A 57,671-nucleotide genomic window follows, 5' to 3' on the forward strand; every position below is an offset into this window, starting at 1 on the left:
ATATTATGAGACTGTTGGCGAATAAGAGAGGGGTATTACCCCTCACAGAAGAAGGGAGTAATTAGTGAGCAGAATGATTGTGTGACAAACATGGCATAAATAATCAAGTATATGACTCTTCATCCGCAAGATAGGTCATCCATTCCAGAAACGACAGCGCAGGTGGCAGGAAAATCCTTTCCCAAAGGAAACGTGTATATGAAAATGCGGGATGAACTTGGAGTAATGTACAAAGACAATGACTTTGTAACACTATTTCGAGCAGACTGTGGTCAAGGCGCTCTATCACCCGGACAATTGGCATTGGTAACAGTTATGCAATTTGCTGAAGGGTTGAGTGACCGACAAGCGGCAGATGCAGTTAGGAGTCGGATTGATTGGAAATATGCATTGGGGTTAGAAATCACGCTCTTGCGGATTTGATTACTCAGTATTAAGTGAATTTCGCAGTCGATTAATAGCTGGTGGGCGAGAAAGTGAATTGCTAAATGTGATGCTATTACATTTTCAAAACAAAGGTTGGCTCAAAGCTAGAGTCAAAGTCAGAACCGACTCGACTCATGTACTAGCAGCAATCCGGCAACTAAACCGCCTAGAATGCGTTGGAGAAACCTTACGCTATGCCTTAAATCAGTTAGCAACGGTAGCAGGTGAATGGTTATTAACGGTAGTCAATGAAGATTGGTATTACCGTTATGCAACCAGATTTGAGCAATACCGCTTACCAAAGTCAAAAACAGAACAACATTCTTTGGCACTAACGATTGGTTGTGATGGTCATCAGTTATTACAAGCTTTGTATGACCCGTCAAGCCCAGAATGGTTAAGGCATCTCAAAGCGGTAGAAACTTTACGCCGCGTTTGGGTACAGCAATATGAACTGCAACAGGAGCAAGTCTGTTGGCGACAAGCCGATAACTTACCACCCAACAAACAGCTCATCCAGTCCCCGTATGATATTGAGGCACGTAACCGCACAAAAAGAGAAATGAATTGGACAGGTTATACCCTGCATCTGACGGAAACTTGTGATGACGATGCACCACATCTGATTACCAATGTCGAAACCACACCTGCAACCACCGGGGATGTGGAAATGACTCAGATGATTCATCAAGCTTTGGCCCAGAAAAACCTGTTGCCAGAGGAACATATCGTTGATACTGGTTATGTTGATGCTCAACACTTGTTGACAAGTCAGACTGAGTTAGGAATTGACATTGTTGGCAGAGTACCTCCTGATTCGAGTTGGCAAGCCCAAGCTGGACTTGGTTTTGATGCAACTTGTTTTACTGTCGATTGGCACAATCGCTCTTGCATTTGTCCACAAGGTCATACCAGCCAATCTTGGCATTTACGCTCCGATAATTACGACAATCCTGTGATTCAAGTCCGCTTTCACAAAAGTGATTGTGCTGCTTGTCCTGTTCGCTCTCAATGTACTCATTCGCCCCAGTCTGCTCGTGTTCTGACTCTCAAACCTCAACCCCTTCATGAAGCTCTAGCAGCAGCTAGAGCTAGACAAAACACTCCCGAATTTAAACAACTTTATTCCAAACGTGCTGGTGTTGAAAGTTCCCTTTCTCAAGCAACTCGTGCATATCAATTACGCCGCACTCGTTACATTGGTCTTGCCAAAACCCGTCTACAACATCTTGCTACTGCTGCCGCCATTAATCTTTCCCGAATGTGGGCTTGGTGGTCTGATGTTCCTCTTGGCAAGACCCGTGTCTCTCGTTTTGCTTCTCTTTTTACTCCTGCTTCAGCATAATTCCTTTCCCATTTTTATGGGATGTTTGGTTTTACCCTCTTTTAATTCGCCAACAGTCTCATGATTGAGCCAAGACTGAATAAAATTTTACTTGTAAATTTGATTTTGAATCTACGTATTTTCTCACAATTCAATTCAGATTGCTATAGTGCTTCTGATAATTTGCTCAACAGTTTTGCAGCTAAACTAGAGCTAGAAACCTGGACTAATGGTGTTTACTTGCTGCCGGAATCTTTAAGGACAGCAATTGTAGCGATTAACGAACTACCTATAACTGATGACACCTTGTGGTTAAGGATTTTAGGCAGAGGTGAAACACAACGCCAAGCTGTTAGTGAATTATTGGCACTCCCAGAAAACAATGTTTTACGAGAAAATACTCTCAAACTGATTACTAATTGGCGAATAATTCTAGTTCAACAACAACAAAATTTAACAGACGAAGACCAGGAACTAATTATGAATTTATCGCAAGCTTATCAACAATGGGAACAAACAACAGTACAGCAAGGAATACAGCAAGGAATACAGCAAGGAATACAGCAAGAACGCCGTGAACTGATGGAAAATCTGTTGAAATTTAGGTTCGGTTCTGTGGATGAAGACTTAGGAAGAGTCATCGATATTTTCTTAGAGTTACCAGCAGATGACTTTGCTAGGGTTTTACTGGAATTACCTAATTTATCCCGTGAAGAATTGTTACGAAGACTTGATTTGCAATGAGCGGTCAACACAGCAGAATTCGCAATTGACAAGTAAAAGAAGCTAGTTACTGGGGATTAGGGATTGGGGACTGCTGTATGGCGATCGCCACATTTTACCTTTAATTAAAGATAGCTTTACTTTTACTTAAATAAGTATAATTTGTGATTATTTTCAGTGTTAAAGCCCAGACTATAATATGTATCATAAATACAATCCACTAAAATATACTCACAAAGCAACCAGGGCATAGTACCTCTGAATTTTGACATTCACAATTGCTACCAAAATTTCTATATGATATTGTCAAATTAGCTTTCAGGATTTAGCTTTTCGATCTGGTATCGTAATATTTAAATCAGGGAAAAACTTATGTATCGATTCCAGATCAGTGCATCTACTCAAACTGGTGAATTCATCGGTATTGTAGGTTCTACTCCGGAATTGGGACTATGGGATATCAAAAAATGTGTTCCTCTACGTACAAGTCCCGATCGCTATCCTTTATGGTGGACAGATACAAAAATCAATTTTGCGCCGTCTTTGGAGTCAGGCAACAGTCAGACTGTTGAATATAAGTATGTGCGTATAGACTCCAACGGTAGCGTCCGGTGGGAAGCATTCGGTCTGAACCGCTGGCTGCCAATAGAGCGTGAAAATCAGTGGAAAACAATTGTTGTGGATGATGGCGCATTCGGTTATTTGCAGCCTTATCCCTTTGGATGTTTTACTGAAGAACCTGCTGCTAGGATGCCCCAAAACCAAGATTCCCAAAACCTGAAAATCTTGGTCATCGGCAGTTCTGTTGCCTTGGGTCATAAGGCTTGGCTTTTGAAAGGTTGGACTTGGCTATTAGCACAAGCTTTGCAGGAAAAATATGGGCACGAACTCGTGAATGTGTCTGAAGTCGGGGCAAATGTCACCAGAACAATCAATCGATTTGCCTCAGTGGTCAGGCCAGAAAAACCAGATATCGTAATTATTGCTTTGTCTTTGGGTAACGAAGGCTTAGCCTACTGTCTCCCCCACGAACGACGCGGAATTCAACGGCGGTTTGAAAGCGGTTTACAGCAACTCATAAAAATGACACGGGATATGGGCGCACGCCCGATTCTCGGCGGCGTTTATCCTCATAACGATTATTGGCTGGAACACCATTGGTTGTTAAAGGATACACACAACCGGATGCTAAATTGGGGCATTCCTGTACTTGATTGGTTGGCAGTATTGGATAACGGTCAAGGACGCTGGAAAGATGGAATATCCTTCGATCCGGCTCACCCCAACACCCACGGCCACCGCCTGATGTATGAGTCCATTAACCTGGACTTGTTTGCCATCAACAAAAGCGAATTAGTCAAAGAAAAACAAAGCTTCCCGCGGCCAAGTGAAATCATCGTTTACCTCGATAATGCAGGGTTTTATGTCTCTAGCTGCATTGAAGAGAAGCGTTTGCGAATCGTCAATCCATCACAATACACCTACACCATCGCTCCCTATTGGCAACAACTCCAAAATGCACTGAAAAATAAGGCAGGATTGCTTGCTGGTATCTATATTGCCAAATTTGCCAAGCCAGGGACACTGCCATTTTTTGCTGTCCAAGAAGATGGAGCGATCGCCACCACAGTGGACATACCCCCCGGTGCAGATTTAGAATACAGTGCCGCCTTCAATCTGTTTTCGCCCAATAACTCAAATCTTTTATTTTATGACGGGCATTTGGGGATTTTACAAGCGGACGATGGCCATCTGTGGGTAATTAACGAATCAGACAATGAATACAACATCCATCCCATGTGGCAGGAAATTCGCCTAGCACTCAAAGCTGTGCCCCCAGGCATCTATGAAGATCCGCTGCACCCAGACATTCCCTTCCGGACAATGATGATTGGCAACAAGGGACTAGAAAGTAGGGTGAAAGCACCACCAAATTCAGCGGTGCTTTTTCAATATAAATGTAAATTATCAGATATTAATCGAGTTGCGATTCTGCCATTGGGCGATCGCTGTGCCGTCAGAATGATGCTATATAAAATGGAATATGACGGCCCCGCCTTTCCCTTTGATTTAACCCGTACTACCAAAATTTCAGACATTGCAGATATAATCGAAAATCGTTTTTATGACATGTGGAACCCTGCCTTTTTGCATTTCAATGCCTACGAACGCAGAATCTACCACAGTAAATGGTCTGGTTTATCCTTTGCCCATGAAGTCGAGGACACAGACGACCCCGTAAACGATATGTCTCCCGTCTACGAACGGATGCGCCTCCGCTACAGCGCACGCTCACAAAGGTTTTGGTATACAATAGAAAACTGCGATAAAATACTTTTCGTGCGTACAGGCATTGCCGATCGCGCCGGTGCAGTGGATTTAGTCAACAAACTGCAAAAGCATTGCCAGGGAAAACCATTTCACCTGCTACTACTTTCTCCCCAATCCAGTGACGAATTTTTAGACCTTCCCTGTGTACTGCATTACAACGTAGAATTTAATCCCGATCGCATGTATGACGATTTAGGACACTGGATGTACTGCACACAGGTGATGCACGGAATTTTACAATCTCTTGGCGTCTCCAGCAAAAACCTTTTTTGGTGTCCGCCAAATCCCCCTAAAGATGAGACAAAAGGATAGGGCTGATGGTTTAATATTCTTCCAGGGAAAAAATATTTTATTACTAATGTTAACTGTTGACCGTTGATAGTTTGCAGTCAACAGTCAACTCAATACGGTTCGATTGAAGGGGAAAGGGGAAAGGGGAAAGGTTTCAAATACATCCTTTACCCCTTACCCCTTAACCTTTTCCCAAACCACAAGGGAAGTTCATACTGCTTATCTGAACTGTATTGACAGTCAACTACTATGTAGTGTTGTTGATTTTCTTGAAGTTTCTCAATATAAACCACAATTTTAATCAGACAATTAATATCAAGTTCGGGTAATCACTTACGATTCAAAATTCTCTGTGTCAGAGCGTCTCACTATCTTTGCGTCATTCTTATCGTAAGTATTTAGGCGAACCTGATATAAGGCAACGTCATCGATAATTTATTCACATTAAAATAATTTAAGCAACTCTATTAAGCTAGATATTTGGGCATCTGGAATACAAATATCTTGTGAAAGAGTTTTTCTAGAGCGATTAATCCAAATACCTCTAATGCCGATTTTCTGCGCTCCTTTGATATCTCGGCTCAGATTATCGCCCACCATCGCAGCATTTTCAACAGAGATACCAAGCTTATCAAGTGTTAATTTAAATATGCGCGGATCTGGTTTACCAAATCCTTCTTCTCCAGAAATAGTGATGTGTTGAAAATATGCTAAAAGGTTAGTTTTTTCTAACTTTTCATGTTGTAAATCGGAAATGCCGTTAGTAATTAAAGCCAAGGAATAATTCTGGCTCAGTTGTTTGAGTGTTGATTCTGTTTCGGGAAATAAAACCAGGCGTTGGCGTAATTCGTTGCCAAATACATCAACTAGTTGTTGAACAAATATTGAATCATTAATTTTAAATTCAGCCAAAGCATTATACCAAACTTGATATCTATAAGTAGGAATGCGATCGCTGATAAATTTCAAGTTGTGATGGTCGCCGATGAAGTTTCCCCATAATCCTTCCCAATAACCGATACCAATATTGTTACAGTATTCAATGTCAACAAAAGCATTCCATAATTGGCGACCGTGACTTTTGACTGTATGGTATAAATTTTCAGCATCAATGCCATATTTTTTGTGGGCTAATTCACAGGTTGCCAAGAATGCTGCCTCCACAGCTGCCACCTCTACAATTAATGTATCGTCCAAATCGAAAATGATAATTTTCAAATTTTCTAATTTATTCATTGTTAACAGTTGGCTTTGCAACAAACCTCACGATTATGCTATTTAGATGTGTTTTAGATTATGCAGGACTCCTATTTACTTTTTGTGAAGCTAGGTACAGTTTTTGTTACCTGTTAAGAGTTTCTTGTTTCCTAGCTTCACGAGTATAGCAGTCCTAAATGATTTGTGAGATATTGCTGCTGTTGAGCATTGATTGTCAACAGTCAACAGTGAAAAATCAACATCAGTGCTGGAATTTTTCACAACTCAAATAGAATTACTATATGTTTTTAAATTGCCATAACTTGCTACTAATTTTCTCCAGCATTATGTTCATTAAATCACCTCAAGGTTTAATTTCTGAAGGAGTCACAGCAGCGTATTCTTCCGAGGAAAGTGCTGCTTCTTTCACATTAATTTTCTTAGTGATGAATTTCTGTTCGTAGAACAAGTCAGCAATCTTTTGCTGCCCTGATAAAATTTCATCATTAATTGGTCTTAAAGTATAACGCCTCCGCCTAACTACTTTTTCCAAGGTTGAAATATCTAGCTTGGCATCACGTCCAATGATTTCAGCAACATCTCGTGGGTTTGCCTCAGCCCATTTGCCTACATTGTTAACTTCTTCGAGGATAATTTTCACTAGTTCTGGATTATCTTTAACGAAACTGCGTGCTGCTAACCAGTAACCTCCTTGGGTTGTAATTCCCTTACCATCGCGAAGAATGCGAACTCCTACAGTTCTCTGGAATTCAGCAAGCTGGGGATCGTTAATTACACCTGCGTCAATACTACGGCGAATAAATGCTGCACGAGTTTCCGGTGATATGAGATTTAGATGTTTGACATCGCTCAGTTTCAGTCCTGCTTCTTGCAAAGCCTTCACTACAAAATATTGACTAGCAGTGGCTCTTTGGAAAGCAAGAGTTTTACCTTTTAAATCAGCTACAGTCTTGATTGGGGAGTCTTTGTGTACTACGATCGCAGTTCCTTCACCAGTTGGAGGTTTAGTACTCGCAATATAAACAAAAGGAATGCCAGTTACTTGGGCAAAGATGGGAGGAGTTTCACCAACAGCGCCAACATCTAAACTTCCCACATTCATTGCTTCTAGAAGTTGTGGCCCAGCGGTAAATTTTGCCCACTCGATTTTAATACCTAGTGGGTTCAAGCGTTTTTCTAAAACTTGTCGAGACCTGGTTATATCTCCAGCTGTCATATAGCCCATTCTTACCACCTTTGTTTTGATGCCACTAGAGGCAGCAATGGCGGCTTTTTCTGGTGTATTCGGCGCTTTACAACTAACTAAACTTGTAGATACCGTAAATACTCCAGCTATTAATAAGACTAAAAAATTTGTTTTTTGAGCTACCATGATTTATTACTCATTTTTTCAGGTTTAATCACAATTAATGACGGGTTTTAATTCTGAGTTATTTATTGTTTTTTAAATCCTTAAGGCTTAATTTCTGAAGGAGTCACAGCAGCATATTGTTCTGAAGAAAGCGTTGCTTCTCTAACATTTATCTTCTTAGTAATGAATTTCTGTTCATAGAATAAATCAGCAATCTTCTGCTGTCCTGATAGCACTTCTTGACTCAGCGGTCTTAATGTGTAAAACCTACGTTTTGATACGAGTTCTAGTGTGGGAATATCGATTTTTGCTTCTGGCGCAATTAGTGTCGCAACTTCTCGCGGGTTAGCTTCAGCCCATTTACCCACGCTGTTAACTTCTTCCAAGATAATTTTCACTACTTCAGGGTTATCTTTGACGAAATTACGCGAACCTAACCAATAACCTCCTTGGGTCGTAATTCCCTTACCATCTCGGATAACACGAATACTACCAGTTTTCTGAAATAAGGCTAGGTGGGGGTCGCCAATCACAGCTGCATCAGCACTTTTACGTTCAAATGCTGCACGAGTTTCTAATGGGGTGAGGTTAATATGTTTGATATCGCTAAGTTTTAATCCTGCTTCTTCGAGGACTTTAATAACGAAGTATTGTTGCGCTGTAGCCCTTTGAAAAGCTAGTCCTTTACCTTTGAGATCCGCTATTGTCTTGATGGAAGAATTTTTATCGACTACAACAGCAGTTCCTTCACCGATTCCAGGTTTACCACTAGCAACATAAACAAAAGGTACGCCAGATGCTTGAGCAAAAATAGGCGGAGTTTCACCCACGAAACCAAAATCTACACTTCCCACATTCATTGCTTCTAAAAGTTGCGGCCCAGCAGCAAATTTTGACCATTCAACTTTAATTTCCAATGGATTTAAACGTTTTTCTAATACTCCTTTAATCTTGACTAAATCTCCGGCGGTCATGTAGCCCATTTTCAGGACTTTTATCTTGGTATTAGTGTCCGTCTTATTAGAAGCATTAGCAGCTTGCTCTGGTGTATTTGGGGCTTTACAACTCACTAAAGTTGTGGATAGGGTAAATACTCCACCTACTAACAATAGTAGAAAGTAATTAAATGGCTGTAAACGAGATTTGCTGGATGTTGCTACCATAATGCACTAGGAATTGTTGATTTATGTTATTTTTTCAGCACAAAATATTTACCCTTCACCTCATGGCAATTGGCTGAAAAATTATATGAAATTCATAGCTGATTAATTTACTGAACCAGCTTTGCAAATGTCGAATAATCCAAATCGGCTTTTATTTACGGTAACTCGATAGGATTACAGTATTTTGTAGTAGCACGGATATTATCACAGACTCTTTCAAGAATCAAGCAGCAGATTTAAGCGCACTATTCAGGTAACTCCAAAAAATAAATTGGCGTTGGTGAATAATGGGATGATTTAGGCTGACACGGAGACACGGAGACACGGGGATTATGTCTTGATGCAAATTTTCACATCATCTCGCAATTATGCAACGCCAATAAATTAAGTAGGTGGACACAATTATTTAGAAGACGCATTTCGACTTCAATGCTCCGTAAGCTGATTCCAAGAGGGTTAAGCACAGCAATGCACTGAGCCGCCCTGAGCTTGTCGAAGGGAGCGTGTCGAAGTGTCGAAACCCAGCGAGTTCGAGTTAGGTTTAATTTAGTCCTTCTACTTATTCTGGTTCAGGTCGTTGACAGTTTACCCTTCGATTTCGCTCAGGGTAAACTGTCAACCGTCTTCTGTAAAATATTTTTTTCTTAGAAGTCCCTTACTGATTTGGTATAGAAAATTCTATACAAGTGTTAAATAATTGATGCTAACACTTACGTTAATGCTTTTGAGGTTAAAAATTAATCAAACAAACTCAACATACTCAATAATTGTTCCATCAGGATGCATAGCTCGCATATTAACTCCAGTGGGGACTTTGTTTGGTTCGGTGAGAATTATTGCACCTTGCTGAGTCAGTGCTTCTCGAAAATCATTGAGTGAGTCAACGAGAAATGTTGCATGTGTACTTTTGAATGGAGAGAGTGCTTCAGGTGAACCGGCAATTAAAAGAATAGAACCAACGCCAGCCAGTTCCAACTCGGTTTCGGAATATTGAAACCACAACCAACATTTTTCTGTAAACAGGTTTTCATAGAAAGCGATCGCCTCATCCAAGTCTATGGGACTAAGATACACTCTAGTTAATACTTTAAGAATTTGCATTGCAACCTGTCTATTAGGTAGCTATTGTATTCGAGCGTGCTAGCAAATTCGGGTCTTGACCACCCAAAGGACTACTTTGGAAACACCCCAACGCAGCGGCCGCTTTTGAGTACTGAATTGTTACTTTCAAAACAAATCTTCAACTCTATGTTCGCCTACTTCAAGATTAGGTTACTCGCCATCGCTCAAAATTCATTTCATTTCTACACCTTTAGTCCTGTCTCAGTCATCTGTATGGTTATTACCAATATATATACATGATTGAGTATCAGTACCTAATTTCGGCAGCGTGTAATAAGTAGTTGTACAAGATTAGATACATTATTTTCTTTGGCTCAAAATTATGTGTTGCAGTCACAATTGAATAGCCGATTATACTTGATTTTTGCCAAGCTAAGTTATTGGTTTTTAATGTTCCTTCTTCCCTATTACCTATTTAGGTAACTCCAAAAAATAAATTATTCCGCTTGGGGTTGTTGACTGTTAACCGTTGACTGCTGACTGTCAACGGTCAACAGTTAGGGACTTGCAATTAAAAAATATGGCTATGGTACTTAGAGACTTACAAGTAAAAAATATTTCATAGAACACTGTTCACCATTGACTGTGAACCGTCAACAGTCAACAGTCAACATTTTAACCAAATTATTTTTTGGAGTTCCCTTGCTGATTTTGCCACGTCATTGAGAAAAACATGAGTCTGCTTGTATCAAGGTAAGTCTTCGCCCCATTGGCCGATACTTGAAACATAAAACTTAAAATATGTTTATTATCTTTTAAAATCATTTGCAGAGATTTAGGTACCAAACATGGCTGATATTGTTGATATTGCTGTTAATGCTGAGTCTTTTAAGACACTAGTGGCGGCTGTACAAGCTGCTGGTTTAGTAGAAACATTAAAAAGTCCTGGGCCTTTCACCGTCTTTGCTCCCAATGACGATGCTTTTGCCAAATTACCACCAGGAACCATTCAAACTTTGTTACAAAACATTCCCCAGCTAACCCGGATTCTCAAATATCATGTCGTTTCGGGAAAACTCTTGGAGACAGATTTGGCACAACTCGGTACTGTGAATTCTGTAGAAGGTTCACCAATTAAAATTAATTCTTCAGATGGCTTTGAAGTTAAAAATGCCACAGTTTTAGCAGCAAATATCGAAGCTGATAATGGTGTAATTCACGTGATCGATACGGTGATTTTGCCCGGTTAATTCAGCTAAGGTGGGCGATTGAATCGCTGTGGTCTGTTGACTGCTGACCGTTGACTCTCAACGGTTAACATTCAACAGCCCACCCCAGTATTTATGTAATTTATACGTGCATTAGCTGATTATTTTGGATTTGAGACAAGGGAATTTCAGCAATCTATTTGGTATAAATTATGCAAAATTTTTTATATTCATTAGTATTAATTATTATAACTATAAGAACTTAATTGAATTATTTAAATAATGTTAAATTTGTCCTTTTCATACTCTCGATATATGCTAAGGTTAATTGCATTATTTAGAAATAAGTTACATTAAATTATAAGTTTCTAACATTATCCCCAGGATCTTGATGTTCGATTTTAACGCCTTAGCTGAATTCTCTCGCGCCAACTGCGTGACTATTTGCGCCTTTCTTGTACCAGCAAATTTGCTGATGACAATTTTAACTATGGTTTTAACAGGACTACGTCGGCCATCACATCAAATTTGGCAGTCAGCGGCAATTGCCAGTTTTTTCGCTTCCGTGATGATTTTGCACGTCTACTCTTGGTTTATGATTGGCGTGGTGATGGCTCCTACATATATCTTGATGTCTTTAGCGATCGCCTGTTTGCTAACTAATTCAGCAGCAATTATTGTTCACAGACGCTACGGTAGTAACCCTAGTCCTGTACTTTTAACCTCTAATCCACATAATGGGTAAATTACAGAAATTTTCAGTCGGGATTTAAACTCCTGCTGAAAATCTGCTATTTTTAGACGAAGTAGCCTTAAATCCTTGAATATCGATTAAAGCAACAAGTCTAATGACCAATGACCGATGACTAAACCAATTGTTTGGGTACATGGAGACTGCCTCAGTCCATATAATCCCGCACTACAAGAATACCCTGGCACTCCTGCTATTTGGGTTTGGGACGAAGCTTTGATTGAGGAATGGCAACTGAGTCTCAAACGCTTGACCTTTATTTACGAATGTTTGCTAGAGTTACCTGTTGTCATTCGTCGTGGTGATGTGGTAAAAGAAATTTTTGCTTTTGCTCAAGAACAAAAAGCAGATTTAGTGGTGACAGTAGATAGTCCGAGTCCCAAGTTTGATGATATCTGCAATCAAATTGAGCGTTCCCTCAAATTGGAAGTTTTAGAGGTGGAACCGTTTTTTGATTATGATGGCTATATTGATTTGAAACGGTTTTCGCGTTATTGGAAAGTGGCTCAAAATTATGTTTTTGAGTAGGTGGATTGTAGAATGACCTCTTGCACAAGAGTGCTTTTTGCACTCTTGTGGGAAAAGGGAAAAGGTGAGCCAGCGCGGTCTTGGGGGTTTCCCCCATGAGCGACTGGCGAACCCCGAAGGGGTTAATGGTTCGACAAGCTCACCAACCGGGGAAAGGGAAAATACCAAACATGCACCTCCTTTTCCTGACTTTTGCAAAAACACGACTTACGCACAATAACAAAAAACGTAGACGCGGAGCGGCTTGCCGCAGGTTACCGCCAAGGACGCAAAGAACACATTCGCCGTTCGCGTAGCGTCTCGTTCGCTCTTAGCGTCTCGTAGAGAAGAGAAGGCGTTCTCGAAGGGTAGAAATAAGAGTTTTAGAGAGTTTTTGCGTAAGTCCTAAAAAAGTCTGCTGTACAGTGACTTTTGATTTGTCACCGTACAAACTCAGGACTTACGCAAAAATTACCAAAAAACTTGATTTAACGAACCGCCAAGACGCCAAGAACGCCAAGAGTTCGTAGAGTGTGCGTAAGTCCTAAAACTAATCAGCCAACTCCCACTAAAGGCTGGGTGATTTCAACTTTTTGCCGTGGTGCTTGCCCGGTTAACAATTCCACTACATCCATCCCATTACCAATTACACCAGGTACACTGGGATACCCAGCACTCGCCCCTACTAAAAACAAGTTTGGTAATTCCGTTACATATCCCAAACGATTTAAACCAACTTGTTTGGGGATTAATTTTGCACCATAAATATTACCCTGGGGTTGTCCGAGATAAAATTCGCTGGTGGTGGGTGTACCGTAAACTTTCATTCGGGCGTAGTTGTCCACATCTGGAATCAAGTCTCGCACACTTGTCATCATCTGCTGATAAACTTCCCGTTTTCTGGCTTTATAGGCTTTTGGGTCGGTTTTATGCAGATATTCAAACGGTTGGTATGAACAAACAGTAGCAATCTCTAAAACGTGATGTCCTTGTGGTGCTATGCCTAGTTCGCTGGATTTCATCGTCGGACACGAAAGGAAAATCCACGGATGACTGAGATCTCCCTGCAATTGTTGTTGATATTCTTGGTTGAGGTTGCCTGTAGGATAATACCAAATATTCCAATTACCAATGCCGTAGCGTTGAGGATCGAATTGGCTATCTAAACCCAAGTAAATATTAAAGGCACTAGCTGAGTATTCGTAACGACTAAGGCGTTGTCGTTCTTTATAACTCAACGCTTCTGCATCGTGCATCAACTCTACTGTTAATTTGGGGTCTAGGTCGCTGATATAAGCTTTACTGGCACGATAGATAATGCCATCGGCAAGTACGCTATGAACGCTACCGTTGCTAACTTGAATATGGTTAACTGAGCTTGAGTACTTGATGACACCTCCACCTGTGGTAATGACATCTGCAATGGTGTCAACAAAATGTTTAAAGTGATGTTTGGGATAATAAGCGCCTTGTGAGTAGTCCCAAACTAGGGAAGTGTGGGTGAGTAGGGCAATTTCTTGGGGTGGTAGTGCATAGTCGCCACTTTGCCCAGCCAAAACAGCTTGCAGTTTGGGGGATAATCCTACATGGTTATATAAATCTTGTAGTGTCCAATTGCGCTTCCAAAATAAATTAAGATATTTCGGTAACTTCAACCAATCAGAGAATTTGCGATTAAACCAGCGTACTTCCTGCACCAAGTTGCGAATTTCTTGGTGGAGTTGTTGAATTTCATTGCAATAATTGTTAATTGCTTTAGCTTCTTCAGGAAATGTGGAAAGTAAACGCGATCGCAAATTTTCCCATCCCAAAGGAATTTTAAAATCCACCTCTGGTGTAATGACTCGATCGATGCAGTCAGGATCGAGACTATTAAAAGGTATATCTCGTCCAATATAGTCAAGAAATTGCCCTATGGTCTCACCAGAACCACATTGAGAAATATAATGAACATCAGCACAAAAGCTGTATTCTCCATAATCAAAGGTGTGGCAACATCCACCTGGTAAATAATGTTGTTCTAAAACTACTACTCGATAGCCTTGTCTGGTTAAACAAGCTGCGGCCGAAAGTCCACCTAGTCCGGCTCCTAAAATCACGTAATCGAAGATTTCCATCTCAGCCTCCTGTGGTAATCTGGCAATATTGATTTATCTTGATTTCGGCGTTATGGTTTTTGAGCGCTGTTTTTGACTTGTCAGAATGGCAAAATCTCACTATTTTTTCATCTAGCTTTGCTGTTTTCACTCAATGAAAATTAGGTGTAATCACCATTCAGTAGAAGGTGTAAGGATTTTTATCGATGATAGTGCTAAGGGACTTCCAAGTAAAAAAATATTCCATAGAAGATTGTTCGCTGTTGACGGTTGACTGTTAACTGTGAACCGTCAACAATCAAGAGTCAAGGCATTAGCTGGAATAATTTATTTTTTGGAGTTTCCTAATTACATCATCACCAAATGTTTTGATATTTAGCTATGGTACTTTTGACCCAACAACCTCATATCAATTCAAAATTCATACATACCCTACGGGAAGCTAAAGCAACAAAATTCACCCATGAAAAAAGCTAGATATCATAAGGGCTTGGGAGTATTTTCCAATTACTATCATTCAGCTTTAGATGTCCTCAAGTATGTTGAAACTAGCCGCATATTTTTGCTGCAAATCTTTGGGAAAACTTGCAAATACATAGGCGGCGATAATTTAATAATCTAAGCTTTTTTATTCACCCTCTATGTATTCAGATTATCTAAGCTGGCAAGAATTGTTTGACAATGTTTGCTTTTCTTTATAAAAACTGTCTCTTAGAGACGCTACGCGTAGCTTGCTTAAGAGCAGGGGTAAGCTGAGAGCGAGTCATACACAATAGCCAACTGAATTCTGACTCCTGAATTCTGAATTCTGTTTGATAAAAAATCTCTCGCCAACTGTTCTATGGTGGTGCTTTCACAATCAGCAAAAAGATGCAAACCCAATACTACACGCGCCGTATTCTGCATCTTTTGAATACCTGTCCAAGGTCGCACAAACACACCGAGTTGCTCAAGCTGAATAATTAAACCAATGATGTAACCTTCTAAAATACCCCAGCATTTTTCTAGCTCGTGATTATCTTGATTACTCACATTTAATATCAAGAATATTTCTGATTCTTGGTGTAACTCGATTGGCTCAAATAAAGCTGTCCACTTTTCTTGTCCAGCTAAAATTTGTTGAGTTAGTGTTGCACCTCTGGCAAATTCACGCTGGAGTATCTGTGCAGTAGAACGGGTGACATTACGAGCAGTATTCTGACATGGTTTTATTGATGTGACTATAGGTAGCCAATCTCGTGGTGATTGTACCTGATATTGTCTACCTACATCGGTAAGAGCAATCACCTGTTGCCAATCATGATGATGCAAAATTTGGAAAAAATTAGCCAGTAATTTCTCTATACTCGTTTCTGATTTTTTGTCAAATGTACAACAAAAAGCGCAGAGTAATGCCCAGGAAAAACCACCCAAAAACCCCCAAGTATTGCTGTAAATATCTCTGGCTTTAGCCCAGGCGCGTACTGTTTGCAATAGCTGGCGGTAGGTGTCTAGCGATACATATTGACAAACTACCTCTGTAATTACATCTGCTTCCCAACAACCGACAATAGCTTTTAAGCTAATTGGGTCAAGGTTTTGCGGAGTTTTCCTCGCCAATTGGTAGTTTTCTATCCTTGCGTAAAGTAAATCTAAGGATATTCCTTCTAATTGCAGGCGCAGTACTGGTACTTGTGCATTTAATATTAGTTGAGTGCGGCACAATCCTTGTAACTGTTGTTGGACGCTAGCCAAAAACGTTTCCCCAGATACATAAGTTGGAATCACACACACAACATCCAAATCGCTTGCGAGACTTTGCACCCCAAGGCGCGCCGAACCCAATAATTCTAATGATGGTTGAAAACCCAAACATTCTGCACAAGCTTGAGTCACCACTTCTAACACTGTGTCACGCTGTAATTGCTGTGCTGGAGTTAGTGGGGGTTCCAGTTGTTTAACCAACTCCCCTAATTCACTTCCCCCTTGTCCCAAATACACAATATGTTTCACCGCAAAAGGCTCATCACCCCGACGGCTAATTAAAGCGATAGAGTCAACTGTAAAACTAACTGGATACCATTGCGGTAACTCAGTAAAAGCTGCTTCCTCACTGGGGAATTGTCCGACGCTGAGGTGGGGTGTAAAACCTGCTTTTGTTTTGCTACTTTGTTCGTTACATTGGGGAAACAGATTTTCCAGTACCGCCTGTAATTCATGCAATGCGTTTTCTGGCTGGACAACAGGACGCAACCAAGCTGTGGAACTTTTGCGGTGTGTAAATGTTTGGAAGTCGGCTAAGGTAATTTGAAATGGTTGTAGTTGAGCAAGTGCAGGGGCAATTATTTCCACCGCTTCAGCAAAATAAGATTCCGGTAGAAAGCCGTAGAGTAAATTAATGTGAGCCATCCAACGCTCAACTCTGGCATCATAACGCTGACGGATGGTTTGGATAGCAGGTAAAACATTGTCTGGCGGAATTACAACTACAGCACTTTGATAAACTGGACGGACTGTACTAAGTGCGGAAGCTGGAAAAGACTTGGCAAATTTAAGAACTGCACGAACACCAAAATGATCGGATGGATAAATTTTGCCTTCTGTACCTGCTAGCGGTTCACAAGCAAACAAGTGAATTGACTGGGCTTGCCAATCATGGTTTGGACTTCGCAGTAAAATGCGATCGAGCCTGACTGGTATTCCCTTTAAACTCATCAACGCCGCTAGGGTGTTGCGTTGCGGGTCAAATGTATAACCTGCTGCATGGGGATGTAATTGTTGCCAGATATCGATATATCCAGCACCCATTAATATCTGTTCTTGTTCGTTACCTCGCGTGTTGAAGTCACCAGCTATCAAGCTATTTCCTGGTAACTTTTGCAGATATCCAATTATGGTAGCTAGTTGCTGCTGGCGTTTTTCTAGGGCATTTTGGGCGTAATCGCTGGTTAGATGCACCACTGCAATGTGCAATAATCGACCGTTAATTTCACAACTCCCCACCAATACCCGCTTGTGTCCAGAAAATTGATGCTCAACGAGTGTAAAAGGGAGACGCGACAATAATAAATTACCGTAAGGTCGCACTGTTGCGGCTGTGCTAGATTCGGATATGTAATAATTGCGTACCCAATTTTGTGATAAAAGCAACTCTAATAAAATTGGTGTTGCTTCTTGGATGGCGATAATATCGGCGTTACATTCACGTAACTGCTCAATAATTGCTGGTAATCTTTTTTCAGTGGCGATTTTCTCCTTTTCGTAACGGTCACAAAGCACGTTAAAAGTAGCGATCGCCAAAGTTTCTAAATTGACGGCTGCGGCTTTTTGTGTATCTACTTGCCAACCTTGGATATCGTATTTATAAACAGGTCGCGGAGTAAATATCGCTGTGCTATCTAATATAGTGACAACTTTCTCCCCTAGATTTTCTCTAGTCTCGCTTTTCCACGCCGCAGCAGGTAACTCTCCAGAGGAAATTAAATCTAAATGCTGTTCCCGATCCCAAACAACCACATCTCCACAACGGATATAGCGGATGCGATGCCAAGGAATATCACCATCTGTCACCCATTGTGCTAACGGTTTTTCTCTAATTCCTGTAGATGAAAGACGTTCTTGAAAACCAACAACAAAAGCACTGCTATCAAGACGCACATCCCAGATAATGCGATGGTAAACCTCGCGACTGGTTGCCATTTTTTTCTTTTGAGATTTTGACATCTTCCCTTTTTTCTGTAATCAAATAATTTCGCGACGAAATCAAACGAATAAGCAAGTCAATATTCGCCACTTGAACCGAATTTGATTGAGACGAGGGATTACATAATGCTTTTACCGTAGTTTTCAAATTTGTATTATTTATAATACATTATATTTCATAAGCTGGAGCAATACCAAAATAACCAGAAGACTGTTAACTGTGAACTGTCAACAGTCAACACTCAACAGTCAACTTTCTGAACTATACTCATTCCAAGCCACAGGAAAAGAGTAATCTGACAACCCTGAGAAAACCTGATTTTCACTGCGGGTTTCTTCATCGAGAACTTTGACGACTTTGTTATAAATATCTTGTGCTTGTTGGGGGGAATCACCGATACTGGTTAATCCCAACTTGCCAAACTGAGACAGACAACCCATAAGATGAAAGACTGTGCCTGTTTCAGTACCGCTATCAAAGTGCAGTCTGTAGTCAGCGATAATATCCATTAAATCGTTAGGTAATAATCCCCGATAGCGGTCTTTTTGCAAGTTGTCAGTGGCAATGTAGTATTTGGGGCGGCCTTGCTGGCTGTAAAATAAGCCTGTGGAAAGGTCATAGCGACCGTTCGTCAATAATTTCAAGGTCATGAATGGATGAGTTGTGCCGCCTTTACGCAGATTAATTTCGATCGCCTGAATATCCCACTCTCCATTACCCTTGTCAACTGCGATAAAATCTACCCCAAATCGTTCTAGTGCCCCTTTTTGGGCTAGCTTTCTGCCGACTTGCAGTCCCAATTGTTGTAGCTGCAATCGATACCTTTCATCAGCGGGAAAGCTACAACCAAGATAAATTTGACCGTCTGGCCCTCCGAGAATTTGGTCGTGGGTGGAGAGGATTTCCACTTCACCGCCGGGGGTAATTCGTCCTTGAACGCTTGGAGAACGCTTAATTTCTCCTTCCACAAATGCTTCTGCAATGGCCCCTAATTCTGGAATTCTGGCCGAAAAATTCTCCCAAGTTTCTTGTTTTGCTTGAAAGCGCATTGTTGAAAAGCGATCGCTAATTACTGCTACCCTTTGGGTATGAGTACTTTTACCAGGTGCGACATTTTCAATCGGTCTTAAATCTAGTAGGGCATTTCCTTCTCCAGAAATACCTTCGTTGAGTTTCACTACTATTTTTTTTAATGTCGGTTGGCGTTCCCACAAATCAGTAGCGGCTTCTGCTAAATCGCTGTGATGCCATACTTTTTCGCTTCCATCTGGATGTGGTACTGCACTTTCACTAAAAATTTGCCGACTACCACTTTTTGTCCCCCAAATCTGCAAATCTGGCGCAGCAGCATACAGTGGTATGCCCAATTTTACAGATAATTCGCCTTCAAAAACCGACGAATTGTAGCAGATCATAAATGATTTATCTAGCCTCAACGCTTGACGAATTCGCTCTAATAAACGGGGGCGTTCTAAAATTTTTTGGCTGAGGGGTTTTAGAGAGGAATCGTAAGTAGAAAGTAGCAGCAAGCGATTGCGAGCATGAGAAAAGGGGATTCCTGGCAAAAGTTGTAGATAATAATCAATGATACTGGGATGCAATGGTACTGACGTGACATAAATCAGTCTAGTACGGGGATTCCGCAAGCGAATCAAAGAAAATAGTAATCTTTCTTCATAATGTTCGCAGCCTTCGATTTTTTGCAGTTCCCGCTGGTCAATACTCAAAGAAGGAATAATTACAATATCAGCTTCACTATTATCAAATAGCTCGATAGTTTTCCAGCGATCGCGTAGAGTTGATTGCAGATGGCGAAACTTATCAATCTGCTGTAATTCAGAAACATCTAGTGTTGCCATAATATCTACCTATCGCGATCTAAAAACTACTTTAGTGTGCTGGTACATCCTCAGTCACTTCTTTAACAAGTTACTCATTTGCCAAAAATTAAATAATATTAATTTTCCGCAACAAATGAGTACCATGAAAAATTGTTTCACCAAATTAGAGAAACTTGACAAAAAATACTATAAAGTTTTGCGGAAATACCAGCTTAAATTAATATTAACGAAAATGCAAAGTAATATAGTGCGTATTTTGGCATTTATCAAGCTATTGAGAGCTAATTACTACAAGTTTCTTAACTTGTCCAAGGCATTGTTGTACATTGTTGACCAACAACAGGGTCTAGAGAAAAGTCATTTATCAGCGTAATAGCTTATTAGGAACTTCCAAGTCAAAAAATATTCCATAGAAGATTGTTGAGTGTTGCTCGTTAACTGTCAACCGTCAACGGTCAAAAGTCAAGGACTTTAAGTGGAATAATTTATTTTTTGGACTTCCCTTATTTGAGTTTATTTTATGTCTTAAGGTTGAGATCGTTTCAACTTGCTTTATCTCTAGAGGATGATAAAGTCTTGGACAATACATAGTTTACTTAAATACAGAACATGAGAGTTCTGTACTAGTTTTTCGTGGTCAGGTGAATAACTTGTGTCAGGTGTGAGGACAAAACAGGCAAGCCCCGCACTGTTAATATTAACAAGTACGTTTGGTAAGCATTCGGGGTATAAAAACCCAAAATTGCAAATGGCAAGTGGGAGCCAAAGCAAAAAATAAACCTTGGATTGAATATTCCATCCAAGGTTTACTTTTAAAAATCAGGAAATTTGAAGAAGAATTCAGAAGTCAGAATGGGCTAAACGCCCCGCTACCGCTAACAGGAGTCAGAATAAAGACGCTCTCTACGAGACGCTACGCGTAGCTTGCTTCCCCGGAGGGGTACGCGGACACGGCTTAGCTGCGCTATCAGTCGGGGATTCAGACCCGCGACTGATTAAAGACCACCAAATTGAAAATTTGGTGGGGGTGCAAAAACGCCGATTATTCAGACGCTCCTACGTCGCTCTAAGCGAAGCCATGCCGCAGGCTTTACGCTGCGCTATGCGCCAGTCATACAGAATACATAACTGAATTCTGACGACTGACTCCTGAATTCTGTTTGATAAAAACAACAATAATTACTAATACAATGCCCAATGACTAATGACTAATGACTAATGACTAATAACTAATGACTAGTCTGAAAGATACCCTAATTTTCTTCCATTGGGGAGAGGATTTGATGTCTACAGATTGGTAATATATTGAGCAGCAAACATTTAAGAAAAAATAACTATCTCTATGGCATCTCCAAAACCATTGCATGGTACAGAACTAGTAGATTGTGCTAGAGCAAATGCCAAGCAAGGAATTGAAACTGCTGCTTATCAATGTGGCTATGGTGAAGATCTCAACACATTTGCACAAGAACTCAGGCAAGCTTGCGAAGAAATGAATTTGCAAGTCAAGGAACTCAGCGAACTGATTACGGAACAGGATTTAATATTGCAATTGGGTACTGGCGAAATCATTGCTCCAGATACGCCATCAGAATTATAAAATTTAGCACTGAAAAGTTAAAAGTTAGGAGTTAGGAGTTAGGAGTTAAGAGTTAAAAATAAGAGTTAAAAAATTTCACCTCTTGAGTTCTATCAGCAGTCAAGAGTTAAAAATTAAAAAATTTCACCTCCAAACTCACAACTCCAAACTCATAACTCCAAACTCCTCACTCCTAACTCCTAACTTTTAATTGATAATTCATAACTTATATTTTTAAAATTATCCGCGCTAAGTTGAAGTAAATCAAAACACCGAGTACATCAACTGCTGTGGTGATAAATGGTGCTGACATTAATGCCGGATCTAAACGCAGAAAACGAAATAAAAATGGCAGTGCTGAACCGGAGACAGAAGCTAAAATAGAAATAGCTACTAGACTAGTGCCTACAGCGATCGCTACTTCTAATCGTCCTTGCAAAAAGTAAGCCCAGACAGTGGCGATGGTACCTAACATTCCCCCTAGTAAAGCACCTGCGATCGCCTCCCGTCCAATTACCTGCAATGAACCAAGCGATCGAATTTCGTCGGTGTTCATCCCCCGAATTACCACTGTGGAAGACTGGGCACCCACATTACCACCAGTACCAGTAAGTAAGGGAATAAATGCTGTCAGTGCTACCACTTTTGCTAAGATGTCTTCTTGGGATTTAATAATCGTTCCCGTGACAGTGTTGGTTAAAAGTAAAACCAATAACCATAAAACCCGCTTGCGAGCAACTTCTAATAAATCCATCTGAAAATAGTTGTCGCCTCCAGATTGCACGCCACCACCCAAGGCATAGATATCTTCGGTGGTTTCTTGTTGCAAAATATCAATTACATCATCAACAGTGACAATACCTACTAGACGCTGTTCTCGATCTACCACAGGCACAGCCAAAAAATCATATCTTTGGATTAATCTGGCAACTTCTTCCTGGTCTGTATCGGTGTTGATAAACACTACATCACGCGTCATGATTTCACCGATAATTTCTTCTGGCTGGGATGTTACCAATTCTCGCAACGATACAATTCCCGTTAACCGCCTTGCTACATCAGTGACATAAAGATAATAAATCATTTCACTGGCATTAGATAAGTTGCGAATTCGCTCTAGGGCTTGAGATACTGTCAAGTTTTCTTTGAGCGAAATGAACTCTAGAGTCATAATTCGCCCAGCAGTATCAGCCTCATAACCCAATAACAGGGCTGTAGCTTGGCGTTCTGCTGGACTTAGTTGTTCTAAGAGGCGATTAACGACTTTTGCCGGTAACTCATCAAATAACCTGGCTCGGTCATCTGACGACATTTGATCGACAATATCCCGGACTTCTTGACTTTTAAGTTCTTCGATTAACCGTTCTTGAACAGTGTAATCAAGATACTCATAAACCTCGATAGCTTCATCTTTAGAAAGCAAGCGAAAAGCCAAAGCGTGCATCGCTTCTGGCAAACCCTCAATTGCCTCGGCAATATCCGCAGGCTGTACAGGTACGAGAATAGCTTTTGCTCCCTGCAAGTCGCCTGCTTCTAGGAGCATTTGTAGCTGAGTCCGCACCAAATCCCGCAATTCCCTGCGTGAGACATTCTGGAGGGTAGAGTTTAAATTATTTGTCTCAGTCAAAGTTCACTTTCCTCAGCCAGTTTGAACAAGGTTGCTGCCACTAGTCTAGGGGAAAGTGGGGATACAGAACCTCAAACTTGTGATTTTTCCCAACATCAACTAATTAGACTTCTTGTAGAAGTCGGGAAAAGGGGAAAGGGAAAGGGGGAAAGGTTTGGTATTTTCCCTTTGACTACAAGAAATTTTCTCATGCCCAATGCCCATTGCCCTATTTTCAAGCTAGGTCTATTGTAGTTAATGGCTGGCGGAGCGATCGCTCTGATATCAGTACTTTACTAACTCTTGTAACGAAGATTTAGTTTGAGAGTCAATATGAAGTAATAAATAAAGCGTTGCTAATGAGATGATTTAGGCTCATACGGTGACACACCTAGCTGCAAATTGTCAAATCATCCCGCAATTATGCAATGCCGGAAATAAATAAGGAATCTCATTTTAATTTTGAAAAATCTAAGTATATATAGGGTGTGTTAGAAAAAACGTCTAACGGACTAAAACCTTGAAACGCTGCGTTGGTCTAAGGTATAACACACTCTAGTTATATTTAATTTTTCAAAAATAAACTTTATAATCCTTTTTGGAATCTTTAAATATACAAAATTTCTTTATCAAATTTTCATATAAATATTATTTAGAGACAAAAAAACATGAGAATATTTTATATACGGGTAATTTTTATTTAAAAATCATTAAAAATTTGATATATCTTTAAAAATACATATTCAATTATGAATATTTCAACAAAATTGTATAGAAGACATAGACATAATACGGTAATGTAATGTCAAATGTTGAATTAATTGGCCGATCAATACACGTCAATGTAAAAGTGAGGTATTATAAAATCACTTACGTATATACTTACTTCTATAGAATACTGAGTTCTTTGTCTAGAAATTTCATATGGTTGTATATCAGGTGAAATTATTAGTTTCTCCTGCAATTTACATTGTTTAGGTAAATTCAACAAACTTCAAATCTGAAATTTTTAGAAAATTTAATCGTGGCTAACGCCTCATATAGCGAGTCTCTAGTATTTCTAGTTATACATATTTTCCTATATATCTGCTTGTTTTTAGTGGAGATATAGGAAGATGTGTTGCTGTATGCTGATTGATTTTAGCTGGTTAAAATTACGCAACAAAAAACTCGAATTCAATGGCAAAGTAAGAGATAAAAAATGTGTATTAGCATTGATTAATATATGAATAAGTAAGTAAATTCCATTAGGGTGGCTACACATTATTTCTTCACAACATTCGATGAAAAACTAATCCCAAATAATTGATTGTGGCATTAGTTTTAGCTCTATTATGAGGCATATATATCAATGGACAATTTACAGAATCAAAATAATCCACTGTCTTCAACACCTACAAGTCCGGTAATTGGTGGTCAATCATCTCTAGCAGCCCTGGATCAAGCACAACCAAGTATATTGGGTGGGTCTAGTAGCCTTATTTCTCAAGGAAATGGACTCAAAGGAGAATACTTTGACAACGTTGATTTTACCAACCTGAAGCTAACTCGCACAGATAGCACAGTAAACTTCTCGTGGGGTAATGCTTCTCCAGACCAACTCATTGGTGCAGATACCTTCTCAGTACGTTGGACTGGTCAGGTAGAAGCTAAGTACAGCGAAACTTATAACTTCTACACCAGAAGTGATGATGGTGTGCGGCTGTGGGTGAATAATCAACTGCTCATTGATAACTTCGTCAACCAATCAGCCACAGAAGTTGTGGGTTCCGTTGCCTTAGTTGCAGGTCAAAAGTACGATATTAAACTTGAGTACTTCGACAACACCTACTCTGCCGTTTCTCAACTATCTTGGTCTAGCACCTCTCAAGCCAAAGAAATTATTCCTCAGTCCCAACTTTATAGTCAGGTCAATACACCAGTTGGTAATGGTAACGGACTCAAAGGAGAATACTTTGACAACGCTGATTTTACGAACCTGAAGGTCACTCGCACAGATAGCACAGTGAACTTTTTGTGGGGTAGTGGTTCTCCAGATCCCCTCATTGCCCCAGACACCTTTTCAGTGCGTTGGAGTGGTCAGGTAGAAGCTAAGTACAGCGAAACTTATAACTTCTACACCAGAAGTGATGATGGTGTGCGGCTGTGGGTGAATAATCAACTGCTCATCGATAACTTCGTCAATCAATCAGCCACAGAACTTGTGGGTTCCGTTGCCCTAGTGGCAGGTCAAAAGTACGATATTAAACTTGAGTACTTCGACAACACTTACTCTGCTGTTTCTCAACTATCTTGGTCTAGCACCTCTCAAACCAAAGAAATTATTCCTCAGTCACAACTTTATAGTCAGGCCAGTACACCAGTCAGTAATGGTAACGGACTGCAAGGAGAATACTTTGACAACGCTGATTTCACCAACTTGAAGCTAACTCGCACCGATAGCACAGTGAACTTTTTGTGGGGTAGTGGTTCTCCAAGTCCCGTCATAGCGCCAGACAGCTTCTCGGTGCGTTGGACTGGTCAGGTAGAAGCTAAGTACAGCGAAACTTATAACTTCTACACCAGAAGCGATGATGGTGTGCGCTTATGGGTGAATAATCAACAGCTCATCAATAATTTCGTCAACCAATCAGCCACAGAACTTGTGGGTTCCATCGCCTTAGTTGCAGGTCAGAAGTACGATATTAAACTTGAGTACTTCGACAATGCTTACTCTGCCCTTTCTCAATTATCTTGGTCTAGCACCTCTCAAACCAAAGAAATTATTCCTCAGTCGCAACTTTATTCTCCAGTTTTACCAACCACTATCACCTTAAGTACATCTCCCACCAGTGTGAACGAAGGTGATGGTAATGTGACTGTGACTGTACTGAGAACTGGTGATTTAAGTGGTGTATCTACGGTTCAGTATGCCACCTTGGGTAATACTGCAACAGCAGGGGATGACTACGCCAATGGTGGAGAAGAAATAGGCGGGACACTCACCTTTGCAGCAGGAGAAAGCAGCAAACAGATTGTCATTCCCATCTTTGACGATTCATTAGCAGAACCAGATGAGAATTTTAGTGTGGCTATCGACCAGCCAGAGGGTGCAACATTAGGAATCCAAAGAACTCTGGGAATCACGATTAAAGATAATGATAGCCAAGGTCTGAATTTTACTCAGCCATTAGTGAATGAGAATGATGGTACGGCGACGGTAACAGTGACACGGGGTAATGCTGCGGCAGCAGCTAGTGTAAACTACACAACTGTGGATGGAACTGCTAAAGCCGGATCTGACTATGTGGCTTTATCTGGAACCTTGAACTTTGCAGTGGGAGAAACCAGTAAGAATATTTCCATTGTTCTCAAAGATGATTCCGTTACAGAACCCGATGAAAGCTTCACCTTGAAGTTTAGTAATGCAGTTGGGGTGTTGCTACCTATTACTCAGACCACAATCACGATTGCCGATAATGACTTGGGTGAGTTTCAAAGACAAACCGTAGTTTCTGGCTTAACTACACCTATAGACTTTGGTTGGTCAGCTGACGATAAGCTGATGTTCATTGCCCAGAAAGATGGTGTAGTCAAGGTGTTCAACTCCACTACAAAAGTCTTAGAATCAAAACCATTTATTGATATTTCATCACAGGTAAATAACGTATCCGATCGCGGTTTGTTAAGTTTGGCAGTACATCCAGATTTTGGCAAGAATCCCAATGGCAACAACTACGTTTATTTATTGTTTACCTATGACCCACTAGAAACAAATCCCAACAATCCCAAAAATAATCCCAATAGCAACTTAGACGATCCCGATAGGCGAGGTAACCGTGCAGCACGCCTAGTTAGAGTCACAGCCGATCCCAGCACTGGTTACAAAACAGCGATCGCTGGCAGTGAAGTTATACTATTAGGCAAAAATAGCACTTGGCAGTACATCAGTCGCCCAGACAAAGACAGCACATTCGTCGATCCTACCGATGAAACCAAGAATGAAGCACCATCAGGCATTGTAAACAAAACCACTGGCAAATTGTTTGCCAACGCCCAGGAATATGTGGATGCTCTGGAAAACAATAACATCAGAAACATCCAGGATTTCATAGCAACCGATAGTGCAACTCACTCCGGTGGTAGTGTGCGCTTTGGTAACGATGGTACTCTGTTTGTGAGTGTTGGTGATGGTACTTCCTACAACCGAGCAGACATTCGAGCCGCTCGCGTCCAGGATATCGATAATTTATCAGGTAAAATCCTGAAAATTGACGCCATCACTGGTCAAGGTTTAGCAAGCAATCCTTTCTACAACGGCGATGCCAACAGTAATCGTTCCAAAGTTTATGACTTGGGTCTGCGTAACCCCTTCCGCTTCACCGTCAATCAACAAACTAATGTGCCTTTTATCGGCGATGTCGGTTGGTACAAGTGGGAAGAAGTGAATGTTGGCGGCCCCGGTAAAAACTTTGGCTGGCCATTCTATGAAGGTGGTGTTGATTCAAATGGCAACCTCATCAACATCAAACAAAACGCCTATTCTAATCTCGGCATAGCCAAGGAGTTCTACGATAGCGGTACACAAGTGACAGCACCAATTTACGCCTACGATCATTTAGCTGGTTCTACTTCCGTGGGCGTCGGTACTTTTTACACTGGTGGCAACTTTAACAACGCCTTGATGATCTTCAATCCCACCAAGGGAACCATCACCGCTTTAACATTAAACAACCAGAACAAAGTTGTTGCAACTACACAGTTTGCCTCCAATTTAGGAGCGCCTGTGAGCGTTCAGGCTGGAGATGATGGCAAGTTGTACTACGTAGACTTGATCTCAGGTAAGATTGACAGCTGGACACCTGTTTAAAGTAGGTGGGTAGACAAGGGAGACAAGGGAGCAGGAGAGGTTTAGTAGTCTGGCAACCCAAAAATCTTAGGTGGAGGTTGGGAAAAGGTTAAAGGGAAAAGGGGAAGGGATAAAAACCTTTTCCCTTTCCCCTTTTCCCCTTCCCCTTTAAAGAGCCAAGTTGCCTTGGCGTACTACTAGGTTTCCCCATGCCCCATGCCCCATGCCCCATGCCCCATGCCCAATTCAAGATAACTTAGTGATAAATCCCAATAATTTTTTAGTAGTTGATGTCAGGAGTGTACGACGATAGGCGTCAGCTGCTTTTTTAATGGCTTCGGCTTGGGTGGGATAAGGATGAATGACGCTGCTTAACTTACTCAAACCGATTTTATTTACAATTGCTGTGGTTATTTCTGAGATGGTTTCGCCGGCGTGACGGGCGACAATGGTTGCACCGAGAATTTCATCGTCACCTTTTTTGTGGTGGATTTTCAGAAATCCTAATTCTTCACCATCAGCGATCGCTCGGTCTACACTACTAAAAGGAATGGCGATGGTTGTCACTTCAATGCCTAATTCCTGCGCTTCATGTTCGTATATTCCCACATGGGCAATTTCTGGGTCGGTATAAGTTACCCACGGCATTACCAAGCTGCTGAGTTTGCTACGTCCCAAACCAAAAGGAGAAAACAGGGTATTCTTAATTACAATCCTGGCTGCGGCATCGGCAGCATGGGTAAACTTCCACTTCATGCAGATATCGCCAGCTGCATAAATTTTGGGATTGGTTGTTTGTAAGTAATCATTCACCTTTACGCCAAGGCGTTTGTCATATTCTACACCTGCGGTTTCTAAATTTAGACCTTCTACATTTGGCGCACGTCCCACGCCTACTAAAATTTCATCTACTGTCTCCGAATCTCGATGGCCGTTGGAGGAAAAATAAAGCCGTTTTCCTTGGGTCACTGTTACCACTTCTTCCAATTTGGAATTCAACACCAAGCGAATTCCTTCGTTAACCAAAACCCTTTGCAGAATTTTTGCAGCTTCGGCATCTTCTTTGTTGAGGATCTGAGAACCGCTATGAAAAAGTACCACCTCAGAACCCAAGCGCCGGAAAGCTTGCGCCAATTCGCAACCAATGGGGCCGCCACCAATTACCGCTAAACGTTCCGGTCGTTGAATCAAAGAAAAAACCGTTTCGTTGGTGAGATAACCTGCTTGTTCCAGTCCGGGAATGGGGGGTTGTGCGGCTCTTGCGCCAGTAGCAATTACGGCTTTTTTAAAGCGGAGAATTTTATCGCCGACTTCTACGGTATTTTTACTCGCAAATCTGCCGCTACCTAAGAAAACATCAACTCCTAAGTTTTGAAATCTTTGTGCGGAATCATTATGGCTAATATCAGCTCTTATCTGCCGCATCCTAGCCATAACTTTGGGAAAATCCACATCAATATTATGTTGGGGAATATTAACTCCCAAATTTTTAGCATTCCAAGCTTCGCCAACTACACGAGCAGAACGAATCACAGTTTTAGATGGTACACAACCAACATTTAAGCAATCTCCACCCATGAGATGCTTTTCAATTAGTGCCACTTTTAAACCTAAATCTAAATCTGCTGCACCTGCGGCTACTACTAGTCCTGCGGTTCCAGCACCAATTACTACCAAGTCGTAAATATCAGCAGGTTGAGGATTGACCCAATTTTGTGGATGGACATAGGATACTAACTTTTGGTTATACTCGTCCATTGGACGGACTGTAACTCTCTCGAATTGGGAATTGGTCATTTTTATACCTCATTTGCCAACTGAAAATACCAAAGTCAAGATAAATTTGTTAATGGTTATTTCATCGAAGAAGGGAATAGGGAACAGGGAACGGGGAACAGTTCCTTGTTTACTATTCCCGTCAGGTGAGTAAGAGACCCCGACTTCTATAAGTCGCTTTTTGAGATGGGGATTTCAACCCCATCTTAAACAGTCTATTCCCTGTTCCTTGTTGCCTGTTCCCTTTTAACAGAATTACATCTTTGCACTGTTTTATCGGTTTGAGAATTGACAAATCAAATGAGAAAAATTTTTCAACGCAGAGGAACGCTGAGTTTTATTGCGAATAGTTATGCTTTTTTAGGGTGCATTAACTTATAAAATTTCATCTTCTAAAGCTTTGCGGGCAATGCGGGTGATATAAATTGTGACGGCGAGTGTGGCAATAAAACCAAGAATCCGGATTGTCCATTGTAAAGTAGAGTTTGTGGGTTGAGCCTCAGTACCAATGGTGGCAAGATTGCTAGCTAAAGAACCAATGTAAACATACATAATAGTTCCAGGAATCATACCTACGGAACCGATAAAGTAATCTTTGAGGGAAACTCCGGTGATGCCGAAAGCATAGTTTAATAAGTTGAAAGGAAATATTGGCGACAGTCGCGTTAACAAAACAATTTTCAATCCTTCTCTGCCAACGGCTTGGTCTATGGCGGTAAATTTTTTATTATCTGCGATTTTTTGAGCAACCCAATCTCTTGCTAAATAACGTCCCACCAAGAATGCAGCTGTAGCGCCAAGGGTTGCACCAATGAATACATACAAAGAACCCCAAACTACGCCAAAGATGACGCCAGAACCCAAGGTGAGAATAGAACCTGGGAAGAAGGCAACGGTGGCGAGAATGTAAATTGCAATAAAAGCGATCGCTCCCACTGTACCAAGGCTATCAATCCACTGCAATGCATCTCGTAAAATTGCTTGGGGATTAAAAGAATTGCTATTTACAGATTCTTGTGCAAAAGCAAAGTCTGTATTTAATAAAAAACTAAATCCAAGTACTAATAATATTAATAAAATCCATCTCAAATTTTTCATTTGCTTTGCGCCTAGAGCGTTTGGAGTTAAAAAAATCATCCTGCAAATATATACTGCACAGTTTTCTATATATTGATTTTTGATAAATTGCAAAGATGAGAAAAATTAAACATGATAATTTGCAATTGCTATTCTCGAAATGAATCTGGTTGTTCTAAACGACTTGTTTCTGTGAGTTCTACACTTTGAGCTAGGGCTTTTTGAGCAATTTTTGTCATATAAACAGTCACAGCAACGGTAGCAATTAATCCAATTATTCGCATTATCCATTGCCAAATTTGAGTTTCTGGAGTACTTGGTTGATGAGAGATATTAATCATCGCAATATTGCCAGCTAAAGAACCAATGTAAACGTACATTACAGTACCAGGAATAATGCCAAAGGAACCTAATATATAATCTTTGAGAGAAACCTGTGTAACTCCAAAAGCGTAATTCAATAAATTGAAAGGAAACAGGGGAGATAGACGAGTTAATAAAACAATTTTCCAGCCTTCTTTGGCGACTGCTAAATCAATGGCTTTAAATTTTGGATATTTTTCCATTTGTCGGTAAACCCAATTCTGTGAAAAGTGGCGTCCAATTAAAAAAGCCAAGGTAGCTCCAATTATGGCAGCAATTAAGACATATACTGAACCCCAAAATACTCCAAACAAACAACCACCTTTGAGAGTTAATAGGGAACCAGGTATAAATAATAATGTTGCTAAGTTGTAGATGACTATGTAGGCAATAGGGCCAAAGATGCCAAGACTCTCAACCCAAATGATTAAGGTGTGTAAAAGTCCCTGAATGTTTAACTGTTTAGCCGCAATTATAAGAGTGACAATTAAGCAACTTAGCAGTAGTATTTTCAGTTTGGAAGTGAATAAGCGCTTCTTCATTTTGATAAATTTGACCTTCTGAGGTTCAAGTTTGACCTTTTGGTGCTGAATTTTGAAACCTATAGGACTCCTATTTGATTTTTGAACAAGATTCAGTACACATCTATACCCTTCTTTTCTGTTCCCTGTTCCCTATTCCCTGTTCCCTACCTACGCAGATAATTTCAGGAATCAAATCGGATTACTATATACCAATACAATTTAATAATTGCAGCACATTGTTGGGTCAAGACGCGATTCATCGGGTCTATACAAGTGATGTATTTGTGGCATTATTTTTTTCAATTGGTATTACATATGGAATCTAATGCCACTAAGATATACTACCGACATGAAAAACAGCTTAAATCCTCTTAAATTTTTCTCCCCGATACCAGCGACGAATTCGTTCGGGTGACACACCGAGTAAATAAGCAATAATTACTATTTGATTGAGTAGCGTAGTTTTAAGCACTCCTTTTTGCAACCATCTACGCGCTGAGGTCACAACTGGTGTGGAGAGAATTGCAATACGTCCTTTGGTTTTTAAACGACGTATCAGTTCAAAGTCTTCCATGATGGCTAATTCTGGAAAACCGCCAACTTGTTGAAATACTGCTTTGGTAACAAAAATTGCTTGGTCGCCATAAGGCATTTGGCAAAAATGCGATCGCCACTTTACACCCAACTCTACCCATCTTAAACTCAAAAGCGACGCATCAATTTGCAAGTTAAATGCACCAGCGACTATTCGGGGTTGTTGTAGCGCCGTGCAAATCATTTCATCAAACCCAGCAGGTAAACGGGTATCTGCATGAAGAAATAACAGAATCTCGCCACTAGCCGCCACAGCACCCGCATTCATTTGCACAGCACGACCAGGAGATGATGAGATAACTTTGACACCTAAAGATTGAGCTATTGCTTTGGTATCATCACTAGAGCCGCCATCTACGACAATAACTTCTATATTTGTACTGCTTTTTGTAGTCGCGATCGCTTCTTTGATATTCCCTGCTTCATTAATAGCCGGAATGATAATAGAAATTTTGTTACTACTAATATTCTGATTCATGATTGCTGAGTTTTCTTTTCTGGGCATGGCAGAGAAAGCGTAATAATTTAGCAAATCATCAATTTTCTGCCCTGGCTAACTTAAAAACTTTGAAGGTAAATAAGTACCCAGACATAATTAATTACACATATTGTTTTTCTCTTCTCTATTTCCTGCCTCGACGAATGAATTTAATTTTGTCCAACTACTTATGGTAAGTTTTTTGTAAAAGCTGCAAATAACGCCACTAAATTATCATAAAACTTGTGACTACGGATATTTTTGATTACAGCTTGGAACACATCTTTTCCTATCGTGTAACCCTCAAAACTCCGCCTGAGATCGTTGGGCCTGTTCCAGAAGGAATTCGGGTTAACTTTTACATGCTTGGAGGAGAGGTGAAAGGTACAAAGCTGAATGCCAAAGTTCTTCCTGTGGGCGGAGACTGGCTAACTATTCGTCCTGACGGCGTAGGTATACTCGATGTACGTAGCACCTTTGAAAGTAACGATGGAGCTTTAATTTATACTACTTTCTCAGGAGTGCTTGATTTAGGGGAAGATGGATATCAAAAGTTTTTGAACCAAGAACTACCAGAGTTGATTCCACTACGCATTGCTCCTCGTTATCATACAGCCCATCCAAAATACCAGTGGCTCAATCGCATACAATGTTTAGGAATTGGTCAATCAGATTTGAAAAATTCACAGGTTCACTACAACATCTATGTAATTCGATAACCAAGAAAAATCACTTTTCACCACCTCTCAAATATACTGAAAATTAGTAAACAGATAATCATTGTAATCAGGACGTACAACTAGTTTTACGCCCTTAATACATAATGATTTATATCAGAGTTTTGCCTTTAAAATCTCTGTCCTCCTGCCTTAAGTTTCCCAGCGATTTACTTAAGACGCGAGAATTATATCAGAGTAGGCAAAAGACCAAACTGGACGCATCTTAAAAAACTCTTCAAAGGAAATTTTCAAATCTTTATTATCATCGTATTTTTGCATGTATTCTTCAACTTCACTAGAAGGTAATCCCCATTCTAGCAATAGGATTTTTAACTCCAATTCATCAATGTAACCATTGCGATCGATATCCAATTCCTCAAAAATTAATCTACACTTTTCTTCATTGCTAATATTTTTCCCCTTACTTAAGTATTGTAACTTCAATGTTTCTTTTTGTAGCCGTTGTTTGACACCTTTAATATGCCAGATTTGCTCATAAAACTCATTGAAATTAAATTCATTAATCTCTGTGTGTTCATTGATAAAATTATTGATAAAAGCGTCGGGAACTTGCCATTCTCGCCAAAGGCTCATCAATTCGTCTTTATCTAAAGTTCCACTTTGATTCACATCCAATTGAGTAAAAACTGCTGCTGCTAATGCTCGATCGTCAAGTTGTTCAGAATTAATTGATAAATGATTGCTGATCCATAATTCTTTCGCATCTTCATCAATTAATGTTTGTCTTTGACTTTCTTTTGTCCAACTTATCCATTGTGCTGGTGTGGGATTCATAATTAACTTATAAAGAGCATTATATCCCAGGACAAAAAGGATAAAAAACAAGTTGCCAGCCACACCTAATACAGAAGGGAATATCAATACACCAGCTGCGAGAATCGAAGCCGAATAAAGATTATCTTTAAAAAGTCCAAACGCAGTAAAGACAAAGTAAAATACCCGACACCAAACGTAGATACTGAGAACTAAAAAGGTGTTAACTAACCACAAATCTGAACTAGGTTCTAAGAGGAGATGAATGGCACAATAAAGATGCAAACTAACACAGAATATATACGATGGAATCATCGCACTCTTCGCGCCAAAAACAATCGGTGTTTGGTAAGAAGATGAAGTGACATGACCGATTATGGCTGATAGTGCCATAACGATCGCTGGGATTTCTGGATTACTACTAAAAAATGCGATCGCACCAAAAACAATTTCTATAGTTCCGGAAATTACATGAGTTCTGATTGATAATTTCCGTTTGGGTAACATCAGAAATTTTGGGTGTGGTGGGTTCGTATAGTGATAATACAAAACGTAAAAATTACTGAATATTGATGCCACACACAAAACTAGTTTTTGATAATATTCAATTTCTTTTCCTGTAAAAGTGGTACTGAAATAAAAGTAAGCTAGGACATAAATACTCAACGGTAAAATTAGCAATCCTTGTTTCAAAAATGTTGGCATATAGACTATACTTGGTATATCTTTTGACAGATGCGATAAATATACTAATTCTTGTGAGAAAAAAACACAAGGACAGTTAAGACACTTAAGGAATTTTTTATAAAAATTTTATATTTTATAGCTGAGTTAGTTACCTGATATCGTCATCCCCTAAATTCTCGATATCCTACATCTCTACACACAATATGGCATCAGATTTGTAGCTGGCTTATAACTGCATATTGAGCATAAGTCTGACTTAAGATTTATTTGTCAAAGTTAGCAAAGCGATGGTGTGGATTGGAGATTGTTTTGCTGGTAATGAGTTTTTACCGCCTCAATATGTCTAATCTGAAAAAATGATGTTAAAGAGCGATCGCTTTTTTCGAGATTGCTTTGCTAGCTATGAGTTTTTATAATTAAACCATCGTAGAGCTAATCTGAAAAATAATATCAAAGAGCATCGGCACTACTAGATACAGGAATAGAAATTTGTATTCTGGTCAATTCCTGGGGTAGTTCCTTGGCAATTTGAGAAGAGAAAATTTCTAGTTTTCCTCCCATAACTTCCACTAGAGTTTGATTGATTACTAGCCTCATTCCTGGAGAAAGAGTAACGCTTTGTAGGTTTGCTTGATGCAGATGATTTTTAGATTCCATCAAGTCAATTGCCTCACTCCAAGGTATGGTATTCATTGGTACATCCAGCCAAATATTCACAAAATTATTTGTAGAGATAGTGTTGCTAGAAATATAGATGCTGCCTTCTTCCATCTGACTAATAGCAGTGTCTATTAAACTAATTAATATTTGACGGAGCCAGAGATGATCTGCCAAAACATAAATTTCTGGATCTGCGGGTAACAATTGCAACTTAAAATTGCGATTTGCCGCCAGCATATAAGTTAAGTTATAAGCTTCCTCCAAAATATTGGCCAAGGGTCTGGGTTGAATATCTAGTTTATTTGTACCATGCTCAGTTCTAGCGACGTTGAGAATTTCATCCATTAGCTTCAGCAGTTTCAGCGTTCGCTCATGAGCCTGGACAATAAATTCTCGTTCTTCAGCGGGACTTTCACACAGATCTGACAAAATTAACTGATGTAAACCAATTAAACCATTCAAAGGCGATCGCAATTCATGAGTTGTACGTGCCAAAAAACCAGCTTTAAACTGGCTCATCTCTCTTGCCATCAGGTATGCCAGCTGGGTTTGCTGGATTTGTTCTGATATTGATGGTGTGTCCTGTTGGTCTAATGGCGTTACCGCAGATAAGCTAGATGAAGAGTTTGGCGATGGCGTAAAAAATCGACGAAAACCTAGACCTAGTGCTATTCCTGCTCCTAAATATATCCAGTTCATCCAATTCATATTTTGGCAATTATTAACTTGTTAATCGATGGCAACAGCCGAAATTCAAGTTCCGCATTTTTCGGCTGTAGAAACTAAGGAAACAACATTATAGCTATCTATAGCAGTTTTAAATTGTTGCTATATTTTAGTTACATTCGACGAATCTAAGTTTATTGCACCTTGCCGGAGAATCTGCCAATTAATTCCTGTCCATTTGGCAACTGTGGAAGGTATACCCACTCCCAATATTTCATCCTGAAATTCTGTGGTTGCTAGAGTCAGAACGTCGGGAAACTGAGCTGTAATTTCAGCGATGGTTTGTAAAGGTGGCTGACCAGAAAAATTAGCACTAGTGGTGGCAAGGGGGCCTGTTTGCGCCAAAATAGTTTGAGCAATGGCGCTGTTTGGTACTCGTATCCCAATTGTTGTTGGGTCACTGGGATTCATCACTTTTGGCAGGCGTTGACTTGCTGGTAACACTAATGTCAGTCCTCCCGGCCAATATTTATCTGTTAATTCTTGCCAAATTTTATACTCTTCATCGCTACCTTTGACATAAGGCCACAAATCCTCAGCACTAGCAGCCATGAGAATCAAAGGTTTGTCTTGACTGCGTTGCTTCGCTGCAAAAATTAATCCTGCTTTTTCTGGTATCGCCGCCAGTGCCGGAACTGTGTCTGTGGGAAAGCTCACCAGTAAACCAGCGCGTGCGCCAGCTATGAGCTTTTCTAGAGAAACTTGGGTCATGTTTACTGACAATATTCATCCACCAATTTTACTATTGGGAAGGATACCAGTTTATGGTTGGTACACTAGCAATACTTGTCGGTTAAAGGGGAAAGGGGAAAGGGGAAAAGGGAAAGAAAAAACCTTTAACCCTTACCCGGTTGGTGAGCTTGTCGAACCATTAACCTTTTCCCCAAACCAAATTCCAGTTTAAAATCCTTAACCGAGCAGTGTTGCCTAATTTTCTACTCATCATTCCTAACTTTTATAAGCTAAGGCAAAGCGTTCAATACCAGCTAAATCACTATGAATTTGAATATTGCCATAGCTACCTTGATTTTCTAAAAGTTCTCGCACTGTGTCTGCCTGTCCTGCCATCATCTCGATTAGCCAAATGCCACCAGGTTGCAAATATGTAGGAGAAATTTCTATCAAATGGCGGATGCAATCTAAGCCATCAGCACCACCATCCAAAGCTAGATGCGGTTCGTGGTCAATCACTTCTGGTTGCAAACTAGGTAAGGTACTAGTGGGTATGTAAGGGGGATTCGATACCATACCACTGAACTGACCTTTGAGGAATGTCAGTGGCTCCCACCAAGAACCTTGATAAAATCGAATGCGGTCAGCAAAACCCAAATTCTGGGCGTTGGCTTGGGCGATGGCCAATGCTTCAACACTGTAATCAACAGCATGAATTGTTGCGTTTGGCAAGGCATCTGCTAGCCCGATGGCGATCGCTCCACTGCCAGTACCCAAATCCGCCCAGTGTCCTGAAGCATTACCACCAGCTGCTACAGCCAAATCAATTAAGCACTCTGTTTCTGGTCGGGGAATCAAAACCGCATTCGATACGGCAATTTTAAACTGACGCCAAGGTGTAGCTTTGGCAATATACTGCACTGGTAAACGTTCATTTAATCGCCTCTGCCACAACAGATCTAACTCTGCCAGAGGCAATTGCATCTGAATTTGCGGCCAATTTTTAAAAGACTCCAAACGGAGTGCCAAACGGTCTAAACCGGCTACTTCTTGGAGCAACCAATCTACTTCTGTTGGTGGAACATCAGTGGCGCAAGCTGCTTTCACTGCTGCATTCCGCCACTGCCAAAGTTCTAAACCAGAAATTATCAGATGTTTCTCCCCCATGCCTCAACCTTGGAGAGCAAATTGGTTATTTTTTCGGTGCAGGTGCAGCAGCAGGTTTGTTAGCTGGTGCCTGATTCGGAGCAAGCGATCGAATAAAATTGATAGATTCTCGCGATGGATATAAAACAATTTTATTAATACTGGGATCGTTGCTAGTATTGAGAGCCTCCATCACACCGTACAAATCCACCACCTGAATTTCAGTGTTTTCTGCTTCCTTAGGCACGGCTTTTTTAAATTCATCTAACAAAGCCACTGCTTGTTCTTTTTCAAAGAAGAAAGGAATGTAGCGCTCATTACCGTTTGCCAAAGGAATGGTTAGATAGCTATTATCTTTTTTAAATTTGGGCACAAACAAAGGAATGCCGTTGAATTGCTCAACTTTTTTACCGCTTGCGTTCAGCATACTTGTTGCTGAGGCTACCTGTTGTTGGGTGGGGACTAAAGTATAAATTACTGAGTCTGACTTCTTTTTACCTTCTAGCACTATCTTATAGTAGTCTGCCAAAGATAAAGGTCTTACCTGTAGGGTACTTGCCAATTGAGGATTTTCTTTTTTCAGTCGATTATCTAGGAATTTTTGAGCATCTTGCTTGCTAATAAAAAATCCCACTTGAGAGACGGTCTTAGATTGGTTATTCCTGGAAAGAACTACGAATTCGCCTTTAGGATTTGTGAGGGTGAATACGGGTACTTCCTGTAGCTTTTTCACTACCTGGTCTTGTGGTAAAGCTACCGCTTCTAGATTCCCTAATCCTGGTAAATTACCTATTCCTACAAGTCCTCCTAAAAAGACACTCCCGGCCATACCTAATGTTGCGCCCCAACGAACCAATGATTTCATGACTGCTCCTCGCATCAATAAGACAATTCAATTAAACTAATGGTTGGATTTGCACAGCACCAACTAGCTTCAGTTATATAGCAATCTATTTTAGTTGTGAAAATTTATTTGTAAACAACTTATGAGGTCAGTTGATTGTTGAAAGTCAAAAATCGAAGTCAAATAATCGCAACTATTTAAGATTGTTATGATATCGCCTTTAGCAATAGACTGTGCTAAAGTTGTCTTTTTGTCAATTTTACTTTGCTGTTGGCTGCTAAATCTTGTAGATGACTATTTTTTGTCTTGGGGAAGAATGAAAAATTTCTCTAACCCTGAAAATTATAAATGCCATTTTATTGACTTTCTCTAACACCGGATGACGGCATAAGTTTATCAATCGTTCCATCTAGTCCTAACTAAATATCTTCTCAAATTTATACAAAGTACAGTGTCACGAGTATCTGATTTATCAAAGACGAAATTCAGCTAACATCGCTTCAAAAGCTAGTCCAAGACAAAAATAACCAAATTAATTTTCTGCGTAAAAATATGTAATTTAATTGCACTTCTTAGCAACAAAACTTTAGTCTATTTGCCCTAAATGGCAGAAGTTTTTGAGAGATTTTCTAAATTTAGTTGGTTGCTGAGACAAAAAACCCTCAATAAATACAGGCGTTTAGTAAGATAATTCTGCCTTAACGTACATTTTTGTAGAGACGTAGCACTGCTACGTCTCTATTTATCCGTGTGTGGGGATTCTTTAACAGTGTGGTGCAGCGATCGCAATGTGAGAAAATTTTGATTTTTTGATTTGACATACTAATCAAAGGCAAATTTATCAATAACTTTGGTTTTGATTGATATGTCTTAACTAAAATCGGGATGACAGGATTTGAACCTGCGGCATCCTGCTCCCAAAGCAGGCGCGCTACCAAGCTGCGCTACATCCCGGCTATATTTATCTACTGTGTGCGGTTGGGTTTTAACTTAATTTCCCAAGCGATTCACCCTTTCGCATAAGCATCAACTATATCATATCACATAACACCGACTTATGCATAATTTTGTTTATTTTTTATAAATACTAGATAGTTTTTCTACCTTAAATTTAAGGTTCTTGTGCCGACTGAGTTGTACAAGACATAAAATTTGCTTGTTCGTCGGCTTAACCTTCCCAAACAATGTCAAAACAATAGATTCTTGCTATAATGCCTGATTTTATTGTGCAAATCGGGTTTTATTTGAATCGATTGTTAGTGAGGATACCAAAACATACCTTTAATACCTTCTGGATCTGGCATGAACCCCATAGTTCGGTAGAAATCTACAACATGAGGGTCGGCAAAGAGAGTCACATTGCTAATTTCTTCACTCCTCAGTTTTTTGAGGACGTATTTCATCAGTGCCTTACCCAACCCTTGATTTTGAAAGTCTGGGTGAACCACCACATCCCAAATAGTGGCATTAAACGCATGATCTGAAGTAGCGCGGGCAAAACCAATGAGCCGCTTTTGGTTTCCTCTTACCTGCCACATCGAGGCAACGAGAAAACTATGCTCAATGGCTTTTTTGACTTTTCTTAAAGGACGACGCGACCAACCAACTGCATCACAGAGTTCTTCTAGTTCATACAGATCGATGTCTCGGTCTGTACTGAAGACGATGCGAGACTCCTTTGAAGAAGCTTCGCTAATATTACTGGGGCTGGAGTTGCCCAGAGTGTCTGCTGTATATTCTTCAAAAGAAGTTGTTCTAGTTGTCGCTACAGACTCAGGAGTACTAAACCAAGTTTTCCAAAAACCCATGCCAACGAGGTTCGGGTAATATAACTAAATTGGCTTCTACTCTCAAAGAGAGTTGATTCATACTCAACTCAGCTAGCGCCATCCACTACCCCTAACACTCAAAATTTTTGGGTTGTTTTCGAGATTTGAAATGGTAACAGCTAGTTGGGGCATGTTTCACACCAATCATCTTCAACTTTAGCATTTTGTTGTAAACCCTAGTAAAAATTCAGCAAAAGGGAAGAATATAAGTAATTCCAAATTACACCCTGTTGTGATTCCTCTGTCTGACTATGTGGGAAACGCCCCAAGCTGTTTGTGACTTTTCTCGAAATAAATATAGAAAACCCAATTCTGGCAAAGATCCTGTGAATTGTTCGTATGCAGCTTAAATGCAGGTTAGCTTAAGAGTGAATGGTATATCAGGGATTTAAATACCGGGAAATTTTTCCCACCCCCCAGTTTCCAATACCTAGTCCCTAGTAGTCTGTCCAGTCAACTTTGCTGGGTGAAGGTTCTTTAGAGGGAAAGGGGTAAAGGGTAAGGGATTTAAAACCTTTCCCCTTTCCCCTTTCCCCTATAAAGAGCCAAGTCACGAAAGCGAACTACTAGTCCCCAGGTGACGAAAGCAAGCGAGTCTTACCTTAACAATGGCTTCTGGTTTAAAATCTTCGACACTGGAACTCCTAAAGCGCTTTAATCGAGCGTTTCCCCAGTTTTATGAGCAATTTGTCAGCAGTGAGATTCAACTGCAAAATTTACGGCTAGCCTACCGTCTCTATAAAACTAGACGCGCTGTGATTGAACTAAAACCGGAAGGTAGCAAAAGTGCTTTACATTTTGCCTACCGCAACCAGTCTTTTCTGCTCAGCGATATTTTTGGCGTACTAGCAGCTTATGGTTTAACAATCCACGGTTTGAGTTTATACGGTCAAATCCGTCCGCCGATGTTAGTTTTTATCAAGCTGCTGGTTTCTCGTGGTAGTAAAGCCTTGACGGATAAAACCGCAGAAAATGTCTGCCGCGCCATTCGCGAAGCTTTAGGAGGTCGATTTGAGGTAGAAGAAATGCTGGCAGTAGAATTCAATCTTGACACTGGCCTAGAGCAGGTACAAACTGAGTTCTATGTCGATCCGGTTTTTCATCTTCCTGCTTTGGTGATTGAAGCTGATAATCAACCAGGATTATTCTATAAAGTCATGTACGCCATTTGGCAAGAAGACTTGCTAGTGGTCAATGCTAATTTACTCGTTTGGCGCGGACGTACACGGCTGATTCTCTACTTATTGGGGCCGAATGAAAGCTTAATTCCTGAATATCTAGGCCACAAAATTGCTGAAGGGGTACGACAGAGGTTGCTGGGGAAATAAAAAAAGTTAGGAGTGAGGAGTGAGGAGTGAGCAGTTAAATAAGAGCGTAGGTTAGGGGTTACAAGGCATAGTCAAGCAAAGTTATCCCTAATCTTCTGTACCCTATAACTTTAGGTTAGGAGTTAGAAGTTGTTGATTTTGTAACACCAAACTCCAAACTCCAAACTGCTAACTCTTAACTCCAAACTCCTAACTCCAAACTCCTAACTCTTAACTCCTCACACCTCGTATTTAGTCGCACCCACCCTTAGGGGTACGATATAAGTATGGCAACTATTGAAATCTTGGGCGTTCCACACGCATACGAGCTAACGGCTCCCACTTCCTGCCCCCACGCTTTAGTATTTATCCACGGTTGGCTCAATAGCCGTGGATACTGGCAACCTGTGATTTCCCGCCTATCAGATGATTTGCAGTGCCTGTCCTATGATTTGCGGGGTTTTGGTGAATCCCAGTCCCAGGTAAAAACTGATTTTAGTCGGGCACAAACCTCTGTGAGTCTGACTCCCATCTCCAGTGGTGGGGTGGGTTCACCTTTCGATTCTCTTTATACCCCTGCTGCCTATGCTCAAGATTTAGCAATTCTTCTGGAACAGCTAAATATTAATAGTGCTTGGCTAATTGGTCACTCTTTGGGAGGTACGATCGCTCTATGGGGAGCAGATCGAATACCTGAGTGTGTTAAGGGAGTTATTTGTATTAACGCTGGTGGCGGTATTTACCTCAAAGAAGCTTTTGAGCAGTTTCGCTCAGCAGGTCAGAAATTTTTACAAATTCGTCCGCGTTGGCTATCCCAAGTACCTTTAATTGATTTGCTATTTACCAGAGCCAGTGTCGCACGTCCTTTAGAACGCTATTGGGCACGTCAGCGGGTGATTGATTTCGTAGTGGCTGACCCAGAAGCAGCCCTGGGAACTCTGTTAGATTCTACAACTGAAGAAGAAATTAACCGTTTGCCTGAGTTGGTATCTCAACTGAAGCAGCCAGTTTATTTTTTAGCTGGTTCGGAAGACAAAGTTATGGAACCCAAGTATGTTCGCCATCTAGCTAGCTTCCACAGATTGTTTCAATACTGTGGTGACAATGTTTTAGAAATTCCTAATTGCGGACACTTGGCTATGTTAGAGCAGCCAGATGCAGTAGCCGATTACATCCGGTCGATAGTTAAGAGTGAATAGGACTGGGCATAGGGCATAGGGCATGGGGCATGGGGGAAAGGTTAAATTTATCCCTTTCCCCTTTCCCCTTTCCCCTTTTCCCTTTAACCTTTCCCCAAGGCGTTGCCATCTCCCCCAGTCCCTCATCTCCCCTGAGATTGATACAATTTCATCACCTGATTCAGGGCTAATCTAGATTCAACTCCTAGTGTTAGCGGTGATGTATGTCCTGAGGCTAGATGTTCGGCGGCGGCGCAGCCAATCATGGCGGCGTTGTCAGTACAGAATTTCAAAGGGGGAAATAGTACGCGCAGGTTATGTTTGCTGGCGGCGGCTTGGAGGTTTTTTCTCAGACCGCTATTGGCTGCTACGCCACCGCCAACGGCAATTGTGTCTAAACCATAGTCTAAGGCACAGGCAATAGCTCTTTTGGTTAGCGATCGCGCTACAGTATCCTGAAAGCTAGCTGCTACATTTGCCACTGGCACTTGTCTACCATCTTTTTCTAGCTGCTGTACTAAACGCAATACAGCCGTTTTTAACCCGCTAAAACTTGCATCATAAGGATGAAACCCGCCACTAGGTAAAGAAACTTTTCCTTCTGGCAAAACAAAGGCTTGGGGATCTCCTTGTTGTGCGAGTTTATCAATTACTGGCCCGCCAGGATAACCGAGTTTTAATAATCGCGCCACTTTATCGAAGGCTTCGCCGGCAGCATCATCGCGAGTTTGTCCTAGCGTTTGGTAAATACCACAATCTTTAACATAAATCAAGCTTGTATGTCCGCCTGAAACCAGTAAGCTAAGAAAAGGGGGATTTAAACTTGGCTCGCTCAAGTAAGTTGCGTAAATGTGACCTTCGAGATGGTGAACTCCCAAAAAAGGTTTGTTGTGTACCATCGCCAAGGTTTTGGCAGCAGTTAATCCCACCAGCAGCGCTCCCACGAGTCCAGGGGCGCAAGTGGCGGCAATTCCATCAATTTCACTCCAGTTGAGTTTGGCTTGCTCTAGAGCTTGGGCGATGGCTTGATTGATTGTTTCTAAGTGCTGGCGGGAAGCTACTTCTGGTACTACCCCGCCATATTGCTGATGCACTGGAATTTGCGAGGCGATAATGCTGCTGTAAACTTGACGATTATTCACAATTGCGACAGCAGTTTCATCACAGCTAGTTTCTATTGCTAAAACGGTTGTCATTGAGAGAGGGGAATGGGGAATGGGGAGTAGGGAGTTTTAAGTCCTGAGTTTTCAGTGGCATAGACAAAATCGTCCTTGCTTACTACCCTACTACAAGAATTAATATACTCAGCAGTTGTTACTCACTACTCCTTACTCCCCATTCACCGCTCCCCACGTCATCTTGGTTGAGAAGCTTTAACTTTTATTTACTGAAACTTTACTCGGTTCCCACCCAAGAGTATGATGACTTCCTAGTTATGCAAATAAAGACTGTACAAGCCGCTTCGTTTTGTACAAAGAACTTTTTGTTTTGTAATAAAAGGAAACACTCTATGCGACGATTGTTTGCTTTGATTTTAGCGATTTGTCTGTGGTGCAACTTTGCCCCCCCAGCACAAGCTCTAGGGGCTAACTTGACACCTTGTAAAGACAATCCCGCTTTTCAAGAGCTGGCAGCTAACGCCCGTAACACCACCAGTGACCCACAATCAGGTCAAAAGCGATTTGAACGTTATTCTCAAGCGCTCTGCGGCCCTGAAGGTTACCCCCACCTGATTGTTGATGGTCGCTTAGATCGTGCTGGTGATTTCTTGATCCCCAGCCTTCTATTCCTATACATCACTGGCTGGATTGGCTGGGTAGGTCGTGCCTATCTCCAAGCGATTAAAAAGGAAGGAGATCCCGAACAAAAAGAAATCCAAATCGATCTGGCTTTGGCACTACCTATCATTGCTACAGGCTTTGCTTGGCCAGCAGCAGCAGTCCAAGAATTACTCTCTGGTAAATTAGCAGCCAAAGACTCAGAAATTCCTGTTTCCCCACGCTAAACCAGTTTCACTAGTTCATTTGTTTGGAGACTAAATTCATGGCAGACAAAGGCGACAACTCATCCTATTTGATTAAATTTATTTCCACAGCCCCAGTGGCAGCTACCATCTGGCTGACAATCACAGCAGGCATTTTGATTGAATTCAATCGCTTTTTCCCGGATTTACTTTTCCACCCACTACCATAAGGTGGAAAATCAAATTTTCGGAAAACTATCTGAAATTGTTTAGTTAGTATATTTGGACTAACTAAACGAAATTTTCACCTAAATAGGTAGTAAAAAGAGGTTTTTGAAACTCGCGATTTTGCTTAGATATCGCGAGTTTCAGAGCTTTCAAATAAGCTAAATTAATTTTTTTTAACTTCCTAAGCAAAAGACATCTTTAGCTACAATTATTATTAATATAAAAATGCCACCATTTTAATTGAGAGGCGAACATAAAAATATGGCGCAAGCAGTAGATGCATCAAAAAATAACCCCAGCGATCCCAGAAATCAGGAAGTTGTTTTTCCTGCATTCGGCGATCCACAACTAGGTAACCTAGAAACCCCAGTTAATTCTTCTCGCTTGATTGCAGAATTCATTAGGAATTTACCTGCTTATCGTGCTGGTTTAACTCCTTCCAGACGCGGATTAGAAGTTGGTATGGCTCATGGTTATTGGCTGTTTGGGCCTTTTGCCAAATTCGGGCCACTGCGGGATACAGCTAATGCTAATTTGGCTGGATTACTAGGAGCGATCGGTTTAGTTGTTGTTTTGACCGGTGCTTTATCTTTGTATGCCAATAGTAATCCTCCAAAAGCTCTTCCTAGCGTTACTGTACCCAATCCTCCAGCAGATGCTTTTAACTCTAAAGAAAGCTGGAATAACTTTGCCAGTTCTTTCTTAATTGGTGGTATTGGTGGTGCAGTAGTCGCTTACTTTTTAACTAGTAACCTAGAATTAATTCAAGGTTTATTTGGTTAATTTAGTCATTAGTCATTAGTTATTGGTCATTAGTTATTGGTTAGTTCTTACAAACAAAAAACAATCGATAGCAAAGGACGCATGACCAAGCGCAAAGTCACAAGCTAAGGCTTCCTTAGCTTCAAATTTTGTAATACAAATGACAACTGTCAAAGTCTGAGTAAAGGAAATCTTTGCTCAGACTTTTTAATATTAGTTATTAGCCATTAGTCATTAGTTATTAGTCATTGGTCATTAGGGAAATTGAAAAAATAAATTATTCCGGTTAATGCGTTGATTGTTGATTCCTTACTGCTGACTGTCAACTGTCAACCGTCAACAGTTAACACTTTTCTATGAAATATTTTTTTACTTGGAAATCCCTTAGTTCCTATAACAAAGGACACAAAGAAAAAGCTTTGTGTCCTTTGTTCATTAATGCTGAAAATGGGTATGTTGTTAAAAATGCTTATCCAAATAAAGCCGCTTCGATGTCATTTAAAGCAGTTTTAAAATCGTCATTAACGATTTGAATATCAAATTCATCTGCGGCCTTAATTTCTTCTTGGGCGCGGTGCAGACGACGGGCGATCGCATCTTCAGAGTCTTGATTGCGAGAGCGTATCCGTTTTTCCAATTCCTCTAAAGAAGGCGGTAAAATAAAAATGCTCAAGGCAGTGGGAAAAGAAGCACGAATTTGTCTTGCTCCTTCTAACTCAATTTCTAACACCACCAACTTGCCAGAATTAATCTGGTTAAGTACAGCTTCACGGGGAGTGCCGTAATAGTTACCAGCAAATTCCGCCCATTCTAAAAATTCGCCTCCCGCGATTAATTGTTCAAACTTACTACGGGTAATAAAGTAATAACTTTTGCCATCGATTTCCCCTGGACGGGGAGAACGTGTCGTCGCAGATACCGAATAATACAGTTCCGGATGACGCTGTAGGAGCGATCGCATTAAAGTACCTTTACCGACTCCACTAGGGCCAGTTAAAACAATCAATGCGCCTGGATTTAGAGATTCCTTGGTAGTGGCACGACTCTGGATGGGTAAAACTCGGATCATCCGTTTAACCTGTGAATTAATCAATAGATATTATTTATGACTGTTGTATTTGTGGCCAAGCCCACCATTGACTACGGTATTTGTAGCGTCGGTGGCAAAAAATTGATCTAATTCACATGGTACTGCCGATATGCTGCAAAGAGAGTAAGGTTTTTAACCCACTCCTTGTCAATTATCTACAGTCTGATGATCGCGGGAAATCACAAAGCGATTCGCTACCGTTTCCGGCTGAATCGCTGACAGAATTACGTGGCTGGAATCAGTGATAATTACAGCCCTAGTCCGCCTACCATAAGTTGCATCAATCAGTTGACCCCTGTCCCGTGCATCGGTAATTATCCGCTTAATCGGGGCAGACTCTGGACTGACAATTGCAACTACTCGGTTGGCAGACACGATGTTGCCAAACCCAATATTGATTAGCTGAATGTCCATAAAAAAACTGAGATCAAACGCGGTTTAGGAAGCTTTTAGTAAACTTATTTCCATGTTATCGCCAATAAATAGGAGTTACAACGCTTAAATTCACGCCAGACTTTGTTTTTAAAATAATGTCTGCTTTTTTAGCTGATAAACAGCTAAATATCCTAAAAATCTACCTAAAGATATAGGGAAAATTATACTGATATCAGTTACTCAGGTGATGTATATTTATTTTTTTGAAATAAGTATCTAATACCATTTTGGATTTTAGATTTTAGATTTTGGATTAGGAATTGCTTTGTACATTTTGATTCTGAAAATCCATCTGTAGCATTCTTTTTTCAAATTGGTATAAGTACACGTCACTCTAAAAAAGGGTCGGAAATCATGCGGTGATTAGCGAAAGACGGCGAGAAAGCCCATCCCTAGAAGGAATGGGATGAATTGCCCTCACCGTCTTAGTCATTAGACTTCTTGCAGAAGTCGGTAAAAGGGGAAGGGGAAAGGTTTGATATTTTCCCTTTTCCCAATAAATATGCATCCCTTTGACCACAAGAGTGCAAAAAGCACTTTTACAAGAGACTCCATGAGCTGCGCTCACAAGGAACAATAAAAATCAATATTCTCATGCCCAATGCCCAATGCCCTATTTTTAAGGCAGGTCTATTAGTCATCGATCGATAGTTATTAGTATTATTAAGTAAAAAAAATTGCGTATAACTACTAATGATTAATAAATTAAAATCCTGACTGCGTAAAGCGGGGGATGAGTTAACAACAAATTGTTAATTTCTCAGAATATTGCTCAGTATGTTTACTGTGACACCAGTATTTCCAATTTTACTAAACAGTGAATATTCTCACTTTAAACTTTCAACGGAGAAGGGGAGATTCGAACTCCCGGAACCTTTCGGTTCATCCGATTTCAAGTCGGACGCAATCGACCACTCTGCCACCTCTCCAAATAAACTGTCGAGCTACTGGCTACTGGCATTTGTCGGTTAGCACCAAAGCTGACAGATAATACTATATCTTATCACTAGGCAGGTTGCACTACTGAATGCGAATGTCTAGGACACACTGGGCGATCGCTCGTACAAAATTTCCTCTGATAACACCTGAAAGTCATTCCCCACCCACACTAAAGAAGCTTGCTCAACGACACCCGCTTCTAGGGAAACCAAGGAAAAATTACGCAACTTCTGGCCGTCATTTTCCACAATCCTGGGCACAGTAGCCGCATTTAAGTAAACTGTTCCTTCTGGACTTCTAAAAACGGGCTTTCGCAGTTCTTTCTTGGTGTGGCGTAAAGTCCGGTGCATATGACCAAATGTCACCAGGGGAATGGTTTTTCCAGCAGTCAAAGCCTGAGAAATCGCCTCAGCTAAATCTGGATCCCCAAAGTCGCCACCAATTGGATGCCAGTCTTTGCCGCAGGGGTCTTCTGGCCGATCGCCTAAGCCACTAGGCCCGTTATGACCAAGAAAAATAATCGTCTGGTAAGCAGCGCTTTTCACTGCTTTGACGATGCGATCGGCAGATTCTTCCAAATCTGTGACACCGTAACGTTCGCGACAAATATCCGCAAATTTCCATTCCGGGCCACCCCAAGTAAAGGGACGACCCCCCACTACAGTTAATTCCCAAGCCGGAAAATCTAATTTTCCATAACCGACATGGGCAGGGCCTAATAAATCGAGTTGTTCCTGTACCCAGTCTTCCTTAGAACGGTCGTAGGGACACTTTTTGCGTCCCCATTCTGTAGCTGTGAACCAAGCATCGTGGTTGCCCATGACGGCTGCTTTGGGAATATCAACAGAAGCGATCGCTTTCACCACTTCCACTGACTCGTTACCAAAATCCCCAACAAACAGGACTAAATCAACACCCAAATGCTTGAGTGCGATACCATCTTCTATTTCCCATTGGTCGTGAACATCTCCAACTACAGCAATTTTTAGGGTTATCGAATGAGTTTTCTGACTGGTCATGCCACTTTCCTTGCCGTCTATCTCCAGCATAGGAAACTCAGCCGGATTTGGACATTATCTGTAAGAAATCAATCGCTCCACTATTTTTGGTAAAAACTACTATAATTAATTCAACAGGTGGCAGCCAAGAGTCCCAAGCAAATTTTTAATTGGTTGCGAAGGAACGCCGCTCTCTTCCTGGGTATTGGGATTGGAGATTGGGTAAATGTTTTTACAGGATTGGGACGGGGTTTGAAAAAAAGTCCATAATTCTCCCAGTCCCCAGTACTCAGTCCCCAATTCCCAGTTCTACAAAACTACAAATTGCAACAAAGAGCAACCATAACTGTGTTTACGACTGCACTAGCTCAACGAGAAAAAACCCAACCGGGACAACTACCATTAGATTTGTTTAGCGCCATCGAGAGTCTCAAAAAAGAACTTAACGCGGTCATTCTGGCGCATTACTATCAAGAGCCGGATATTCAAGATATCGCAGACTTTATTGGGGATTCATTACAGCTGGCCAAAGCAGCACAAAACACCAGTGCTGATGTAATTGTCTTTGCTGGCGTTCACTTCATGGCAGAAACAGCAAAGATACTTAATCCCGATAAATTGGTACTTTTACCAGATTTGAATGCTGGTTGCTCTTTAGCAGATAGTTGCCCGCCAAAAGAGTTTGCCGCCTTTAAAGCAGCACATCCAGATCACTTAGTGGTGTCTTACATCAACTGCTCTGCCGAAATTAAGGCAATGAGCGATATTATTTGTACTAGTTCCAATGCTGTGAAAATCGTAGAGCAAATACCCAAAGAGCAACCAATTATTTTTGCCCCAGATCGTAATTTAGGGCGCTACGTTATGGAACAAACTGGACGAGACTTGGTGCTGTGGCAAGGTAGCTGTGTTGTCCATGAGACCTTTTCCGAAAAGAAAATTGTCGAGTTAAAAATTGCTCATCCCCAAGCAGAGGCGATCGCCCACCCAGAATGTGAAACTAGTGTATTGCGCCACGCCAGCTTTATCGGTTCCACAGCAGCTTTACTCAAACATTGTCAAAACAGTTCTGCCGAGGAATTTATCGTGGCAACAGAACCGGGAATCATTCACCAAATGCAAAAACTAGCTCCCCAAAAGCGCTTTATTCCCGCGCCACCGATAAATAACTGCGCTTGCAATGAATGTCCATTTATGCGGCTAAACACCCTAGAAAAGCTCTACTGGGCAATGAAAAATCGCACTCCCGAAATTACCATGTCCGAAGATATCCGTCTTGCTGCACTGCGACCAATGCAACGAATGTTGGAGATGAGTGCGTAGTTAGGAAGTTTCTACAAATTGTAGAGACGTGGTTTGATTGCGTCTCTACCAAAAATTTATTTTTTATAACACTTGAAATTTATAAAACTTAGTGCTACTATATAAAATCGTGAGACAAATGGGTCGGTGTCCGAGTGGTTAATGGAGACGGACTGTAAATCCGTTGGCTAGCGCCTACGCTGGTTCAAATCCAGCCCGGCCCACCTCTCAAATCGATAAGTTACAATAGCTGGAGAAGACTAAAAATTTCCAGCCTTGTAAATTAAAAAAGTTATTTTTTGCCCGTGTGGCTCAGTGGTAGAGCACACCCTTGGTAAGGGTGAGGTCACGAGTTCAATCCTCGTCACGGGCTTTTTAAATTATTGAAAAATAAGCAGTTTTATAGCAACTCCACAGAATTAGGGACTTCCAAGTAAAAAAATATTCCGCACAAAAGTGTTGACCGTTGACCGTTGACTGCTCACTGTCAACAGTCAAGGCTTTGACTCCGCTCAGCCTTGACCCTGAGCGAAATCGTACCACTACGTGGAAGCAAGCTACGCGTAGCGGCGACCATAGGAGAAGGGTCAACGACCTGAATCGGAATAATTTATTTTTTGGAGTTACGTTACTGATATTTAGTTCATACTTAATTAATTCTTGTACAAAAATTACCGTACATTTGACAAAAATCAACAGTATTCAGTACGTATTCATCGAAAGACGATAATTTCTCCCATTCCCAGAAAGAGTGGGAGGAATTGTCGCCAAGTCATCTTAGTCATTAGTCAGTGGTCATTAGTTATTAGTATTACTGAATACGATAAATTAAATATAAGTACTAATGACTAATGACTCAAAATCCTTGTTGCGTAAAGCAGGGGAATGAGTTAAAAGTTTGTCGTCTTGATTGGGGATGAGTTGGTGATTCAATGATTCTTAACTTTTGATTGAATCAAGGTAGATCCAGAGATTCGTCTAATTCGATACAATTTATAAGCTGAGAGAGCCAAGGAGAACAAGGTGGTGTTATTAAAAGGCTTTGAGATTGAGATGTATACTGGCACGCCTCAAGGTGAAATCGTTGGTCTCTCCGACAAAATTGTTGCAGCTTTGGATGGATTTGTTCGAGAGCCAGATAGCCGCAATGTGGAATATACGACCCAGCCATCGGCTAGTTACGAGAGTTTATTATGTGCCCTACTACATCCCAGACGGAGGTTGCGAAACTACCTCAATCGCTTGGGAAATTATACCCTGATACCGGGAAGTACTTTATCTTTGGCTGGGAGCGATCGCTTTATGCGTTCCGATCCAGCCAACCCTTATCATGACTACATAGAACAAACCTATGGCACAAAAGTAGTCACCGCTAGCGTACATATCAATGTCGGCATTAGCGATCCAGAAATATTAATGCGGGCGTGTCGGGTGATTCGTCTAGAAGCACCTTTATTTTTAGCCCTGAGTGCCTCATCTCCGTTTTTGGATGGCAAAGCCACAGGCTATCACTCAACTCGTTGGGGTCTGTTCCCACAAACCCCCAAACATGTGCCGTTATTTGCCAGCCACGCCCATCATATTGAGTGGGTGGAAAATCAGCTGGCTGCTGGAACAATGCAAAATGTGAGGCATTTATGGGCTTCAGTGCGACCAAATGGCGATCGCCGTCCCTACGATCTAAATCGCCTAGAACTGCGAATTTGCGATTTAGTCACAGACCCCATTGCCTTACTTGCAATTAGCGCCTTATTAGAAGCACGTCTGTTACAAATCATCGAAAATCCCAGCATCGACCCACTAACTCAAAGTACCTTTTCTCCTGAAGAACTCGTTACTCTCAATGCTCACAATGAAACTGCGGCAGCTGCCACTAGTCTAGATGCTCAGCTCATCCATTGGGAAGATGGCAGAAACATCACAGCCAGAGATTGGATTACCCAAATGTACAACGAGGTTTGGGCGATAGCCAAACAACAAGGCTTTAGCTGTTTCCTTTCACCTTTGCACAAAATTCTTCGCGAAGGCAACGAAGCTCAACAATGGTTGCAGCTACACGGAGTTGGTTTTGACAGCCACCGCGTCATTACCCAGGCTATCACCACCATCCAAGAACGGGAAATCGAACTCGAAGACAAATTGTGTTCGTCTCTGCTGGCGTAGCTGAAGGTTTTAGGGACTCTGTTAACAGTTGACAGTTGACCGTTCACAGTCTACTGTCAACTATCGATGCGCTTGTATGTTTCAATCTCAATCTCTGATGCTCAATCCACAGCTGTCGTCAAACAAATGGTAGATTTTTTCACAGACAGTACTTGTTGAAAATCACACAAACAACCACTTAACTTTACATAAAATTTAATATTTAATGATTTCAGTAAAATACGCTCTCAGGTACTATTCTGAGAGGTTTTGCAGTTCGTTTTAAAAATCTAATCGATGGAGAATGCTTGATTATTATTAACAAAACCTATGAATAACCTCTGCCTTTTGGTAGATTTTACATTGATGATAGATTATTTTATACAATACGTAAATTATACGGATAATGCCTCAGGTAGTTTTAGTTAACCCCCAAATTCCTCCTAATACAGGCAATATTGCTCGTACTTGTGCAGCTACTGACACGGAGTTACATTTAGTGGGGCCTTTGGGTTTTGAAATTAGCGATCGCTACCTCAAAAGAGCTGGTCTGGATTACTGGCCTTACGTCAAGCTGCACTATCACGAATCTCTAGAAGCCTTCAAAACAGTACACCACAAGCGTGGAGGCAGATGGTTGGGTTATAGTGTCGCCGGAAATATTAATTATGCCAGTTTTCAGTTTCAAGCCGATGATTGGTTACTATTTGGCAGTGAAACCACTGGTTTACCACGAGACGTTTTATCACATTGTGATGCTACTCTGTATATTCCCATGAGCCAGCCAGGAGTCCGGAGCTTGAATTTGTCGGTGAGTGTGGCTATCGGTTTGTTTGAAAGCCGCCGTCAATTAGGCTATTTACAATAGTTGTTTAACTAATTTTTAATTAAGTAAATGTACTTAATTATTTTACAAAAACCAAGCATATCAATGATTTATAGGGGCGACTATTTGCTGGTTACGTCCGAGTAAATGTCAAAAAATACACGTAAAATTGTGTTTTTGCATAAAATGTAGTGGAAGATACTTACAAGAGGTGCGGGCTTATTATAAGAAATTTGTATATAAAATTCGGGATAATGCCAAATTTGAATGATAGATTTTGATGAATTTGCAGCATTCCATATTGGGGAACAAATGCCCCATAACTCAGTCATATAGCGCATTTGAGCTATTCTTGTTCGAATGTCCCCAAGATTCTCCCCAGAATTAGCCGAGAGTTAATACGGTTGTTTTTTAGGGAATAATCAACGTAAAGTCTCGTGTTGGGAAGACGGATTGTGTAGAAATATCTTGAAAAGATCTACAGCAGGGGGCATCGCTTTTCCAGAGGTCGCAGCAATTTAATTTTCGGTAGCGACTATGGACTTGACAAAACTGTAATAATTGGCAAGTCCCCGCGATTGACGCAAGACAGTCTCGGAAAACTGGAAAAAAGAAAACTTCCTAAATGGTGTGAGGAGTGGTTCAGACAAGTAAGCACAGCAATTTTTAAGTTTTGCTAAAACATGTGAACTTGTCTAAATCAGAGAAGCAGGTTAATCTTGCGTAAGCATCTCTGGTGAATGTGATCTCGATCTATCATTTGTTGCGATCTAGATCATTGACTAGATATCCAGCTGAAAAATCGAGGTCAGTTAAGCGCTAGTGATCGTAAGGAGGTCGTCTTTGAAACGAGCATTGAAAAAGAGAGTGAAAGCTGTGTTGAAAAATAGCCCCAGCAGCGATGATGCCCCGGTAGAACAGCTAAATTCAATTAATCCAAAAGTTAACCGTCGGGTGCGGACAAAAGCCGCCATGATTGGCTTGGCAATCTCTATGGGAGCAACCAGTCTTTTGGTGACTCGACAAAGCGATCAAGCCCAAGCAGCGGTGCCTGTAGGCAGCCAAAAGGCAACCTCAACCATTCCTGCTGTTCGTGATACTGAGGTGAAATTCGCCTCCACCAAGCTGGAATCCCAAGCAATCTCATTACCGAGTGTGCCGGAAAATCCTGTTGTGGTGGAACCAACAGCAGTCTCACAGTTGCCTGGGCTTGAAGCTAAATGGCAAGTCGCGACCAATGGAACGCCTTTGCAAGTTCCTGCATCAGAAACCTTTTCCCAAGCCACACCAGTTGATAAAAATCTCACTGGCTCAAAATCCCAACCGCTACAGGGGTCAAACAATACACTAGCTGAGACTAGCTTTCCAACAGTCAACAAGCTATCGAACCCCATTGCTGAAGACACTGTAGGCACTACAAACATAGTACCGACAGTACCACAAACAGTGGCAACATCTGGGACAGCAAACAGTGAAATAAATGCACAACTTAAGGCGCAACAAGAGTTTGCGCTCAATCGCTTACAAGAAAAATCAAACCGTTTAAGAAAGAGTCTTGCACAATTACGGTCTGGGGAAACCGAAAATTTATCACAAACTGGTATTGGCAATACTGTAGTTGAGAAAACTGTGTTAGCGCAGTCAGAAACTACTAACAATGCTGCCCAAGCCAAGCTGATATCGAGGTTAAAGCAGAAGACACAAAAGGAAATTGCATCAACTACACCAACAACGTTGATTGCTTCCTCTACTACAACAGCCTACGAAGTTAAGCCTGGAGATACCCTAGCGGCGATCGCCAACAGATACAATACATCTGTATCAGAACTAGTTAAGGCAAATAACCTCAGTAATCCCAATCAACTGCAAATCAGTCAAAAACTGATTATTCCAACTGCTCAAGTTGAGGTAGCTGTAGGGACTAGACCCACTTTTGTAGAGCCGACTAATACTCCCAAAGTTACTTCTTCTGTGACCATTGGTAGTGCTAACTCATATCTACCAGGCTCGCCATCGTCAATTATTGCTGACAACAGTAGCGTTACTGTCCCCACACCGGTAACTGCGAACAACCAAATTCAAACAAATACTGCCATTGAGTTAGAAACAGCTCCCATTGCTCCTAGAGCTTATGGCATGGGTGGTGAAACCCCAGTACCAAAAGCCTTTGTTGAAATCCAGCAACCTGAAAAAATAACAAATAGGGTAGTAAGGGGTAACAATAACAATAACGACCGTCTACGGAGTTTACAAGCAGAAATCCAGAGGTTACAGCAAAAATATCGCGCTCAACAGTCTGGAAACTTAGCAGCGCCGACAGCAGCCTCTGAAATTAACACTGCTACAACATTCACTCCTGTTTCTACCCCCAGTAATTTACCTGTACCTATCTCTGTGTCTCGACCGAATAATGTAGCGATACCAATTCCGGTTCCGACACCAAACAGAGTTAACTACGCTCAACCAATTCAGCCCCAATTCCGTGCCACCGTACCTGCTAACGAGCCTATAAATCCAGAGTTCTTACCCAGTCTAGGATCTGCTGGTCAGTGGACTCCCCCTCGCAATCCATCTGGTACCAGAGTTGCAACGCCTCCTAGACGAGTAAACGCCTCGGATTCCTTAGGGAAGTTGCGCGGAACGACAGTTTCTCCACAGGCAATACCACCTTTGGCAGCAGTCGATCAATACTTACCCAAAGTAATTGACGAAACAACAGCTCCTCCATCTAGCTCATCAGTTGCTTACCAATGGCCAGCAAAGGGTACTCTTACCTCTGGCTATGGCTGGCGTTGGGGAAGAATGCACAAAGGAATTGATATTGCCAATTCTACCGGCACACCTGTTTTTTCATCTGCTGAAGGTGTAGTAGCAAAAGCTGGCTGGAACAATGGCGGTTACGGTAACCTCGTTGAAATCCGCCATCCTGATGGCAGCACGACTCGCTACGCTCACAACAGCAAGATTCTGGTGCAACCAGGTCAGCAGGTGAGCCAGGGAGAGACAATTGCTTTAATGGGTAGCACTGGTCACAGTACCGGGCCACACACCCACTTTGAAATTCATCCATCAGGCAAGGGTGCTGTTAACCCAATAGCGATGTTACCAACAGCACGTCTGTAATTTGTAGGCTATCTGTAACTAAATTATTGCCTTGTTGATTGAGGGAGTTTATCTCCCTCTTTTGTTTTTGATTGAAAAATTGCTTTATGGTAAGGGACTCAATACGGTTGGGATAAGCAGTATGAACTTCCCTTGTGGTCTGGGAAAAGGTTAATGGTTCGACAAGCTCACCAACCGGGGTAAGGGGATTTGGATGTATTTGAAACCTTTCCCCTTTTCCCTTTTCCCTTTAACCGAACCGTATTGGTAAGAGACTTGCAATTAAATAGGACTTACGCAACGCCGATATTGTCATTGCGACCAGAACGAAGTGTAGGGAAGCAATCCCAGCGTCAGGGGGGATTACTTCTCTACGAGACGCTCCGCGTAGCTTGCTTCTGTGTAGGAGTACGCTATCGCTCGTAATGACGGAATTACGTTATTTTTGCGTAAGTCCTGTTAAAAAAATATTCCACAGAAGACTGTTAACTGTATATTGTTGACCGTTGACAGTCAGCAGTCAAAGCGCGTTGGACGGGTTAT

Annotated in this window: 39 protein-coding genes, 4 tRNA genes and 1 pseudogene; 20 read left to right on the forward strand and 24 right to left on the reverse strand. The window is 41.1% G+C overall.

The features are described 5' to 3' along the window. Nucleotides 1-111 precede the first annotated feature (111 nt). The 3 genes and pseudogenes from VF06_RS25600 to VF06_RS25610 all read left to right on the forward strand — a co-directional run bounded on the left by VF06_RS25600 (nucleotide 112) and on the right by VF06_RS25610 (nucleotide 5,116). Nucleotides 112-1,771: pseudogene (locus VF06_RS25600) on the forward strand (IS1182 family transposase). A 60-nt stretch (nucleotides 1,772-1,831) separates the two neighbouring features. Continuing rightward, nucleotides 1,832-2,494: a hypothetical protein gene (locus tag VF06_RS25605; RefSeq protein ID WP_099071547.1), complete on the forward strand. Its 663-nt coding sequence runs from the start codon at nucleotides 1,832-1,834 to the stop codon at nucleotides 2,492-2,494. Between the two features lie 351 nt (nucleotides 2,495-2,845). Further along, nucleotides 2,846-5,116, forward strand: coding sequence for a DUF1796 family putative cysteine peptidase (locus VF06_RS25610; protein WP_099071548.1), 2,271 nt, complete (start codon nucleotides 2,846-2,848; stop codon nucleotides 5,114-5,116). 423 nt (nucleotides 5,117-5,539) lie between these two features. Here VF06_RS25610 and VF06_RS25615 read toward each other — a convergent pair whose 3' ends face one another. The 4 genes from VF06_RS25615 to VF06_RS25630 all read right to left on the reverse strand — a co-directional run bounded on the left by VF06_RS25615 (nucleotide 5,540) and on the right by VF06_RS25630 (nucleotide 9,928). Then, on the reverse strand, nucleotides 5,540-6,331 hold the full coding sequence (locus VF06_RS25615; protein WP_099071549.1) for an HAD family hydrolase: 792 nt from the start codon (nucleotides 6,329-6,331) through the stop codon (nucleotides 5,540-5,542). Nucleotides 6,332-6,656: 325 nt separating this feature from the next. Further along, nucleotides 6,657-7,685: an aliphatic sulfonate ABC transporter substrate-binding protein gene (locus VF06_RS25620; RefSeq protein ID WP_099071550.1), complete on the reverse strand. Its 1,029-nt coding sequence runs from the start codon at nucleotides 7,683-7,685 to the stop codon at nucleotides 6,657-6,659. An 80-nt stretch (nucleotides 7,686-7,765) separates the two neighbouring features. Then, a complete protein-coding gene (locus VF06_RS25625; RefSeq protein ID WP_099071551.1) occupies nucleotides 7,766-8,827 on the reverse strand; it encodes an aliphatic sulfonate ABC transporter substrate-binding protein in 1,062 nt (353 codons plus the stop codon). A gap of 741 nt (nucleotides 8,828-9,568) precedes the next feature. Continuing rightward, nucleotides 9,569-9,928: a VOC family protein gene (locus tag VF06_RS25630; RefSeq protein ID WP_099071552.1), complete on the reverse strand. Its 360-nt coding sequence runs from the start codon at nucleotides 9,926-9,928 to the stop codon at nucleotides 9,569-9,571. Nucleotides 9,929-10,737: 809 nt separating this feature from the next. Here VF06_RS25630 and VF06_RS25635 point away from each other — a divergent pair. From VF06_RS25635 to VF06_RS25645, 3 genes are all read left to right on the forward strand, one after another. After that, nucleotides 10,738-11,139, forward strand: coding sequence for a fasciclin domain-containing protein (locus VF06_RS25635; RefSeq protein ID WP_099071553.1), 402 nt, complete (start codon nucleotides 10,738-10,740; stop codon nucleotides 11,137-11,139). A 349-nt stretch (nucleotides 11,140-11,488) separates the two neighbouring features. After that, nucleotides 11,489-11,842 carry a hypothetical protein gene (locus VF06_RS25640; protein ID WP_099071554.1) on the forward strand — a complete coding sequence of 118 codons (354 nt, stop codon included), beginning with the start codon at nucleotides 11,489-11,491 and terminating at the stop codon, nucleotides 11,840-11,842. A gap of 117 nt (nucleotides 11,843-11,959) precedes the next feature. After that, entirely contained in the window at nucleotides 11,960-12,376 is a 417-nt protein-coding gene (locus VF06_RS25645) for a hypothetical protein (RefSeq protein WP_099071555.1), read from the forward strand. A gap of 533 nt (nucleotides 12,377-12,909) precedes the next feature. Here the strand turns inward: VF06_RS25645 and VF06_RS25650 are convergent. From VF06_RS25650 to VF06_RS25660, 3 genes are all read right to left on the reverse strand, one after another. Then, a complete protein-coding gene (locus VF06_RS25650) occupies nucleotides 12,910-14,472 on the reverse strand; it encodes a phytoene desaturase family protein (RefSeq protein WP_099071556.1) in 1,563 nt (520 codons plus the stop codon). Between the two features lie 714 nt (nucleotides 14,473-15,186). Beyond that, nucleotides 15,187-18,129, reverse strand: coding sequence for a poly(A) polymerase (locus VF06_RS25655; RefSeq protein WP_244918141.1), 2,943 nt, complete (start codon nucleotides 18,127-18,129; stop codon nucleotides 15,187-15,189). Nucleotides 18,130-18,381: 252 nt separating this feature from the next. Beyond that, nucleotides 18,382-19,992, reverse strand: coding sequence for a peptide ligase PGM1-related protein (locus VF06_RS25660; protein ID WP_099071558.1), 1,611 nt, complete (start codon nucleotides 19,990-19,992; stop codon nucleotides 18,382-18,384). 1,324 nt (nucleotides 19,993-21,316) lie between these two features. On the opposite strand from VF06_RS25660, the gene VF06_RS25670 reads away from it, so the two are divergent. Next, complete coding sequence (locus VF06_RS25670; RefSeq protein ID WP_099071560.1) at nucleotides 21,317-21,574, forward strand: hypothetical protein; 258 nt, start codon at nucleotides 21,317-21,319, stop codon at nucleotides 21,572-21,574. 205 nt (nucleotides 21,575-21,779) lie between these two features. On the opposite strand, the gene mgtE is transcribed toward VF06_RS25670, so the two are convergent. Next, the gene (mgtE, locus tag VF06_RS25675; RefSeq protein ID WP_099071561.1) at nucleotides 21,780-23,180 is read right to left on the reverse strand and encodes a magnesium transporter; all 1,401 of its coding nucleotides are present in this window, start codon (nucleotides 23,178-23,180) and stop codon (nucleotides 21,780-21,782) included. A gap of 1,330 nt (nucleotides 23,181-24,510) precedes the next feature. On the opposite strand from mgtE, the gene VF06_RS25685 reads away from it, so the two are divergent. Beyond that, complete coding sequence (locus tag VF06_RS25685; RefSeq protein WP_099071562.1) at nucleotides 24,511-28,008, forward strand: PA14 domain-containing protein; 3,498 nt, start codon at nucleotides 24,511-24,513, stop codon at nucleotides 28,006-28,008. Nucleotides 28,009-28,233: 225 nt separating this feature from the next. Here the strand turns inward: VF06_RS25685 and VF06_RS25690 are convergent, their stop codons facing one another. From VF06_RS25690 to VF06_RS25705, 4 genes are all read right to left on the reverse strand, one after another. Further along, nucleotides 28,234-29,784, reverse strand: a complete 1,551-nt coding sequence (locus VF06_RS25690) for a mercuric reductase (protein ID WP_099070468.1) — start codon at nucleotides 29,782-29,784, stop codon at nucleotides 28,234-28,236. Nucleotides 29,785-30,138: 354 nt separating this feature from the next. Beyond that, nucleotides 30,139-30,861 carry a TVP38/TMEM64 family protein gene (locus VF06_RS25695; protein WP_244918142.1) on the reverse strand — a complete coding sequence of 241 codons (723 nt, stop codon included), beginning with the start codon at nucleotides 30,859-30,861 and terminating at the stop codon, nucleotides 30,139-30,141. A gap of 128 nt (nucleotides 30,862-30,989) precedes the next feature. Beyond that, nucleotides 30,990-31,745 carry a TVP38/TMEM64 family protein gene (locus tag VF06_RS25700; RefSeq protein ID WP_099070466.1) on the reverse strand — a complete coding sequence of 252 codons (756 nt, stop codon included), beginning with the start codon at nucleotides 31,743-31,745 and terminating at the stop codon, nucleotides 30,990-30,992. Nucleotides 31,746-32,088: 343 nt separating this feature from the next. Then, a complete protein-coding gene (locus VF06_RS25705) occupies nucleotides 32,089-32,799 on the reverse strand; it encodes a TIGR04283 family arsenosugar biosynthesis glycosyltransferase (protein WP_099070471.1) in 711 nt (236 codons plus the stop codon). Between the two features lie 245 nt (nucleotides 32,800-33,044). On the opposite strand from VF06_RS25705, the gene VF06_RS25710 reads away from it, so the two are divergent. Further along, nucleotides 33,045-33,518 (forward strand): DUF3237 domain-containing protein, encoded by a 474-nt coding sequence (locus VF06_RS25710; protein WP_180267363.1) that lies wholly within the window; start codon nucleotides 33,045-33,047, stop codon nucleotides 33,516-33,518. Between the two features lie 171 nt (nucleotides 33,519-33,689). On the opposite strand, the gene VF06_RS25715 is transcribed toward VF06_RS25710, so the two are convergent. The 7 genes from VF06_RS25715 to VF06_RS25750 all read right to left on the reverse strand — a co-directional run bounded on the left by VF06_RS25715 (nucleotide 33,690) and on the right by VF06_RS25750 (nucleotide 40,835). Then, a complete protein-coding gene (locus VF06_RS25715) occupies nucleotides 33,690-34,997 on the reverse strand; it encodes an EF-hand domain-containing protein (RefSeq protein WP_099070464.1) in 1,308 nt (435 codons plus the stop codon). A gap of 432 nt (nucleotides 34,998-35,429) precedes the next feature. Then, a complete protein-coding gene (locus VF06_RS25720; protein WP_099070463.1) occupies nucleotides 35,430-36,347 on the reverse strand; it encodes a sensor histidine kinase in 918 nt (305 codons plus the stop codon). 120 nt (nucleotides 36,348-36,467) lie between these two features. Next, nucleotides 36,468-37,076, reverse strand: a complete 609-nt coding sequence (locus tag VF06_RS25725; RefSeq protein ID WP_099070462.1) for an L-threonylcarbamoyladenylate synthase — start codon at nucleotides 37,074-37,076, stop codon at nucleotides 36,468-36,470. Nucleotides 37,077-37,313: 237 nt separating this feature from the next. After that, nucleotides 37,314-38,204 carry a peptide chain release factor N(5)-glutamine methyltransferase gene (gene prmC / locus VF06_RS25735; RefSeq protein WP_099070460.1) on the reverse strand — a complete coding sequence of 297 codons (891 nt, stop codon included), beginning with the start codon at nucleotides 38,202-38,204 and terminating at the stop codon, nucleotides 37,314-37,316. Nucleotides 38,205-38,229: 25 nt separating this feature from the next. Then, nucleotides 38,230-39,048 carry a Tic22 family protein gene (locus VF06_RS25740; protein ID WP_099070459.1) on the reverse strand — a complete coding sequence of 273 codons (819 nt, stop codon included), beginning with the start codon at nucleotides 39,046-39,048 and terminating at the stop codon, nucleotides 38,230-38,232. Between the two features lie 859 nt (nucleotides 39,049-39,907). After that, a tRNA-Pro gene (locus VF06_RS25745) sits at nucleotides 39,908-39,981 on the reverse strand. Between the two features lie 302 nt (nucleotides 39,982-40,283). After that, the gene (locus VF06_RS25750; RefSeq protein ID WP_099070458.1) at nucleotides 40,284-40,835 is read right to left on the reverse strand and encodes a GNAT family N-acetyltransferase; all 552 of its coding nucleotides are present in this window, start codon (nucleotides 40,833-40,835) and stop codon (nucleotides 40,284-40,286) included. A 629-nt stretch (nucleotides 40,836-41,464) separates the two neighbouring features. Between VF06_RS25750 and VF06_RS25755 the strand changes: the two genes are divergently transcribed. After that, complete coding sequence (locus VF06_RS25755) at nucleotides 41,465-42,184, forward strand: hypothetical protein (RefSeq protein WP_086763971.1); 720 nt, start codon at nucleotides 41,465-41,467, stop codon at nucleotides 42,182-42,184. A 266-nt stretch (nucleotides 42,185-42,450) separates the two neighbouring features. Continuing rightward, nucleotides 42,451-43,362, forward strand: a complete 912-nt coding sequence (locus VF06_RS25760) for an alpha/beta fold hydrolase (RefSeq protein WP_099070457.1) — start codon at nucleotides 42,451-42,453, stop codon at nucleotides 43,360-43,362. Between the two features lie 122 nt (nucleotides 43,363-43,484). Here the strand turns inward: VF06_RS25760 and tsaD are convergent, their stop codons facing one another. Beyond that, nucleotides 43,485-44,537, reverse strand: a complete 1,053-nt coding sequence (gene tsaD / locus VF06_RS25765; RefSeq protein ID WP_099070456.1) for a tRNA (adenosine(37)-N6)-threonylcarbamoyltransferase complex transferase subunit TsaD — start codon at nucleotides 44,535-44,537, stop codon at nucleotides 43,485-43,487. Between the two features lie 314 nt (nucleotides 44,538-44,851). Here tsaD and VF06_RS25770 point away from each other — a divergent pair, with 314 nt between their 5' ends. The 3 genes from VF06_RS25770 (at nucleotide 44,852) to VF06_RS25780 (ending at nucleotide 46,315) form a co-directional block, all read left to right on the forward strand. Beyond that, the gene (locus tag VF06_RS25770; protein ID WP_099070455.1) at nucleotides 44,852-45,346 is read left to right on the forward strand and encodes a Photosystem I reaction center subunit III; all 495 of its coding nucleotides are present in this window, start codon (nucleotides 44,852-44,854) and stop codon (nucleotides 45,344-45,346) included. Between the two features lie 38 nt (nucleotides 45,347-45,384). Then, nucleotides 45,385-45,534 (forward strand): photosystem I reaction center subunit IX, encoded by a 150-nt coding sequence (gene psaJ / locus VF06_RS25775; protein ID WP_099070454.1) that lies wholly within the window; start codon nucleotides 45,385-45,387, stop codon nucleotides 45,532-45,534. A 259-nt stretch (nucleotides 45,535-45,793) separates the two neighbouring features. After that, nucleotides 45,794-46,315, forward strand: a complete 522-nt coding sequence (locus VF06_RS25780; RefSeq protein ID WP_099070453.1) for a photosystem I reaction center protein subunit XI — start codon at nucleotides 45,794-45,796, stop codon at nucleotides 46,313-46,315. Between the two features lie 448 nt (nucleotides 46,316-46,763). Here VF06_RS25780 and gmk read toward each other — a convergent pair whose 3' ends face one another. The 4 genes from gmk to VF06_RS25800 all read right to left on the reverse strand — a co-directional run bounded on the left by gmk (nucleotide 46,764) and on the right by VF06_RS25800 (nucleotide 49,777). Continuing rightward, complete coding sequence (gene gmk / locus VF06_RS25785; protein ID WP_099070452.1) at nucleotides 46,764-47,363, reverse strand: guanylate kinase; 600 nt, start codon at nucleotides 47,361-47,363, stop codon at nucleotides 46,764-46,766. Nucleotides 47,364-47,531: 168 nt separating this feature from the next. After that, nucleotides 47,532-47,798, reverse strand: a complete 267-nt coding sequence (gene remA, locus VF06_RS25790; protein WP_073639751.1) for an extracellular matrix/biofilm regulator RemA — start codon at nucleotides 47,796-47,798, stop codon at nucleotides 47,532-47,534. 865 nt (nucleotides 47,799-48,663) lie between these two features. Then, nucleotides 48,664-48,748: transfer RNA gene (locus VF06_RS25795), tRNA-Ser, on the reverse strand. A 108-nt stretch (nucleotides 48,749-48,856) separates the two neighbouring features. Beyond that, nucleotides 48,857-49,777, reverse strand: coding sequence for a TIGR04168 family protein (locus VF06_RS25800; RefSeq protein WP_099070470.1), 921 nt, complete (start codon nucleotides 49,775-49,777; stop codon nucleotides 48,857-48,859). A 327-nt stretch (nucleotides 49,778-50,104) separates the two neighbouring features. Between VF06_RS25800 and nadA the strand changes: the two genes are divergently transcribed. The 6 genes from nadA (at nucleotide 50,105) to VF06_RS25830 (ending at nucleotide 57,149) form a co-directional block, all read left to right on the forward strand. Continuing rightward, a complete protein-coding gene (nadA, locus tag VF06_RS25805; RefSeq protein ID WP_099070451.1) occupies nucleotides 50,105-51,079 on the forward strand; it encodes a quinolinate synthase NadA in 975 nt (324 codons plus the stop codon). A 120-nt stretch (nucleotides 51,080-51,199) separates the two neighbouring features. After that, a tRNA-Tyr gene (locus tag VF06_RS25810) sits at nucleotides 51,200-51,282 on the forward strand. Between the two features lie 77 nt (nucleotides 51,283-51,359). After that, nucleotides 51,360-51,431, forward strand: a tRNA-Thr gene (locus VF06_RS25815). Nucleotides 51,432-52,081: 650 nt separating this feature from the next. Beyond that, entirely contained in the window at nucleotides 52,082-53,221 is a 1,140-nt protein-coding gene (gene gshA, locus VF06_RS25820; protein ID WP_099070450.1) for a glutamate--cysteine ligase, read from the forward strand. Between the two features lie 385 nt (nucleotides 53,222-53,606). After that, entirely contained in the window at nucleotides 53,607-54,068 is a 462-nt protein-coding gene (locus tag VF06_RS25825) for a tRNA (cytidine(34)-2'-O)-methyltransferase (RefSeq protein ID WP_099070449.1), read from the forward strand. An 801-nt stretch (nucleotides 54,069-54,869) separates the two neighbouring features. Then, the gene (locus VF06_RS25830; protein WP_099070448.1) at nucleotides 54,870-57,149 is read left to right on the forward strand and encodes a peptidoglycan DD-metalloendopeptidase family protein; all 2,280 of its coding nucleotides are present in this window, start codon (nucleotides 54,870-54,872) and stop codon (nucleotides 57,147-57,149) included. Nucleotides 57,150-57,671: the final 522 nt, after the last annotated feature.

This window comes from Nostoc linckia z4 (assembly GCF_002608075.1).
Taxonomy (GTDB): domain Bacteria; phylum Cyanobacteriota; class Cyanobacteriia; order Cyanobacteriales; family Nostocaceae; genus Nostoc; species Nostoc linckia.

Bases quoted from the DNA above. Each gene is read 5' to 3' on its own strand.
- VF06_RS25615 (WP_099071549.1), bottom strand. From the start codon at position 6,331: ATGAATAAATTAGAAAATTTGAAAATTATCATTTTCGATTTGGACGAT.
- VF06_RS25725 (WP_099070462.1), bottom strand. From the start codon at position 37,076: ATGACCCAAGTTTCTCTAGAAAAGCTCATAGCTGGCGCACGCGCTGGT.
- VF06_RS25780 (WP_099070453.1), top strand. From the start codon at position 45,794: ATGGCGCAAGCAGTAGATGCATCAAAAAATAACCCCAGCGATCCCAGA.
- VF06_RS25620 (WP_099071550.1), bottom strand. From the start codon at position 7,685: ATGGTAGCTCAAAAAACAAATTTTTTAGTCTTATTAATAGCTGGAGTA.
- VF06_RS25685 (WP_099071562.1), top strand. From the start codon at position 24,511: ATGGACAATTTACAGAATCAAAATAATCCACTGTCTTCAACACCTACA.
- prmC (WP_099070460.1), bottom strand. From the start codon at position 38,204: ATGGGGGAGAAACATCTGATAATTTCTGGTTTAGAACTTTGGCAGTGG.
- remA (WP_073639751.1), bottom strand. From the start codon at position 47,798: ATGGACATTCAGCTAATCAATATTGGGTTTGGCAACATCGTGTCTGCC.
- VF06_RS25715 (WP_099070464.1), bottom strand. From the start codon at position 34,997: ATGCCAACATTTTTGAAACAAGGATTGCTAATTTTACCGTTGAGTATT.
- psaJ (WP_099070454.1), top strand. From the start codon at position 45,385: ATGGCAGACAAAGGCGACAACTCATCCTATTTGATTAAATTTATTTCC.
- VF06_RS25650 (WP_099071556.1), bottom strand. From the start codon at position 14,472: ATGGAAATCTTCGATTACGTGATTTTAGGAGCCGGACTAGGTGGACTT.
- VF06_RS25655 (WP_244918141.1), bottom strand. From the start codon at position 18,129: ATGGCAACCAGTCGCGAGGTTTACCATCGCATTATCTGGGATGTGCGT.
- VF06_RS25635 (WP_099071553.1), top strand. From the start codon at position 10,738: ATGGCTGATATTGTTGATATTGCTGTTAATGCTGAGTCTTTTAAGACA.
- VF06_RS25825 (WP_099070449.1), top strand. From the start codon at position 53,607: ATGCCTCAGGTAGTTTTAGTTAACCCCCAAATTCCTCCTAATACAGGC.
- VF06_RS25610 (WP_099071548.1), top strand. From the start codon at position 2,846: ATGTATCGATTCCAGATCAGTGCATCTACTCAAACTGGTGAATTCATC.
- VF06_RS25705 (WP_099070471.1), bottom strand. From the start codon at position 32,799: ATGAATCAGAATATTAGTAGTAACAAAATTTCTATTATCATTCCGGCT.
- VF06_RS25645 (WP_099071555.1), top strand. From the start codon at position 11,960: ATGACTAAACCAATTGTTTGGGTACATGGAGACTGCCTCAGTCCATAT.
- VF06_RS25625 (WP_099071551.1), bottom strand. From the start codon at position 8,827: ATGGTAGCAACATCCAGCAAATCTCGTTTACAGCCATTTAATTACTTT.
- VF06_RS25755 (WP_086763971.1), top strand. From the start codon at position 41,465: ATGGCTTCTGGTTTAAAATCTTCGACACTGGAACTCCTAAAGCGCTTT.
- VF06_RS25630 (WP_099071552.1), bottom strand. From the start codon at position 9,928: ATGCAAATTCTTAAAGTATTAACTAGAGTGTATCTTAGTCCCATAGAC.
- VF06_RS25660 (WP_099071558.1), bottom strand. From the start codon at position 19,992: ATGGCAACACTAGATGTTTCTGAATTACAGCAGATTGATAAGTTTCGC.
- VF06_RS25605 (WP_099071547.1), top strand. From the start codon at position 1,832: ATGATTGAGCCAAGACTGAATAAAATTTTACTTGTAAATTTGATTTTG.
- VF06_RS25720 (WP_099070463.1), bottom strand. From the start codon at position 36,347: ATGAATTGGATGAACTGGATATATTTAGGAGCAGGAATAGCACTAGGT.
- VF06_RS25695 (WP_244918142.1), bottom strand. From the start codon at position 30,861: ATGAAAAATTTGAGATGGATTTTATTAATATTATTAGTACTTGGATTT.
- VF06_RS25670 (WP_099071560.1), top strand. From the start codon at position 21,317: ATGGCATCTCCAAAACCATTGCATGGTACAGAACTAGTAGATTGTGCT.
- VF06_RS25760 (WP_099070457.1), top strand. From the start codon at position 42,451: ATGGCAACTATTGAAATCTTGGGCGTTCCACACGCATACGAGCTAACG.
- VF06_RS25690 (WP_099070468.1), bottom strand. From the start codon at position 29,784: ATGACCAATTCCCAATTCGAGAGAGTTACAGTCCGTCCAATGGACGAG.
- VF06_RS25750 (WP_099070458.1), bottom strand. From the start codon at position 40,835: ATGGGTTTTTGGAAAACTTGGTTTAGTACTCCTGAGTCTGTAGCGACA.
- VF06_RS25740 (WP_099070459.1), bottom strand. From the start codon at position 39,048: ATGAAATCATTGGTTCGTTGGGGCGCAACATTAGGTATGGCCGGGAGT.
- VF06_RS25640 (WP_099071554.1), top strand. From the start codon at position 11,489: ATGTTCGATTTTAACGCCTTAGCTGAATTCTCTCGCGCCAACTGCGTG.
- VF06_RS25800 (WP_099070470.1), bottom strand. From the start codon at position 49,777: ATGACCAGTCAGAAAACTCATTCGATAACCCTAAAAATTGCTGTAGTT.
- VF06_RS25700 (WP_099070466.1), bottom strand. From the start codon at position 31,745: ATGAAGAAGCGCTTATTCACTTCCAAACTGAAAATACTACTGCTAAGT.
- VF06_RS25770 (WP_099070455.1), top strand. From the start codon at position 44,852: ATGCGACGATTGTTTGCTTTGATTTTAGCGATTTGTCTGTGGTGCAAC.
- gmk (WP_099070452.1), bottom strand. From the start codon at position 47,363: ATGATCCGAGTTTTACCCATCCAGAGTCGTGCCACTACCAAGGAATCT.
- tsaD (WP_099070456.1), bottom strand. From the start codon at position 44,537: ATGACAACCGTTTTAGCAATAGAAACTAGCTGTGATGAAACTGCTGTC.